Source organism: Luteibacter sp. NPDC104163 (assembly GCF_055584245.1).
Genome location: NZ_JBVJMK010000017.1, coordinates 55,331 through 96,748 on the forward strand (window position 1 = coordinate 55,331; position 41,418 = coordinate 96,748).

Below are 41,418 nucleotides of genomic sequence, written 5' to 3' on the forward strand. Positions count from 1 at the left end.
AGGGTTACGCGCTGGCAGGCGGGGGCGGCGTCGGCGGCCCGTTTGTTTCGCGCATCGCGCATGCCCGCGGCTTCGAACTCGGCGCGGTCTCCATTCCCGGGCATCTCGCGCAACTCACGCCGTCCGATGCGGGCGCCACGGCGAACGTATCCGAGGCCGGCAACGTGGGGCAGGACGTGCTCTCGCGTTTCCTTGTTGGCATCGACTACCGGCGCGGCATGCTGTATCTCGCGCCGCGCGCTGGCAGCCCTTCGGTACAGAACACCGATCCCGGCATGCGCGCAGGCCGCAAGGAGGATGCGGTCGATCGGTTCACGGTGTCCGGCGTCATCACCGGCGGGCCGGCATGGAAGGCCGGTATCCGCGCCGGCGATGCGATCACCAGCGTCGATGGCATACCTGCGGCGAAGCTCGGCAACTGGGGGCTGCGTGACCGGTTCGATCGCGCGAAGGAGGGCGATTGCGTGGTACTCGGCATGGTGAACGGAAGGAAGGTGACGATGACGCTCGACGATTTCGTGCCGCGTTAATTCGCGGCATTTTTCAGAATCCTTCCATATCCAGGTACGTGGGCAACCTGCATCATGTGCGGGTCGTCGCAGCCTGGCATGCCACCCACGGATAGGGGTGTGCATCCGGATCCTGCCCGGCAGCGGCCGGGGCGTGGGACGCGTCCCGGCCGCTTCAGTTCGTCGGCCGCGAGGTCGCGCCCCAGTCGTCGGGCCCGAACTGCAGGTGCAGCACCGTGCGGTTATCGTCTTCCAGTGGCGGGTTGTACTGCAGTGACGTGCAGCCGGTGGCGACCTGCCGCTTCAGTGCCAGCGCCAGGGTCTTTGCGCTTTGCGCCCCATACACGGGCGTGCCGGCTTTCGTCACCTTCAGCGCCACGCGGTAGCCATCCGCGCTCACCCCGTCGCTCATGCCCGCCGGCATGGCCTGGCTGCCATCCAGCGCGACGATGTCCAGCTTGCGGCCGCAGGTGCCGACGCTGACGATGTCGATGCCATCGAGCAGGCTGGCGATGAACTTGTCGGCGTTCTCGGTGAGCGAATCCACCGCCTCGACGGTCGTGCTCAGGCGCACCTTCACGAAGTACATCTTCCGGTAGAACAGGTAGGTGCGCGAGGTGAGCATGTCACGCTGGGCATCGAACACGATGGGCAGGAAGCGGCCCTCCTGCTTGCGGCCGCCGGATAGCTTCGCCGTGTAGGCCGACTCGTCGCCCCACCAGACGTTCCGGTAGATCTCCTGGCGTTCGGCGAAGGCCACCGACTCGCGGAAGTCCTGCACGGCCTGGGCGAGCATCTTCGGCTCATCGCCCTGGCCGGCGGGGTAGATGAACACGTCCGCGATGATCCATTCGGCGTTGTCGATCCCGTAACGCAGGGAAACACCGGCCGCGATATCGCCTTCATCCGCGTAGTTCTTCACGGCATCGAGCGTGGCATCGGCGAGCCGGCGCGGTGCGATGATCCAGGTATCGTCGACCACGCCGCGGTGGGTCTGCGCATCGACAGGCGCAAGCGGGGGCGCGGCGGGCACGGCCTGCGCGCCCACGGGGCCACTGGCCAGCCCAAGGGCCAGTACGGGAATCACACGCCACCGCCACATCGTCAACACAACCCCTGCAAGATCAAACGCGAACCCCGTGCGCGCACTATAGCCGTCCATTTGCGTCATGGGGAGCGCTTCGTTGCGCGCAGGCGCCGGCGGAGGAAAGCAAGGGTAAGCGTTTCCAGTTTCCGCGGGTGGTGCAGGGATACCTCAGGCACCCGGCGCTGCAACTCGCCGTCCATCCAGCCCCTGAAAACCTCCGGGTGGATGTACGAGGCACGGCACACCGCCGGCGTGTTGCCGAGCACGGCCGCGACATCCTTTACCGCCTGCGCGAGCGTGGCTTTCACGGCGCGCTCACCTCCCTCGTCCGGGAAAGCGGTCGCTGCCAGCACCGCGACGGCATGCACCGTGCCGCCCCAGGTGCGGAAATCCTTGGCGGTGAATTCGCCACCGGTGACCTCGCGCAGGTAATCGTTGACCATGCCGGAATCGACCGGCTGGCGCTGTCCCTCGTCGTCCACGTACTGGAACAGGCGCTGCCCTGGCAGCTCCTGCACGCGACGCACCGCCTTCACCAGCTTGCGATCATCCAGCACGATGTCGTGCGCCTGGCCGCTCTTGCCGCGGAAGTGGAATTCGATGCGATCACGTCGCACGGCGATGTGCCGGGAGCGCAGCGTCGTCAGCCCGAACGAGTGGTTCTGCCGGGCGTAGGCATCGTTGCCGACCCGGATCATGGTTTCCTCGAGCAGGCTCACCACCAGCGCCAGCACCTTTTCACGCGGCAGGCCGGGCAGGGCGAGGTCCTTGCGCAGTCGCCGGCGCAGGGCGGGCAGCGCTTCGCCAAACGCCACGATCCGGGTGAACTTGCCCTGGTCGCGCTGGCTGCGCCAGCGCGGGTGGTAGCGGTACTGCTTGCGAGCCTGGGCGTCGCGGCCGGTGGCCTGCAGGTGGCCACGCGGGTTGGCGCAGATCCACACCTGGGTGTACGCCGGCGGGATCGCCAGGGAACGGATCCGCTGCAGCGTCTCCTCGTCCGTGACGCGCTTGCCATCGATGCCGAAGTAGTGGAACTGCTTGCCGCGCTTGCAACGGGTCAGGCCGTCGGTGGCATCGCATACATAGACGAGGCCCGCCGCCTTCGCGTGGGCCCGCTCGTCACTGGCCACCACGAGGGCGTTGGCAGGAGGGTTCCGGGACATGGCCGGCAGTGTGTGCCGGCCCGCGATCAAGGCGCGGTGAACGCCTCGTCAGGTATCAGCCGACCCGGCAGAACACGGCCTTGAGATAACGGTTCTCGGGGACGTTGCTGGCGACCGGATGATCGGCGCCGGCACCATCCACGTGCAGCACCTGGATGTCGCGCCCGGCATTCAGCGCCACGCGACGGATCATCTCGAGGAAATCGTCCTCGCCCACCAGGCCGGTGCACGAGCAGGTGAGCAGGATGCCGCCGGGCGCGAGCACGTCGAGCGCGGTGCGGTTCATGGCGAAGTATTTCTTCAGCGCATTGACGACCTGGTTGCGGTCACGGGTGAGCTTGGGCGGATCGAGCACGACCGCATCCCAGGTCTCACCGCGGGCGATCGCCGCACGCAGCCACTCGAAGACGTCGCCCTGTTCGAACGTCGCCTCGACACCGTTCATGCGGGCGTTCTCTCGGGCGACGTCCAGGATCGCGGCGTCCGCGTCGACACCCGTGGCTTCCAGTGCTCCCGCCTTCATCGCATGCACGGCGAAACCGCCGGCATTGCAGCACAGGTCCAGCACGCGGCGGCCGCGCGCGAGCCGGGCGAAACGGGCGCGGTTATCGCGCTGGTCGGCGAAGAAGCCGGTCTTGTGGCCCAGGCCGGGTGCGGCGTGGAAGGCGAGGCCGTGCTCGTGGACATCGACCGCGGCGGGTGCCTCGTTCGAGCGCACGTCGAACGATTCCTGGCGCTGCACGTGCTGCTCGGCGAACCAGTACAGCGACGCACCCGGGAAGTGCTTCTGCAGCTCCGCATGGATCGTGTCGCGGAAGCGCCACATGCCGGCCGCGAAATACTCCACCACCAGGTGGTTCGCGTAGCGGTCCACGACGAGACCCGAGAGGCCATCGCCCTCGCTGTGTACCACGCGCCACGCGTCGCTCACCTCGTCCAGCTTCAGCAGCTCACGGCGCAGGCCGACGGCGCGCTCGAGGCGGGCAGCGATCCAGGCGTTATCGATCGCCTCGTCCGGCGCGGTGGTGAGCAGGCGCAGGGCTACGCGCGCGTGGCCGTTCCAGAAGCCGCGGCCGACGAAGCGGCCTTTCGCGTCGACCACGTCGACGACGCTGCCGGGCGGGATCCGCTCGGCGGGTTTGACGATCTGGGCGGACCACACCCAGGGGTGGCCGGGGACGCGATCGGACTTGAGCTGGATCTGGGGCAATGCAGGGGTATTCATACGCGCATGATACCGGCCCTTAGCGGCCGAAGCGCAGGACGAGCCAGGAGGCGAGCGCCAGCAGGTTGATGCCCAGGTGCGGCGACGAGGGGCCGCCCAGGGCAAACAGCCAGCCGTGCTCGGCGATGGCCCAGTCGAAACCGAGGCGGGGCGAGCGCTGGATCGTCATCGAAAGGTTGGCGTAGGCACCGGACGAGAGCGCGTAGCTGAAGAACGAGGTGGCGATCAGCGGTGCCTGCAGGAACTGCGCCCAGATCGACAGCTGGGTACCGCGACCGTCGTTGCTCGCCAGCAGCACGCCGGCGACGAGGATGAAGGCGAACAGGAGCACGCCGAGCACGGTGGCCAGCGCATCCAGCCCCGACATGCGCGAGCCGAGCAGGTGGCCGACCTGGTGCACCAGGCCATACAGGCCGCCGGCGATCTCGAACACGGCGATGATGCGGGTGAGGAACGAATGCATGCGAACTCCCGGGTGGCGGACGGCGCATTATGGCGGCCCGCGCGCGTATCAGGCCGAACGGCTCGTTCAGAGTCCTTCGGCGGCTTCGTGCAGGTCGGTGATGTGCTGTTCCCACCAGCGCGCCTCGGCGGCGAACGGGAAGGCGGCGGGGAAGGCCGGATCGTGCCAGCGCTCGGCGATCCAGCCGGCGTAGTGCACCTGGCGCATCGCGCGCAGGGCGGGCACCAGCGCCCGTTCCATCGGGTCGAAGTCGCGGAACTGCTCGTAGCCCTCGAGTAGCGCGTCGAACAGGCTGTCATCGGAGGCCAGCATCCACAGGTCCTGCACCGCGGGGCCCATGCGCGCATCGTCCAGGTCGACGAAATGCGGGCCGGCATCGGTCCACAACACGTTTCCCGGGTGGCAATCGCCGTGCAGTCGAAGGCGACGCACCGGGCCCACCGCTTCGAAGCGGGCCGATACGGCATCGTCCACGCGCATGACCGCCTCGCGGTACGCATCGAACAGGTGCGCCGGTAGCAGGTCGGATCCGAGCGCGGCGCGCGCCGGTGCGTCGATCATGCTGGCGCGATCCAGCGTCGCGCGGTGGTGGAACGGTTCGCGCGCACCGACGGCATGCAGGCGGCCGAGCAGGCGGCCCAGCCATTCGAGCTGGTCGGCCGATTCCAGCGACGGCGCACGGCCGCCACGGCGTGGGTAGAGCGAGTAACGGAAGCCTTCGTGGCGAAGCATGGTCCGCCCTTCGAGCACGAGCGGCGCGACGACCGGGATCTCGGCCGCCTCGAGCTCCAGCGCGAACGCATGCTCTTCGCCGATCGCCGCATCGCTCCACCGCCCCGGGCGGTAGAACTTCGCGACGACGAAGCCGCCATCCTCGAGCCCGACCTGGAACACCCGGTTTTCGTAGCTGTTCAACGTGAGCAGGCGGCCGTCACTCCAGGTACCCACCGCGTCCACCGCGGCCAGCACCACATCGGGCGATAGCGCCTCGTAGGGAGCCGCATGGCTCACGAGCGCAGGTTCCCCGGGGCACCGCCCGGCGACGGGATGACCGCCATCGTGAGTCGTGACAGGCAGACCAGCTTGCCGGTCTCTTCCTCGATGCGGATTTCCCAGACCTGGGTGGTCCGGCCCAGGTGCACCGCCTTCGCCGTGCCGGTGACGATGCCCCCGCGCACGCCACGGATGTGGTTGGCGTTGATATCCAGGCCGACCGCGATTTCCTTCTCCACGTCGAGCGTGAGCAGCGCGGCCGAACTGCCGAGGGTCTCCGCCAGCACCACCGAGGCGCCGCCGTGCAGCAGGCCGAACGGCTGCTGGGTGCGGTGGTCGACCGGCATGGTCCCGCGCAACCAGTCGTCGCCGAAGGCGGTGAAGCGGATATCCAGCGTCTCCATCATGGTGTTCCGGCTCCAGCCGTTGATGCGGTCAAGGTCGAGCGGATGCTTCCAGATAGCCATGGTCGGCGCGTTCCGATGGGAAAGCGCTCATTGTCCTACAATGGGCGGGTGCCTACCGTAACCCTGATCGCCTCCGGCAAGCGTTTCGAAGCCGGTGCCGACGAAACTATCCTCGAAGCTGCCCAGCGCGCGGGAATCGCCCTCCCGTACTCGTGCCGTGGCGGTGTGTGCGGCAGTTGCAAGGCCACCCTGGTGGAAGGGACCTGCGCCTATCCGTACAACCCGCCGGTGGGCCTTTCGGCGTCGGCGCGTGCGCACCACGGCATCCTCATGTGCCAGGCGGTGCCCTGCGGCGATATCGCCATCCAGGCGCGCGAGATCGCATCGGTGGAGGACATCCCGCACCGGCGCGTGGAAACCGAGGTGGCGGAACGGCGCATGCTCGCGCCGGATGTGGTCGGCGTGTGGCTGCGCCCGCTCGGTGACGAGCCGCTGCGCTGGCTTCCCGGCCAGTACCTGGACGTGGTACTCGAGAACGGCAAGCACCGCCCGTTCTCCATCGCCAGCGGCCCGCGGCCGGATGGCCTGGTGGAACTGCACGTGCGCCATGTGCCCGGCGGTGGTTTCACCTCCTGGGTCAATGATTCGCTGAAGGTGGGCGACCGCCTGCAGATCGAGGCGCCGCTGGGTACCTTCGTGCCGCGCGAGGACTCGGAGCGGCCGATGCTGTTCATGGCCGGCGGAACCGGGTTCGCGCCCGTGAAGGCCGTGGTCGAGCACTTCATCGCGCTGGGCTCGCGCCGCCCGATGCACCTGTACTGGGGCGTGCGCAACGAAGACGACCTTTATCTCGCCGAGCTCGCACGGAGCTGGGTGGCGGCGGTGCCGACCATCACGTTCACGCCGGTGCTATCGGATCCGGACGCGGCGCGTGCGGCAGGCCTGCGCGAAGGCCTCGTCCACGAGGCCTTGCTGGCGGACCATCCCGACCTGTCGGGCTTCGACCTGTACATGAGCGGCCCGCCCGCGATGATCGCGGCGGGCCGTGACCTGTTCCTCGAGGCGAACCTGCCCGAGGACCGGCTGTTCTACGACTCGTTCGACGTGGCACCGGATGTGCTGGCGACGATCCTGCGAGGCCGCGCGGGCATCCACGGGCTCTGATCGCGCGGACGCTTATTTCTTGCCCTTGGCCGTGGGCAGCTGGGCGTTCTGCCAGGCGAAGGTGCCGCCATCCAGGACGAACACGCGGGTGAAGCCGGCCTTGACCAGGCGGGCCGCCGGCTTACCGAGCGTGCGGCCATCCTTGTCGACCAGCACCACCGGCAGTTCCTTCGCCTTCGCCAGATCCTTGTGCTCCGGATCGAACTGGCTCATCGCCACGTTCTTCGCGCCGGGGACGTGGGCCTTCTCGAAATCGGCGGTCGCCGAAAGATCGATGATCAGCGGGGTATCGCGGTTGATCAGCTGGGTGAGCCCCGCCGGGGTCAGGCTTTTCCACTTGCGGAAGAGCTTGCCGATCTCCGTGGCGATGAGCGCCAGCAGGATGGCCACGAACAGGCCGACCAGGGCCAGGTGGTTGCTCGCGAACTCGGGCAACTTGTGGAAAAAGTCATTCATCGGAAGCTTGCTCGTCCCGTGGGGGTAACCGGCGATTATATAGGCTTCAGTGCGGCGAGAAGTCGGGCAGGCCGGTCATCAGGGTCCAGCGGTTCTTCTCTTTGTCGTAATGCCAGCGCTGCTGGTCGACGAAGCTGCGCTCGGCCTGGGTGTTCACGTTGACCACGCTGATCTGCACGGTCTGCACCACTTCGTTGTCACCGTCCGGCCGGGGGCCGGCGCCCTCGTCGTAACCGGTCACTCGCAGCTGGGCCAGGCGGCTCTGTTCCAGCGAACTCATGGGGTGATCGGCCAGGTAATCCTTGTCGACCATGCCGCGCGCCGCGTTGATGTCGCCCCAGCGGATCGCCGAGGCGTACTGGTTCAGCGTGCGCGTGAGCGATTCATTGCGCACATCGGCGGCGCAGCCCGCGAGGGCGGCGGCGGTGGCAAGGACGAGGGTGGTGCGGGCGAATCGGCGCATGGCGGTTCCCAACGTGGCGTCGGCGCGCATTATGCCCGGCGTTTGGCCACGAAGCGCGCGGACAGGGTCGCGGCCGGCTTCCCGCCGGTGCCCGGCACCACGCAGACCAGGTCGCCGCGGGCCTTGCCCCGGGCATCCAGGGTCCGGAAGAACGCCGCCCAGCTGCCGCCGTTGGCCAGGCTGGCCTCCGCCCGGAGGTCGTCCCAGACCGGGTCGAGGTAACGGATCGACGAATCGGCGACGAACAGGTCGCAGTCGTCGCCCCGCCGGCGCAGGTTCGCCTCGACCAAGGCCCAGCAGGCGAGGGTCATCAGGCTGGCCAGGCTCCCGCCGAAGGCGCAGCCCTTGTCATTGATGTTCGGTTGCAACGGAGCGGTCATCACCAGGCGCTCACCGTCACACCCCGGAATATGGATGCCCATGGCACTGGCGAGCGGAATACTGTCGAGGATGAAGCGTTCGAGGCTGGCGAACGTGGGGTCAGGCGTGATCATAGAAGCGGGAGTCTACGGAACGCGGCCAACCGTTCGCATCCGTACGGCATGTCCCCCAACCTTCGGCATTGGTGGGCGGCGGCATGCCTTCCTATCCTCGACTGTCCCCGCGTCGATGCCCCTGCAGGAAGCCTCGTGAGTCGTTCGCAGCCCCTCCGTAACGTTACCGTCGTCATCACACGCCCCGCTGGCACCGCGGGTCCGCTCGCCCGGCGGGTTCGCAAGCTGGGCGGGATCCCGGTGAGTGTGCCCGGCCTGTCCCTGCGCGCCACCGAGGATGCAAGCGCCGTTGACGCCTTGCTGCGTCGGGCCCTCGAAGGCGACCTGCTGATCTTTACCAGCCCCGCCGCGGTACGTTTCGCCGCGGACGTGCTGCCCCTGGCGACCCAGGCCACGGTCGTCGCCGTCGGCCGCGGTACCGCCCGGGCGCTGAAGACGGCTGGCGTGGGGAACGTGCTGTTCCCAGAAATTTCGCAGGATAGTGAGGGCGTCCTGGCCCTTCCGGAGCTGGCGACGCTGGCGGGCCGCCGCGTGGCCCTGATCGGCGCGCCGGGAGGCCGTGGCGTGCTGCGCGAGGCGCTGGCCGCGCGTGGGGCCATGCTGGAAGAGGTCCACGTCTATCACCGCGTCGCGCCGCGCATCGACCGCCGGCACATCGACCCGCTGCTCAAGCTGACCCGCCGGTCCGCCGTGCTGCTTTCCAGCGCCGAGGCGCTCGATCACCTGCACCGGGCGCTCATCGCCCCCGCATGGCGCCGGCTGGTGCAGTCCGTGGCCGTGGTCAGCAGCGAGCGGCTGCGCGCCGTGGCCGAGGGCATGGGCTTCGAGCGCGTGGTGGTGGCGCGGTCGGCCTTGCCGACCGACCTGCTGGCGGCGGCCACCGAGGTCTCGTTCACCCGCCGTTGAACGATGTATTCCGTGCGTTGGCGTATGGCCTGCTAGCATGCCCGGCATGACGACCGAGACGCCTCCGACCGACTCCGCCCCGGCCTCGCCGGTTCCGGCCGCCGACGCCGCTGCCTCCCGCCCGCGCCGGGCGCCCGACCCCGCGCCCCGACGCGGCGGTGGCGCGCTGGCCCTGGCCGTGCTCCTGTCGCTGGCCGCGGCGGGAGCCGCCGGCTACACGGCATGGACCGTGTGGAACATGCGCCAGGAGCTCGGCACGACCAACGGCCTGAAGGGCCAGGTCGATACCTTGCAGACCGCCGTCGACGGCCTGCGCGATGACAACGCCAACCTGCGCCGCCGGCTGAGCGATGCCGATGGCGTGAACCGCTCCGCGCGCGAGGAAGTGCTCGGCATGGCCGAGCGCACGAAGAACCTCGAGGACGCCGTCGCGAATCTCTCCGAGCGCAGCCTGAGCGGCCACGACGCGATGCTGCTCGATGAAGCCGAATCCCTGCTGCGCATGGCGAAGGAACGCTTCGCGCTGTTCGGCGATGCCACGGGCGCGCTCGCCGCGTACGACCTCGCCGACAAGACGCTCGCTGCAGTGAATGACAGCGCCTTCGCCGCGGTTCGCCAGAACCTCACGGCGGAACGCGAGGCGCTCGCGTCGGTACAGCCCAAGGCGCGTGCCAACGACCTGGCCGTGCTCGCCGATCTCCGCGCGCAGATCGCCACGCTGCCGTTGAAGAGCAGCGACACGCAAGCCGGCGCCGATGAAGACCGTACCTTCTGGCAGCGTGCCGGCAATGCATTGGGAAGCATCGTGCGCATCAGCCACGATGAAGGCACGCCGCTTGGCCTGGCTGACGATCGACTCGCCCGTGAACTGGCGGCGCTGGATGTCGCACATGCCGAGGCCGCCGTGCTTGCGTATGACGACCGTGCCCGCGCCGATGCGCTCAAGCGCGTGGATGCCACGCTGGTCGCGCACTTCAATGGGCAGGCGCCGTCCGTGCAGACCGCGCGCCAGCGCATCGCCACGCTCCTCGCCAGCCAGGCGAAGGGCGATGAGCCGAAGCTGGGTGCCGCGCTCGCAGAGCTGCGCAACCTGCGCTCGGTGCACGCGCTGAAGGCAGGGGCCGCACCGGCGCATGCGACGTCGGCCGCCGGCGCCGCGCCTGTCGCACCGGCCGCAGCAGGCTCGTCGGGTGCCCCGGCAAAGGTTTCGCCATGAAGCTCTGGCGCTGGATCGTCGGCCTCATCCTTGTCGCGGTGCTCGCCGCGTTCGCGTGGCACTGGGTCGCGGATGATCCGGGTTACGTGCTGATCCACCTGCGTGGCACCACGCTGCAGATGACCGTCGTCACGGCGGTGGTTCTCCTGCTCGTCGCATGGGCCGCCATCGCGTTCCTCGTCGCGCTCATCCGCTGGCCGTTCGGCGCGATGAATCGCCGGCATCGCCGCCTGAGCCGCCGTCGCCTCGCCGACGGCCTGGTGGCACTGATCGAGGGTCGCCACGGCGAAGCGGAGCGCGATCTCAACCGCGCAGCCCGTTACCCCTCCGTCCGCGGCCCCGCGTTGCTGGCCGCGGCGGAAGCCGCCGAACGCCATGGCGAATCCGGCCGCGCGATCGAAACGCTCGACGCAGCCGCGCAGGAAACGCCGCGTGCGGCGCGGATCATGCGTGCCCGACTGATGCGGCGTACCGGCCGCGCCAGCGAGGCGGCAACGCTGCTGGCGCCGGAAGCGAACAGCGGCGCCCTGTCGCCGGCAGGCTGGATCGAGTTCGCCGAGGCGTCGCTCGCGAACGGCGACCCACGCAGTGCGATCCGCGCTCTGGAGCCGCTGCGCAAGAGCGGCGAAATCGGTGCGGCGGCGTTCAATGAACTGGAGTCGCGCGTCATCACCGCGGCGATCCTGGCCACGCCGGATGGCGCGGCGCTTTCCGCGTTCTGGTCTCAGTTGCCGAAGGGCCAGCGTCGCCTGCCCGCGGCGATCGACGCTTACGCGCGCCAGGCCATGCGTTTCGGCCAGGCCATGGCTGCGATGGACGAAATCGAATCGGCACTGCGTCGTGACTGGTCGCCTGCGCTTGTTACCACGTACGGCACCATGGGTTCCGAAGACCTCGAACAACGCCTGCGGCGTGCCGAGGCGTGGATCGACACGCATCCCAACGATGCGGCGCTGCTTACGGCCGTCGGCCGCATGTGCGTGCGCATCCACCTGTGGGGCAAGGCCAAGCCTTATCTCGAGCGCGCGCTGGCCATCGAGCCCAGCGCGGCAGCGTGGGAAGCCCTCGGCGATGTCTACCTCGGCGAATCGCAGCCGGAGCTCGCGCAACGCTGCTACCGCAACGCGTTTGCGCTGGCGCGCGGCGAGGCGGTGGAGAACTTGCCGGAGGTCCGCAACGGCCGGATCGATACGCGGGTCAGCGCCGTGGAAGAGCGCGACCAGCACGGGGTGCCGCGCCTGTCTCCCTGAGGCGGGTGCTCAGTGGCCCAGCGCGGCCGGGTGGCTCCAGTGGCCCGCGGCTGCGCAACGATGGGCGCGCCGCTTGAGTTGTGCGACCTCGTCGTCCGGAAGGCCACGGAAGGGCGCCGCGCTATCGAGCCGGGCATGGAGCGCCATGCACGTGGCCGGTGAATCGGCCTGCGTGCCCAAGCCTTGCATCGACAGGCTGCCCAGGCCCGGAAGGCCATAGATGACTGCCGCCGCGGCGAGACACGCCGCGAGCGGAATGCCCCAGGCGCTGCGCGATAGCCAGGCCCGTCCTTGCCAACGGCTGCCCTTCCGGGGTGCAGGGAGAGGTGGCGTGTCGAAGGCCGCCGCCCATGCCGCCAGCGTGCCAGCCGGCAGGTGCAATGCGAGCCAGTCGGGTACGGCGGCGTGCAGCCGTGCCATCTCCGGCCAGGCCCGGGCCAGCGCGTGGTCGATGCCTTGCGTGGCGCGTTCGATCAGCGTCATCCAACGCCTGCGCTGCCGTTCGTCGAAACCGGCCCATGTCTCGCGTTGGCCCAGCACGCGTTCGACCCACTGACGGCGCGGCTCATCACGCTGGCCCCGGCCGATCTCGGTCCAGTGGAAATGGATATCGGCCGCGTCGAACAGGGCAGGGCGGTTGGCGATGCTACCGTCTTGCAGCCTGTCGACGAGGCGATCCTCGAGCTCGCCAGGTGCATCCACGTAGCGCATGCGCAACGTCGCCAGTGCGCGGGCCAGCAACGCTTCCATGGCGGCGGGCGGCTGCGTTGCCGCGTCTTCCGCGAGCTGGCGCACCAGACCCTCGGTGAAGTCATCCTTCGGTGCGCCGGCGTCAGGCGTCCCCGCGGGTAATGTCGTGGCGTGGAGGTCCTCTTCGGGTACCTCGGCGTGCTGGTCGCACCACGCACGCGCCGCCTCGTAGGCGAGGCGAAGCTGTTCAAACCCAGCCGCATCCGCGCCCGGATCCAGTTCGCGAAGGCGCCGCGCGTAAGCCCGGCGCACCATCACCAGGTCGGCGTAGGGCGGCAGGCCCAGCACCTGGAAGCATCCCGTGGGGGCGTCGTTCACCGGCGGATCGCCTGCAAGGCCAGGAGCACGGCCTTCGCGATGATGATCCACCACCACCAGCTGCCCGAGAGATGGGACCAGATGCGTTTCCACGCGGGAATGTCAGGCTGGCGCGGATCCCATGCCGCATCGCGGTACTTGCCGCGTTCGCCGGGAGGCAGCGCGTCAAACGCCGCCTTCCAGTGTGAGATGGCCGCATCGTCCACGCGCAGCCTCACATACTCACCCGCGTACGGCATCACCGCGGCTACCCGCGGCCATGCCTGCACGGTGGCGAGCGAAAGCGTCTCACCTTCGCGGGCCGCTTGCTTCAACCAGGGCAGCAGGACCTTGCGTCGCTTCTCGGGAAACGCCTGCCAGTGGGCAAACGAGGTCACCGCGCGTTCGATCCAGGCATCGCGCTGGTCGCCACGGCCGCGGCCGTCAGCCTGGTGCCATGCGAACTGTTCCATGGCGGCGGGAAACAATCCTGCGCGCCGCGTGATCCGCTGGGTGGCGATCGCGTCGGCGAGCCGGGCTTCGAACGCTTGCCGCGCATCGAACTGGCATGTGGCGATGAAGGCGACGGCGCGCGCAAGCAGCTCGGACGCCGGGGTATCCGGTTCACTGAGCAGGGCGTTGCCCAGTGTTTCCATGGCGCGATCGGCATCCGCCTGCACGGTGGAAGGGATGCGTGATGGCTCGGCAGGCGGCGCGACCGGCTCCAGCGTGAACGTCCCTGCGGCATACACGGTCGTAGCGGGTGCGTCCTCGTGCGGTGTCGCATTCGCCTCGTCACCCGTAGCGTGCCGCTCGTCCTTTTGAACCGCCCACGCGCGCGCTGCCTCGAACGCTTCCCGCAGCCGCGCGAACGCATCGGGATCGGCCGCCTGGTCGATCGCCTTGAGCCGCTCCGCATAGGCGCGCTTGATGTCGCGCTCGGAGGCGTCGGTGTCCAGCCCGAGGTGCCGCAGGAACCCGGGGATCATGTCATTCCACCGGATCGGTGGCGAAGCGGCGGTCGTCCTCGATGCGCTTCAACGCATCGCGGAACTGCGCTGCATCGCGCGCGATAAGGCGCTCATCCTGCGTGGCGAGGACTTGCTCGAAACGCAGGATGAACTGGCCGACCTGGTCGCGCATATCGCCCAGGAGCTGTTCGTAGAGGCGTTCCGCACGCGCGAGCAGCGTGCGGTTCTCCAGCGTGTCGCGCGGGTGGATCTTGAGTTCGGACAGCGCCGCCAGGCGTCGGGCGATCTCATCGGGCGACATGTGTGCGTCACCGCTTTCGATCACCAGCCGGCGGACTTCGCCCGTCGCCACGACGCTCACTTCCACCTCGAGCAAGCCGTTTACATCATAGGTAAAACGTACATCCACGCCGTCGGCATGGCCTTTGCCGCTCGGCATCGGCACGATGAGTTCACCCAGCGCGATGTTGTCGCGGACCATGCGCGACTCACCCTGGTACACCTCGATGCGCAGTTCCTTCGCCTGCGGAGAGATGGGTGTGAAGCGTTCGACGCGGCTCACCGGCACCACGGTGTTCCGTTCGATGATCGGCGAGTAGAAGCCTTCGGCATGCGTGCCGTTATCGAGCCGCCGCGCGACCGCCGTGCCCAGCGTGTAGGGGCACACATCCGTCATCACGGTCTCGCGCAGGGCCTGGTCTTTCATCTTCAGGCCAGCCTGGACCGCGGCGCCCAGCGCCACGACCTCATCGGGGTTGATGCCCACGGCGGGGAAGCGGCCGAACATGCGCGTGGCCAGGCTGCGGATCATGGGCATGCGCGTGGCGCCGCCTGCGAGCACGACGTTGTCCAGGTCGGCTGCGCGGATCCGCGCGTCGCGCAGGGCGCGCTCGATGGGGCGCCACAACCGGTTCAGCAGCGGCTGGCACAGCGCCTCGAAGCCGTCCGCATCCATGGCGACTTTCGCGGCATGGGTCTTCCAGCTGATCTCGAACTGTAGCTTGCCCGTGCTGCCCAGGTCGCGCTTCGCGATCTCCGCGCGGGCGATCAGGCGCTGCATGAAAAGATCGTCGGCGCGGGCGGCATCGGGGATGCCATGGACGAAGGCCTGCTCGGCGAGCAACACGGCGAAGTCCTCGCCGCCCAGCATGTTGTCGCCAGCGCTCGCGCGAACCTCCATCACCCCTTCGAACATCTCGAGGATCGAAACGTCGAACGTGCCACCGCCCAGGTCGAACACCAGGAACTGCGTTTCGCCCTGGGCCTCGTGCAGGCCGTACGCGAGCGCCGCCGCAGTCGGCTCGTTGAGCAGGCGCTCGACCTTCAGCCCGGCCAGTTCGCCCGCTACGCGCGTTGCCTTGCGCTGTGCATCGGAGAAGTAGGCCGGCACGGTGATCACCGCTTCGGTCACGGCTTCACCCAGGTACGCTTCGGCATCGGCTTTCAGCGAGCGCAGCACGAGCGCGGAGAGTTCCTCGGGGCGATAGTCGCGGCCGCCCAGCTTCACCGTGCGGGCGCTGCCCATGTAGCGCTTGAACAGCGCCGCGGTGAGCTGCGGGTGGGTCTGCAGCCGTTCGCGCGCCGGCTCGCCGACGAGCACCTGGCCATCGTTGTCGATGCCCACGCAGGAAGGCGTGAGCACGTTACCCAGCGCGTTGGGAATAAGCCTTGCCGCGCCATCCTTCCAGACGGCCACGAGGCTGTTGGTCGTGCCCAGGTCGATACCGACGATCATGTTGTCCCTGCCATGCCCGCCCGTGCGGCGGGCAATCCCTTGTTAGCGGCAGGCGCGGCCCTGCCTTAAGCCTGCCGCGCGCCGCGTGGGCCCCCTACAGCGCGGTCAGGTTCGCATAAGCGTAAACCAGCCACTTGGAACCTTCATCCTCGAAGTTCACCTGGACCCGCATATGGGCCCCGGCGCCCTCGGCGCTGACGATCGTGCCCTCGCCGAATTTCGGGTGGCTGACCCGCTGGCCGAGCCGCACGGCGGTCTGCTCCTGCAGGCTGGCGCCACCGCCGGCGAAGCGGTCGGCGTAGGCCGGCCGGGTCACCTGCACCCGGGGGCGCAGTTCATCGATGAGCTCGGGCGGGATCTCGCCGAGGAACCGGGACGGGCGGGCGAGCATCTCCGTGCCGTGCATACGCCGCGACTCCGCGTGCGAGACATACAGCTTCTCGCGGGCCCGGGTAATGCCGACGTAGGCGAGCCGGCGCTCTTCCTCCAGGCGGTTCTCTTCCTCGGTGGAGCGCTGGCTCGGGAACAGGCCTTCTTCCATGCCCACCAGGAACACCACCGGGAACTCCAGGCCCTTCGCGGAGTGCAGCGTCATCAGCTGCACGCAGTCGTCCCACGCCTCGCCCTGGCCTTCGCCGGCTTCGAGGGCCGCGTGCGAGAGGAACGCGGAGAGTTCGTTGAGCCCCGCGTCGGTGTCTTCCGGGGTCATCTCGAAACGGCTGGCCACGTTGACCAGCTCGTCCAGGTTCTCCACCCGCGCTTCGCCGTTGCCGCGCTTGTCGTTTTCGTAGAAGTCGCGCAGCCCGGTGTGGTTGATCGCGTGTTCGATCTGTTCGGCAAGGTCGAGGCCCGACGGCGCGTCGTCGCCCTCGGCGTCGCCGCCGCGGAACGTGCGGTGCATCTCGTCGATCAGCGCGATGAAGGCGCGCACCGCGTTCTTGGCGCGGCCGGCGAGCGAGCCGGTGGCGATCTCGTTCAGGGCCGCCTCCCACATCGAGGCGCCCTCGAGGCGCGCGCGGCGGCGCAGCTCGTCCAGCGTGCGGTCGCCGATGCCGCGCGGCGGGGTGTTCACCGCACGCTCGAACGCCGCATCATCGTGGCGGTTGGACGCCAGGCGCAGGTATGCCAGGGCGTCCTTGATTTCCGCGCGCTCGAAGAAGCGCAGGCCGCCATAGACACGGTAGGGCAGGTCGCGCTGGATCAGCTGTTCTTCGAAGTTGCGCGACTGTGCGTTCGAGCGATAAAGGATCGCGCAGTCGCGCGCGTTGCCATGCTCCGCGATGTACTCGCGGATGCGCTCGATGACGAAGCGGGCTTCGTCCTGCTCGTTGTACGCCGCGTAGAGGGCGATGCGGTCGCCTTCCTCGCCATCGGTCCACAGCTGCTTGCCGAGGCGGCCGCCGTTGCGCGCGATGACCGAGTTCGCGGCCTTGAGGATCGTGGAGGTGGAGCGGTAGTTCTGCTCGAGGCGGATGGTCTTCGCGCCGGGGAAATCGCGCAGGAACTGCTGCACGTTCTCCACCTTGGCGCCACGCCAGCCGTAGATCGCCTGGTCGTCATCGCCGACCACGAAGACCTGGCCGGTGCTTCCCGCCAGCACGCGGATCCACGCGTACTGCAGCGTGTTCGTATCCTGGAACTCATCGATGAGCAGGTAGCGCCAGCGATCCTGGTAGTGCTTGAGCACGTAGGGGTCTTTCAGCCAGAGCTCGTGGGCGCGCAGCAGCAGCTCGGCGAAATCCACCAGGCCGGCGCGCTGGCACTGCTGCTCGTAGGCCTTGTAGACCTCGACGAAGGTGCGCGTCACCGGGTGGTCGCGGTGCTCGATGCTGTCGGGGCGCTTGCCCTCGTCCTTCCAGTTGTTGATCTGCCATGCGGCCTGGCGCGGCGGGTAACGGGCTTCGTCGAGGCCCATGCCGGCGATGACGCGCTTGATCAGGCGCTGCTGGTCATCCGAGTCGAGGATCTGGAAGCCTTCGACCAGGCCGGCCTCGCGCCAGTGGCGGCGCAACAGGCGGTGGGCGATGCCGTGGAAGGTGCCGACCGTGAGGCCTTGCGTGCCACCCGGGATGATGCCGTCGAGGCGCGAGCGCATCTCGCCGGCGGCCTTGTTCGTGAAGGTGACCGAGAGGATCGCCCAGGGCGGCACGCCTTCGACCTGGTTGAGCCAGCCGATGCGGTGGGTGAGCACGCGGGTCTTGCCGGAACCGGCGCCCGCGAGGATCAGGTAGTGCCCCGGCGGGGCGCTTACGGCCTCGCGCTGCGCGTCGTTCAGGCCGTCGAGAAGATGGGATACGTCCATCCGCCCATTGTACCGGAGCAGGGCCCCCCGGACCCGGCCGGAGAGCCCTCGGGATGCAGCTCACCCCTTGTGGGAGTGAGCTTGCGAGCGAGGCTCTTAGCGCTTCTGCGCAATCCCCGCCACGGCAACAATGCCGCCGATCACGATGCCGGCGATGCCGACCCACTGCGGCACGGCCTTGTCATGCGTGGCCTCGATCTTGGCCGGGCCGAGCTTGGCGACCGTGTCGGTCTTGCTATAGGTGCCATTACCGGCCACGACCCAGATGCCCAGGCCAACGAGGATGATGCCGACGATGATGAGACCTGCACGCATGGGTATACCCCTGTAAGGAACGGTGGCGGGAGCATGCGTTGACGAATGTGAGCGCGGCGTATGGATCTAATCGATCAACTGCCTTGCCCTCAGCAGCTCCATGATCGATGCAGCCAGCAACATCGGCGTCGATTCGCCACCGTCCAGCCGAAGCTCTGGCGTCGCCGGCACCTCGTACGGATCGCTGACGCCGGTGAACTGCTTGAGCACGCCCGCGCGGGCCTGTGCGTACAGGCCCTTGGTGTCCCGGGCTTCGCAGACATCGAGGCTCGTGCTGACGTGCACTTCGATGAAGTCGCCGTGGGCCTCGACGAGTGCGCGCGCGGCGGCACGGTCGTCGCCGTACGGCGCGATCGGCGCGCAGATGGCGATGCCGCCGTGGCGGACGACCTCGGAGGCGACGTACGCGATCCGCAGGATGTTGGCCGAGCGATCCGCGCGTGAGAACCCAAGGCCCGCCGACAGCGTCCGGCGTACCTCGTCGCCGTCAAGCAGGCTGACCTTGCGGCCGGTGTTTTCGAGGATCGCGGCCATGAGCGCCCGCGCGATCGTGGACTTGCCCGCGCCGGACAATCCGGTGAAGAAGATGGCGCAGCCACGGTCCCCGCCTCGCGGGAACCGCTGGCGGAGGATGGCTTCGATCTCCGGATAGGTGAACCATGCGGGGATCGGGCTGCCATCGCGAAGATGCTGGCGGAGTTCGGTGCCGGAGACATCGCTCACGGTCTCGCCTTCGCGCAGTTCATCCGCGGAAACGTACGCCTGCCGTGCCGGCGAGAACGCCATGGGCGCGAAGGGGAGCACGGTGATGCCCAGTTCGTCGGCGTGCGCCTGGACCAGGGCCTGCGCCGCGAGCGGCGCATAGAACGGCTGCCCGGATGCATCCTTGCCCGGACCCGCGTGGTCGCGCCCGACGATGAAATGATTCGCGCCGAAGTTCTTCCGGATGATCGCGTGCCATAGCGCTTCACGCGGGCCGGCCATGCGCATGGCCAGCGGCAGCACCGCCAGCTTCACCGAACCGGCGGGGTAGTGCGCCAGCAAGGCGCGGTAGCAGCGCACGCGCGTGTAGGTGTCGATGTCGCCGTCTTTCGTGCGGCCGACGACCGGATGCAGGAGCAGGTTGCCTTGCGCGCGTTCCATGGCGCGCCGCGTCAGTTCCACATGCGCCCGGTGCAGCGGATTGCGGGTCTGGAAGGCGACGACCCGGTCCCAGCCCTGGGCCGCGAGGAACGCGCGGATTTCGCGTGGCGTGGCGCGCAGGTCGGCGAAGTCGGGGTGGCCAGGCCGCTGCAAACCGCGCAGGCGGCCGCCGAGGTAGACATCGCCGCGTCGGAACAGGTCGGCCACGCCGGGGTGATCACGATCCAGCGTGCCGTACACGGCCATGGCCTCGCGGGCCTTGTCCGGGCGGTAGATATCCGAGAGCGTGAGCAGTGCGAAGGCCGTGCCCTGGATATCGCGCAGGACGATGTCCTGGCCGACGCGGAGCGGCGCCGCGACCGCTTCGGAGACATCCAGAGCGATCGGCATGGGCCAGAGCGTGCCGTCGGCCAGGCGGAGGTGATCGACGACGGCGTCGTAGTCGGCCTGGCCCATGAAGCCCGCGAGCGGCGAGAACGCGCCATTGAGCAGCAGTTCCAGATCGCACAGGTGGCGGTGATCGAGCTCCACGCCCGGAAGCGCGCCGGACGCGTGCCGGGCCTCGCGCGCTTCCGCCTCGGGAAGGTAGAGATCCTTCAGCTCACCGCCGTGCGGCTCGATCAGCGTGGTCAAACGATCGTCACCTGGTTGACGTTGTTCTTGGGATCCGCCCAGAACGCCTCGTTGGCAAAGCGACCAAAGACCTCGCGCGGCAGGACGGGCGTGCGTTCAACGGCCTCGACCTTTGCGCGCACGGAATGCAGGCCGGGCATGCCGACGCGTGCATCGAATTCGTCGGCGCTATAGGCGATGCGGTCGAAATGGTGTTCGAACCACGGTTCGCCGAGGAACTGATAGACCGCACGCATCGCCGTTTCCGGGTCGCGCACGAGCGTCTCGTAGGTCAGCAGCAGGAGATGGTCGCGGGCGTGCTCGCCATAGAACGCTTCCTTCGTCGCCTGGTAGGCGAAACCCACCATCCCGCGAGGATCGGTGAGCGCCTCGACCCGCGAGTACACGGTGGTATTCGTGTCATAGCGGAAGACCTTGCTCACGCTGACCGGTTGCTTCAGCACCAGCCGCTCCATGCTGTCGAGCACCCACGCCAGCTGGCGCACGCAGGCGATGACCTTCACCCCGGGGAACAGCGTGTTGAGCAGGCCCATCCGGCTGCACCACAGGCGGCTCATGTCGAAGATGGCTTCGGGGCGGGCATCGACCGAGTAGAAGTTCTCGACCAGGCCGCGCAGCAGGGCGACGCGTTGTTCATCCGAGACATCGAACGCGAAATCGTTACGGCTGCTGGCCTCGGCGACGACCACGCCCATGATGTCGGCGACGGGGCTGGTCATGCCGGCGCGGAAGCGCGGGTTCTGGTTGAGGATGGCGGCGAGCAGCGTGGTGCCCGCGCGCGGCAGCCCGGAGATGAAGTGGAACCGGCGCTGGGGTTTCGGGGCATCTGGCGTCGCGGACATGCAGTGCTTCCTTGGGGCGGTGGTGGTTGCCGTGGATCAGCGGGCGGGGGCCGTGGAGGCGCGCAGGCGCATCTGGTAGTCGACCTCGACCATACGCGGTTCGCCCTTGCCGAGCAGGCCGAGCAGCAGTTCTTCGGTGGCGCGCTTGCCCATGTCGCGAACGGGCTGGTGCACCGTGGTGAGCAACGGCCAGACCTGCGTGGCGATGGTGGTGTCGTCGAAACCGCAGATGGAGACGTCGCCGGGAACGGAGACACCCGCCTCGGCGGCCGCCCAGATGGCGCCGACGGCCATATCGTCGTCGGCGGCGAAGATGGCCGTGGGCCTTTGCTTCAGGCGCAGCAACTGGCGGGCGGCGTTCACGCCGGACTCGAAAGAAAAGCGGCCTTGCACCATGTAGTCGGTGCGCTCCTCGAGCCCGGCACGCTTGAGCCCATCGCGGAAGCCGGCCAGGCGCCACACGCCGGCGCCATGCTTCGGGTCGCCGATGATGTGGGCGATGCGCCGGTGGCCCAGCTCGACGAGGTGCGCGACCATGGCCGCGGCAGCCTCGCGTTCGCGCAGGATCACGCCCGCGATGCCTTTCGGCTTGCGCGGCGCAATGGACGTGAAGGGAAGCTCCGAAGCGCGCAGGTGGGCGAGCAGCGCGGCATGGTCGGTAATCGGTGGCGTAAGGACCAGCCCATCGGGCCGGTGCCGCCAGAGGATGCCCTCGACGCGCTCCATGAAATCCGGCGCGGTCGAATCGAGCGGCTGCACCATCATGCTGTACTGGTGTGCCTCGCAGGCCTCCTGCACGCCGGCCTGCACCTCCATGACATAGCTCGGCGAAAGGTTGTCGTAGAGCAGCCCGATCATGAAGGACCGGTTGGAGGCGAGGCTGCGCGCGGAGGTGAGCGGCCGGTAGTTCAGTTCGGCGACGGCCGCCATCACGCGTTCGCGCACTTCCTTGCGCACGCCCGGTTCCTGGTTGAGCACGCGTGAGACGGTCTTCTTCGACGTATCGGACGCACGAGCCACATCGTTGATGGTCACGCGCGACATGAAGGCCTCTTCAATGCTTCGTTCCCTGGGTGACTCCCGCCGCGAACTGCTCCACGGGGGCGTTCCAACCGGACACCTCGACCACCGTGCCGGCCGTACCCTGCGCCGGATAGCGCGCGGTCAGCACGATGGATTCGCCCGGCCAGAGCGTGATGTCATTGTCAGTCCACCTCACGGGCAGCGCAAGCTCACCCTTCGCCCCGCGGCGGATCGAAAGATGTTCCTGGATGGCCGCCGCTGCCGAGGACGCCGGCACGGAGAGCGTCACGGTGGTGACGTCTTCCTTACCCTCGCGCACCGTGGACGCGTGCACCTCGCGGGAGGCCCTGGGAATCGAGGCCAGTGCGGTGAAGTCGCCGTATTGCGTGAGCGGCGTGAGGTACCAGTTCGACTTCGCCCAGTCGAGCTTGTCCGCACGCGTGGAGAGCCAGTAGACGTTGCGGCTCACCGGCTTGCCATCGGACGTGGCCAGGTCCAGTTCGACGAAATGCACCGGCGACAGGTTGGCCACCGCGGGAAGTTCGAACACGGCCTGCGCATGGTTGCCCGCGAGCTCGATGCCCTGCACCTGTTTCTGAAAGCGCACGCTGCCATCGAGGTTGCGCACGCGCACCGTCGCCTGCAGCCCATGCCGTGCGTCCAGCGTGTGGTTCACCACCACGATGGCGCGGGAATCGTACGCGTACTGGATGTGGACCGGTTCGTTGGCCTTCTTCGCGCCGTAATACGCGCCGGCCGGGTTCATGTAGTAGTCGTAGAGATGCCAGTGCAGCGAAGGCCAGGCATTGTTGAGCATCCAGTAGATGACGCCGGTCGACGGGTTGGCGGCACCCATGTGCGCGTTGAACGCCTCGAACTGTGCGCGCACGTTGTCGTAGTTATCCAGCTGGGCCTTGGCGACGTAATCGGCGAGCCCCGTCGGTGCGCCATAACGCTTCGCGAGCGCGGTATCGAAGGGCGTGAGCACGGCGAAGGTCGACCAGTCCGCGGACGCGTGGTACTGCCTGGCCTCGGGGTACTTCCATAAGGCCTCCTGCTCCTGCACCGAGAGCATCCGCTGCACATCCTCGAGGCGCGGGATGACCGCACCCGCGCTCACTTCCGAATCGAAGCCAAACGCACCGCCCAGCTTGTCGGCGTACCAGTAGGACGGCGGGATCCAGTCGTACGGCCCGGCCATCTTCATGCCGGACGGTCCGGCCTCGGCCGTGCCCTCGGCCACCGCCGCTGAGATGACCGGTAGCGACCAGTCCTCGGCGCGCAGGGTGTCGGAGTACATCTTCGAAAGCGCGGGCGGCGGCGCATGGTCGCTGCCGATGTAGAAGCCGATCACCGAGGGATGGTTGCGGAGCAGGCGCGCTTCGCTGGCCATGGAGGCCTGCGCCACGCGCATGTCCGCGTCGTTCCACGGCTGGCCGCCGGTCTTCGCCGCGGCCTCCCACTTGGAGCAGCACTCACAGCCGGCCAGCACGAGGATGCCGTGGCGATCGGCCAGGTCGTAGAAACGATCGTTCTCGAGCTTGCCTTCACTGCGGATGGTGTTGATCCCGAGGTTCACGACGTAACTGAACTCGGCTTCCATCCGCGCGGGGTCGTCGCGCAGGAACATGTCGGGCGCCCAGCCACCACCGCGGATCAGCAGGGGCTGGCCATTGATGGTGAACTGCCGGTAGCCCTGGCGGGTGAGGCTGGACTCGACGCGGCGTACGCCAAAACGCGTGGCGGCACGATCCGAAGGGGCACCGTCGACATTCGCGGTCACCGCCATGCTGTACAGCGGATGGTCGCCCATCCCGATCGGCCACCAGATCGTTGGGTTATCCAGCGTCACGGCCGGCGCGGAACTGCCGGCAAGCGAGACGATTTTCACTTCGCCCGGGCCGAGATGGACCGTCTGCTGGATCGGCTTGTCGGCGACCGTGCCCGACACCGTCGCATCATGGGCCACGGTATCCAGGTTGGTCGCGGTGACCTTCACCGCCAGCGTCGCCTGCTTCAGGTCCGCCGAGAGGGTGGTCAGCACGAGCGGCGCACTCAGGGCCACCGGGCCGGTCTGCACGATATCGACGCCACGCCACGGGCCCATGTTGTTGTCCGGCGGCGTGGGATTCCAGTCGACCCAGCCGATGGAGAGGCTCATCCGCGGATCGCCGGGATACACCTTCAGGGCGACGGCATTGGCGCCGCCGTGCACCCAGCGCGTCACGTCGATGTCGTGCACCGGGTACGCGCCCGCGATGTCCGCGTGGTCGGCGACCTGCTGCCCGTTCACCCAGACATCCGCGCTGGCGATGATGCCGTTCGTGCGCAGGAGCGTGTGCCGGGACGCGGAGGGCTTTGCGAGGGTGAATCCCGCGCGATACCACCACGGCGTCACGAACAGGTTGCCGCTCGCATCCGGCACCTGCACCGCGCGTAGGTTGTCGCTGTGGAACACGTCGAACTTGAAGGCGTCGTTCTCCAGCAGGCCAGCCATGACGGTGGCGCGGCCGGTCACGGGATACCACTCCTTCGTGGCGAATCCCGCTGCGGATATCGCGGCACCGGCTTCCTGGGCCTTCGAGGTGTCCTGGATCTGCCAGTACGTGATCGGCGTCAGGGTGCCCGCGTCCGCAGGCACGCGCGTGTCGGCGTAGGTGGTACGGGCCATGGCTGCAGGCACGGCGCCAAGGCTCATCAGGGTGGCCGCGACGACGGCGGCCCGGGCTGCGATGGGCATGGTGCTAGGGCTCCCCGATAGCGGTGCGGTGGGTTTCGATAGGGGCGAACGGCCATGCCGCGTTGACGCGCGCCCAGAGCATGAACACCACGACCCCGGCGACGATCCAGGCGCCCGACAGTAGCAGCGACAAGGTCGACGCGGAGATGTAGACGTAGATCCAGCCGACCAGCGCGATGATGCAGGGCACCGGGTAAAGCCACTGCCGGTACGGCCGCGTGAGATTCGGCCGGCGCCGACGCAACACGACGAGCGCGACCACTTGGGCCAGCGACTGCACCAGGATGGTCGCGGTCAGCAGCATGTTGATGACCTCGGTCAGGTCGAAGAACGTGCCGATGGCCGTGACGAGGCCCATGGTCAGGAGGGCGACGTGCGGAAAGCCATCCCGCGCGTGCAGCCGTCCGAAGGTGGAAAGGAAGACCTTGTCCCGGGCCGCCTCGAACGGCACGCGCGAACCGCCCAGCAGCCCGGTAAATACGGAGGCGAGGGCGGTGACGATGATGAGCGTGGTCATGACCGCCGCGGCCGCATGGCCCCAGCTGCGCTCGACCACCAGCGAGGCGATCGATTTGGAGTGGGCGATCTCCTGCCACGGCGCCACGCCCAGCACGCTGATGTTGAGCAGCAGGTAGATCACCATCATCGCCATGATCGAGATGATGATGGAGCGCGGCATCGTCCGGCCCGGATCGCGCAGCTCGTCGCCGATATACGCCGTGGTGTTGTAGCCCAGGTAGTCGTACACGCCAATGATGAGGCCCGCGCCCAGGCCGGCGAAGAAGCGTGGACCGAACGCGTCAGGCGGGAAGTCGAACGCCAGGCTGGCGTTGAAGTGCGAGAAACCCGCGGCCGCCACGCCGATGATCGAGATGAGCATGATCACCCACAGGGCCACCGTGATGACGCGGACCGATTCGATCCGGCGATACAGCAGCCACGTGACCAGCCCCGTCGCCGCGATACCGACCAGGTGCGACGGCCACCAGCCCATGTTGGGGAAGAAGAACTGCAGGTACTCGACCATGCCGATGATGCCCGTGGACATCAGCAGCGGGATGGCGAGCAACATGGTCCAGATGAACAGGAACGGCATGAGCTTGCCGGTGCGCTCCTGGAAGGCCTCGCGCAGGTACACATAGGTACCGCCGGAGCCCGGCATGGCCGCACCGAGCTCCGCCCACACCAGGCCGTCGGCCATCGCGAGCAACGCACCGACGATCCACCCGACGATGGCCTGGGGTCCCCCCATCGCCGCCACCATCAGGGGGATGGTGATGAAGGGACCGATGCCGCACATCTGCGTCATGTTGATGGCGGTTCCGGAGAACACGCCGATCGAACGGTGGAACTGTCGCTCACTCATGGCTTTTCCTACCACTGGCCGCGGATGCCGAACATGAACATGCGCTCGGAGAACGTTGAATGCCCCGGCTGGTTCGGGAAGACCAGATAGTACTTCTGGTACTCGTTGGTCAGGTTGGTGCCGTTGAGGAACACTTCCAGCTGCTTGGCGAACTTGTACGAGATCGAGGCATCGATGTACTTCTGCGGCGCCTCGTACATCTCCAGGCCGGTGATGCCACCCACGCTGTCCATCACCGCGCGGCGCGAACGGTAGTTGTACGCCACGCGCGCCTGGAAGCGGTCATCCTGGTACCAGAGGATGAAGTTGCCGGACTTGGTGGAGTTGTCCTGGAACGGGATCTTCTTGCCGGCCAGGTCCTTCTCGCCCGAATTGCTCGGCGCGTACGTGGCGTTCACCTCCATGCCCGTCTTAGAGAAGATGCCCGGGAGGAAGGTGAAGGCCTGGCGGTAGTCGAACTCCGCGCCCTTGATGTTGTTGCCCGTGCCCTGGACCGGCTGGGTGATGACGATGCAGTGGTCGCGCACCACGCCGTCTTCGTCGGGCAGCGTGCAGTTGGTCACGCTGCCGTTCTTGATGAAGCTATCCACGTTGATGCGGAACAGTGCCAGGCTGACCATGCTCGACGGGTTGATGTACCACTCGGCCGACGCGCCGAAGTTGGTGGAACGCCAGGGGTCGAGGTTCGGGTTACCCGACGAGGTGCCATTGGAAACGCGGAATATCGGGCCGTCAGGCGTTTCGGACAATGAATAGTTCAGCTGCAAGCCACCCGCCCAGGTGCTGAGGTCAAGGGGCATCATGTTTTTCGAGTACGCCAGGCGGACCTTTACGCTGTCCGTCACATCGAGTGCGAAGTTCGCCGATGGCAGGATGTCCTGGTAGCGCCGCTTGGTGATATCCCTGCCCACGTCTTCTGGCTCATCGCCGTAGGCGCCCGGGTCGCCCGTGAGGTGCTGGGTCACGTCGAGATGGCTACGGATAACCCGCACGCCGACGTTACCGCTGTAGGTCATGTCACCGATCGTGCCGTTGAAGTCGCCCTGCAGGTACCCGGTGAGCTCCTTGAGTCGCACGCCCCAGGTGGTACCTGGCTCGCCCACGCTTACGGTATCGGGGTACAGCGACTTCCAGTAATCCTCGGGGTTCTTCATCGCATTCGGGTCGACCGCCCAGAAGTCGATGCCAGAGCCGAGCAGGTTGTTATAGGCCTTGAAGTTGTCCGCGAGCGGCGCGGCGGTCTTCGGCATCGAAAGGGCCGACAACGGACCCGCACGGAAGTAGCCGAGATCGTTGCCGGCGGTACACGAACCGCTGTTCAACACCACGTCGGCACCCACGTAGCGCACCAGGCAGCCACCCGGATCGCTTGCACCCATACCGGCATACACCGGCACTTCGAACGTGTAGCCCTTGTTGTCCGCCGAACGGATGCTGTTGCGCACACCGAACTTCAGCTTGAAGCCGTCGTTGAAGTCGAACTTGCCGTCGAAACGCAAGGCGTTGAGGGCCACCTTGCGGTCGTAGTTGCCCGAAGACTCAAGCGTCTTGAACGTCCACGCATTCGGGTCGGCGAAGGCTGCGGCCAGCTCGGCGGGTGTTCCGATCTTGAGGTACCGCCCGCGGAAGTCCGCCGTGATGGGTATCGTGTTCTGCGGAATGCCCGTGGGGTTGAAGACGCGGTTGCCGCCCAGTTCGGCGGGGTAGACCATCGTCCCGGGCGGAACCGCATCATCCGGCACGCCATCCATCAGCACGTTGGGCCACAACGCGCCGTCCGAATCGGAAATATTGACGTCGGTTTCCTGCAGATGCTGCGATGCGGTGTCGTGGATGCCGCGAAGGCTCGCGGTGAACGGGCCGCCGTCGTCGTAATCCAGCTGGAGGTTGAAGTTCTTCGCGACGGAGAACTTGCGGATCATCGACGAGTACGACTCCACGTCGCCGGGCCACTTCTGGTAGACCTGCGTCGTGTACAGGTTCGAGCCTTCCCAGCCCGGTTCCGGCGTGCCGTACGAACCGAGCGCCGGGCGGCCGGTATCCTGCGACTGCAGCGGGACGTACGTCGCGCCCTGCCAGTTGGTGGAGTTGAACTGGACACCGACGTTGCGGTTGAACTCGTGCTGCTGCGAGTAGAAGTAATCGCTGGTCAGGCTGAAGCCATTGCCGATGTCGAACTGGAACGAGGCGTTGCCCGACTTCCGCTTGCGCTCGGTGATGATCTGGTTGATGCCGAAGTTCTGGCTGCCCATGAACACGCCGTTGGACTTGCCATCGCCGTTGACGTCGACGCTACCGTCGGCGTTCTGCACGATCTGCGACGGGATGGGCGCGCCGTTCCACGGGGTGAGGAAGCCGTTGTAGCCACCCGCGCTCGCCGCGTTCTCGCCGTTGAAGACCACGCCGTACTGGTCCAGGCCCTCGGTGGAGTTCATGCGCCGGGTATCGGAATAGTCGCCGGAGACCAGGAAGCCCCAGCGGCCGTTGTCGTTGTACGAGAACAGGCCGTTGGCCTCGGGCCCGGTGTGCTTCGTCGTCGAGCCGCGCTCGCCGTTGGCCGAGTAGCTGTACGTGAAGCCAGAGGGGAGATCCCATGGGCGGTAGGTATGCAGGTCGATCGCACCGCTGATGCCCGCGTCGGTTTCATCCGCGGTGGCGGACTTGACCACGTCCGCGCCGTGGAACAGGGTCGATGGCAGCATGCTGAAGTCGGGTTGCTGGGAGTCGATCTGGTCGGCGGTGATGAACACCTCGCCGTTCAGCATGGTTCCGACCTGCGGCAGGCCGCGTACGTCGACCGACGTGCCCACGCCCGCGTCGCGGTTGATCTGCACGCCGGTGATGCGCTGGAGCGAATCGGTGATCGTGGTGTCGGGCAGCGCGCCGATGTTTTCAGCGGTGATGCTGTCCTGGATCTTGTCGGCGTCGCGCTTCACGTCGATCGCCTTCATCTGCGATGCGCGTACGCCGGTGACCGTGACCGCCGACAGGTCCACGGCGTTCTTCGCATTGGTGCCGTCGGCGTTCTTGTTGTCGCCCTTCTTCGCGGCCGGCGGAGGCGGCGTGGCCTGGGTCGTCGTGGCCTGGGCGGGTTGTCCGTCCTGTTGCACGTCGAAGAACGTGGAGGCCCTGGCCGGTGCGGTCGCGACCGCCAGCAGGGTAAGCGTGATAGCGAACGACAAGGGATGCTTGCGAAGTGCTGTGGACATGGCCGTGACCTCGTGACTGTTGCCTGTCGGAACCCAGGAACCCTGCTTGCGAAAACGCGTGATGCCCGGCGGCTCCGTCATGGCGCGCGCCGTTGCGATGCTGTCTTCTTCCCAACCCGCGATGCGCCCCTGCGCGCCGCCTTACCTTGAAAACGAAACCTTCCCCAGCGCCCACTGCCCCTCGCGTGGGTCACCCGTAGCCATCAAGCACAGCGCCTGAGCACCCGCGGCCACCGGCGCGGGGAGTGTTACCTCCGCGTGCACCTGCCCAGCGGATGGCGGCAGCGGCAACGTGGCGACCTGCGGGCCGCTACAGCTGTTCGCATGAATTTCGATGATGTCGTTCGCGCCGTGGCGCTCGCGTACGGTGGCGTCGCGCGCCTCGTCGCCGTAGCGCCAGGGCAGCCGTTCCGCGGTCACGCTGACGCGCGTGGCGCCTTCGATGTTCGCGTCCGGCCACATCCAGCAGGCGTTGCCGATCTCGACGGCGTAAACCGGGCTCGTGCCCCGTGCTGGCCTGGCGCCTTGCAGTCGTGATGGCGGTTCGCCCGAGCAGCTCTTGAGCGCGGTGCTATCGCGGCTCAGCAGCGCCGAGTCATCCAGCGTTCGTGAGCGTGGCGCGGCGAGTTCGCTACCGTCGGCCGCAAACGTGGCCGCTTTGAGGGTGGTCCCCGCGGGCAGGGTGAGCGGCTGCGTATAGCGCGTGGAGCGGGCGCTGGGTGGCGTGCCATCGCGGGTGTAGCGGATCTCGCCGCTCGCGACCTGGTTGGCGAGAGCCACGCGGAAGGCGCCGTTCGGCGCACGCGATATGGCGAAGGTCGGCGCGTAGGCCGTGTCCGCCGCCGCGATGCCCAGCGCGCGGTAGCGCGCCAGTTCGGCGGGCAGGCGCCCGAGGAAACCCTGCCAGTCGTGCGCGGCGGCGGGTGACCAGCCGAGTTCGGCCAGCGCGGCGATCCGGGGATACGTGGCGTGCTGGTGGTTCGCGAAGGTCTGCAGCTGCTCGGCCCACAGGCCGGCCTGCACGCCGATGACGTGCGTGGCCTCGGCGGCCGTGGCGCCCGGCGGTATGACCTGCGTGTCATAGGCCTGGCGCAGCGTGACTTCCGGCGGCGGGCCAGCCCACTCGTCCGGGTGGTTCGATTGCAGGTGGTCGAAGTAGAGCGATTCCTGCGGCGTCATGACCACCTCGTGGCCCTGGCGCAGGGCGGCGAGCGCGACACGCTCGTTGTGATCCCCGTGCCAGGACATCACGACCTGCGCTTTCGGCAGGGCGACGCCAGCGTCCACTTCGTCATCCCAGCCCACCGGCGTGCGCCCGTGTGCGACCAGATAGTTGGCCACCTGCTCCATGAACCAGCCTTGCAGCTCGTCCATGCTGGCGAGCTTCAGGGCCTTCATCTGCGCGTTGACCTCGGGCGATGCATTCCACTGCTGCTTGTCCGCCTCATCGCCCCCGATGGAGACGTAGCGCGAGGGGAACAGGTGCATGACTTCGTCCATGACATCCTGGACGAAGTGCAGCGTCTTCGCGTTCGGGTTGAGCAGCCAGGGGCTGACGCCCCATGCGGTCCATACCGGCGGCCGCTTGCCGGTCACGCCAAGCCACGGATAAGCGGAGATGGCCGCCTGCGAATGCCCGGGCAGGTCGATCTCCGGCACGATATCGACCTGCCGTTCGGCCGCATAGCGCACGATGTCGCTGATCTCTTCGGCCGAATACGTCTTGCAGTAGGGCTTGTCGCGCCCGCCCGTGACCTCGGCGTCGTTGCCAACGGCGTCACGGCATGCGCCCTTCGTGGCCAGTTCCGGATACTTCGGCATGGGTAGCCGCCAGCCCTGGTCATCCGTGATGTGCCAGACCAGGACATTGAGCTTGTCGAGCGACATCCCGTCGATCAGCTGCCTGATCTCGTCGGCGCTCTGGTAGTGCCGGCTGGAATCGAGCAGCAGGGCGCGCCATGCGAAGCGCGGGTGATCCTCGATGCTGCCGTACGGTACGTGTGCCACGGCGCCGCGCTTCCAGCCGGGCGGTGTAAGGAGTTGCCACACCGTCACGCCGCCGTAGAACGCACCGCGTTCCGTGCGTGCGGTGACGACGATGCCGTCCTTGCCGATGGTGACGGCGTAGCCTTCGTCACCGACGACGGCCGCGTCGGGGCGGATATCGAACGTGATCGCCGCTTCGGCGTCGCCGCCTGTCGCCTTCCGCAGGGTCAGCCCGCGCACGCTGGCGATGCGCCTGGTGAAGTTATCCACGATGGCGCGCATGCCGGCGGTATCGGGGCCACGCACCGCCACGACGGCGTTGTTGGCAATCTCGACGACGCCTGTGCTCGCTGGCTTCGCCGCGGCGGGTGCGGGCAGGAGTGACCAGGTGGCTGGCGCAGCGTCCGTCGCCCACGCGCCGGCCGCGGACAAGCCGATCGCAACCGCCAGCACCGCCCGGCGCAAACGCTGCAGGGGCGCGCCCGGGCTCATGCGGCGGCGCCCTCGGCGGTCGCGGAGCGGGTCGCTGCCCACTGGCGCATGTACCAGCGCGCGGCACCCTGCACGCCGTGGCAACCGTGCTCCGTCACCCACACCGGCACCCGGGCCAGCAGGCCGCGGACGCTGCGGCCGTGCAGGAAGCGTTCTTCAAACGCGCTGTGCTTCAGCAGGTCGAAGATGGAGGAAAGAAAGCCACCGGCGAGGAAGACACCGCCGGTCGGCATGTAGGTCATGGCGACGTTGCCGGTGAAGCTGCCCAGCGCCGCGCAGAACAGCGCGACCGCTTCCACGGCGTGCGGGTTGTCAGCCGCCGCGGCGGCCGCGGTGACCGCCTTCGGCGTAGCCAGCGACGACACTTCGCCATCCAGCGCACACAGCGCCTCGTAAATCGTGAGAAGGCCCGGCCCGGAGACGATGTGCTCGACGGGTACGTAGCCGCCTTCCGGCGCGAGCCACGCGAGTACCTCGCGTTCGCGGAGGGAATGGGGCGCGAAGTCCATCTGCCCGGCTTCCGTGGTCAGCACGACGCCGCTGCTGGCACCGGGCACATAGGCCGCCGCGCCCAGCCCCGTGCCGGGTCCGACCACCAGCGATGGGCCCGGCCCGCGAATGGATGGACCGCACAGGTGCCGGCCACTCGCGGCCAGCGGCCCTTCGATGGCGTAGGCCAGGGCTTCGAAATCATTGAGCACCGCGACCTCGGTGAGGCCGAGCGACGCGCGCAGGGTGTCGACGCGGACGGGCCAGGGGAGGTTGTCGTTCGCCACCTCGTCACCGATGACCTGGCCGGCACACGCCAGTACGCAGTGCGAAACCGGGACACGGACCTCGTCGTCGATGAACGCCTTGAGCAGATCGGTGAGCGACGCGAAAGCCGCGCAGGGATACACGCGATAGGCAATCGTCTCAATGTCGCCCGGCCGTTCGTCGGCCGCGCGCACAAGCGCAACGTGGCCGTTCGTACCGCCGATATCGCCCGCAAGAAAGAGCATCCCCGCTTTCCCCACCGCGCTCGCCCCAAGGGTGAATCACCCCGTCCGAAGGTGCCCCCGCACCGGACTCGTCATCAGGGTGTAACGGGACTGACACCGGTGTCAAGTCACGCCGCAACAGGGCGCGCGGTGAGCCAAATTCTCATGAGAACTGTCTCATTTACCATTTAACTCATGCACTTAGCGCTTTACATCGAGGCCCGACGCCCGCATGCTCCGCGGCTCGACCACGGAGAACGGAATGCGGGTGAAGTTGCTGGCCACGATGGCCATGGGTGCCACGGCGACTCGCCTGGCAGCGCGAGTTTTCGCGGGGCTGATGCTGAGCATATGCCTCGCCGGCTGCCCGGGTACGCCGACGGTGCCGCTGGCTACGGTGCCGTTTGATGTCAGTCGCAAGGGGGAGTCGGTAAGCATTCCCGTCAGCGTCACTGAGGAGAACGCGAATCTCGAGTTCATCTACACCGTTGCCGTCTTCCTCTGGAATCCGGACAAGGATCCACGCCTTTCCGACCTCAGCACGTATCCACCTCGACAGCGACTCTGCTTGCGGGTGCGAGTGTGGCACCTCGTCAACGGCAGGGAAATTGCCGTACGTGTTAACGACCGGCTATTCGATTACGACCGAAACACCCAGACGTTCATCAGGGTGCCGTCGATGAGCGAGCGAAAGACAGATATCGCTTACGTCAAGGCAAGCGGCGGCGTCAATGACGTCGAGTCAATGGATTCAGTTCATTTCCGCTTCCCCGAGTACGGACAGTACCGGGTCGATGTCGAGACGGTAGCAGATACGCCGCTGCTGTACGCGATACCTAGTTGGCTGACAGTGCAGCGTGATTTTCCACACGGAAAGTAAGGGACTTTAATGGACAGAAAGCGATACACCGTAACCATCCACGCTGCGGCACCGGGTACGCCGCTACGCGGCGAACTGGATCCCCTTGAGACGGATATATCGAGGATGGACCGATCGGTGCCCGGTCACGTTTTTTACACCACGTTTGACGGAGTCGATCGGGAGAGTTTCGGTTTCGCACCGATCAAGCATGGAGAACTCAATGGTCCAGGGAAACGATTTAAGAATGACCATAGTCAGTACGTTGACCCGTTCTACTCCCGCACCATGGAAGTGTCGAAAGAGCAATTCGACAAGTTGAACGAGTTTGGAAATGACGCCGCCGCGTACGGCTTCGACATGACGTACAAGGATTTCCGGAACAACTGCGTCGACTACACCTGGGCTGCGCTGAATCACGCAGGCATTCAGCGAACCGATCGACGCTTCGGTGCGAGCGAGGCCAAGGGCGTCGACGGAAAGCTCAGCTACCTCCCGTCACACGCGCCGGAGGACATCCGGACGATTCGCGATCCGATGCCGGGAAGTGAGCTGAATACGGAGACGACGAATCCGCTCCCGTCGAAAGCCTGGTGGCAGATTCCGTTGAGCGACGTGGAACGTCAGCCATCGCTTGATCAGGGCGACCCGTTCGATCGGCTTGTCGCCGCGGCAAAAGCCGGCGACGACAAAGCATTTGATGCCGTGGGTGAGGACTTTCTCCAGTCGTACGAGGGCAAGGATTTCCTTGAGACAGGCCTCGAACATAACCGTCAGCAAGAGATCGCCGATCAGGCGTTGGCACAACAGCAACAACAACAGCAACAAGAAGCGCCAGCCATGGCTATGTCGATGTAAGGAGCAACAGGTCCCATGGACGAAGATGATGTGAAATCCCTCACCGTCAAACTCGCTGCGGTGACGGGGCGGATTGAGAAACGGCTCGATGCGGTGGCGAAGCAGACCATGCAGGCGAGCCAGGCGATGGGGCACCAGGCCCAGCAAGCGCTGTCTGCTTCGGCGCAGGTGTCGGCGGATCTGCGCCAGGCCGCGAGTGAGGCGCTCGATGACGGCACGGCGAATGCCATCCTGCGTTTCGGCGAGGTGATCCGCGCCTCCGAGATTCGCCTCGAGAACGCAGCCTCGCGGCTGGAGTCCCGGATGGTGTCGGGCGGCCGGTTGCAGACGGCCTTCGCATGGAAAGCGTTCATCGCCTCCGCGGTGGGCTCGTTCGCCGTGATCGGCACCGCCGGCTACGCGATCTGGGAGGCGCAGCACACGCTGCGGGAAACCCGCTGGGTTCGCCAGATCAATGCCGCGCAGGCGGCGGGAAAGCTCGGGCAGTGCCCGGGCGGTGGCGAGCATGTCTGCGCGAAGATCGACAAGCGCTGGGTGCGCCTCGACCCCTGATGCCCGGCGAAAAAAAACCCCGGCAGCCAGGGGAGCTGCCGGGGCGGGGTGGGATGACCGGCCCAGGGGAAGACAGGCCATCCACGGAGGTGGCCCCAGGGAGGTGGGGCCCACCGATGGGACGCCGTTGCGTGCGTCCGAAGATATAGACGTCTGACAGCGGCAGAAGTTGCAATGAAATACGAAAAAAAGTCAGGCCGCGTTCATGGCCATAGGAATCAATGGCTTGACGCGGCCTGAAATGAACGGTTGAACGAAATACTTACGATTTAGACGTCTAAATGCGCTTAGTGGGCTTCATCCCAGTTCGCGCCGACGCCCACGGAGACCTGTAAGGGAACGCTCAGCTCCGCCGCGCCGCTCATTTTCGTTTCAATCGCAACTTTTACCGCGTCCACCGCATCGTCCCGCACCTCGAGGACGAGTTCATCGTGCACCTGCATCAGCAGGCGCACATCGTCGCGGCCTTCGATCCATGCCGCGACCGCGATCATCGCGCGCTTGATGATGTCGGCGGCGGTTCCCTGCATCGGCGCGTTGATCGCGGCGCGCTCGGCACCCGCGCGCAGCGCCTGGTTACGCGACTTCAGGTTTTCCAGGTACAGGCGGCGGCCGAACAGCGTCTCGACATAGCCATTCTGGTGCGCCTGTTCGCGCGTGGCATCCATGAAGGCGCGCACGCCGGCGAAGCGCGAGAAGTAGCGCGCCATGTAATCGGAGGCTTCGCCACGATCGACGCCGAGCTGGCGCGCGAGGCCGAAAGCGCTCATGCCGTACATCAGCCCGAAGTTGATCGCCTTGGCGGCGCGGCGCTGGTTGCTCGTGACCTCCTCAGGCGGCACCCCGAACACTTCCGCCGCCGTCGCGCGGTGCACGTCGCCACCTTCGGAGAATGCCCGCACCAGGCCTTCATCACCCGATAGGTGGGCCATGATGCGCAGCTCGATCTGCGAGTAGTCAGCCGCGACGATGCGCCAGCCCGGCGGCGCCACGAAGGCCTGGCGGATCCGCCGGCCTTCCTCGGTGCGTACCGGGATGTTCTGCAGGTTCGGGTCGGAGGAACTGATGCGACCCGTGGCGACGGCACCCTGGTGGTAGCTTGTGTGCACGCGGCCGGTCCGCGGATTAACGATGCCAGCGAGCTTGTCGGTGTACGTGGAGCGCAGCTTGGCAAGGCCGCGGTAATCGAGGATGAGCCGTGGCAATTCGTGCGAGTCGGCCAGGGCCTCCAAGGCCTCCTCGTTGGTCGAGGGCTGGCCGGTCGGCGTCTTCACCTTCGCCGGCAGGCCGAGCTCATCAAACAGCACGGCCTGCAACTGCTTGGGCGAGTCCATGTTGAACTCGTGGCCCGCGGCCGCGTAAGCCTTCTGCTGCAGTTCGAGCATGCGCTTGCCGAGCTCCTGGCTCTGCAGGCGCAGTTCATTCGCATCGATCAGCACGCCGGTCTGTTCCATGCGGGCGAGCACCGGCACCACGGGGATCTCGATGTCGGTGTAAACCGAGCGCAACGAGGGCACCGCTTCGAGTTGTGGCCACAAGGCGTGGTGCAGGCGCAGCGTGATGTCGGCATCCTCGGCGGCGTACTTGCCGGCGGTTTCAATATCCACCTGCGAGAACGAGATCTGCTTCGCGCCCTTGCCGCAGATTTCCTCGTACTTCACCGTGGTGTAGCCGAGGTAGCGCTGGGCCAGCGAATCCATGTCATGGCGGGTCGCGGTCGCGTTGAAGATGTACGACTCGAGCATGGTGTCGTGCGCGAGGCCCTTCACCGCGATGCCATAGTGCGACAGCACGTTGATGTCGTACTTGCCGTGCTGGCCCACCTTGGGGCGCGAAGGATCCTCGAGGATCGGCTTCAGCGCATTGAGCACGTGTTCACGGCTGAGCTGGGCCGGAGCGCCGGGATAGTCATGCGCGACGGGGATGTAACAGGCCTTGCCCTGCTCGACGGCCAGCGACACGCCGACGATATCGGCCAGCATCGAGTCGATGCTGGTGGTTTCGGTGTCGAACGCGATGAGCGGCGCGGTTTCGAGTTTCTCGAGCCACGCGGCAAGACGGTCTTCGGTGAGGACGATTTCGTATTCGCCCGGGCCGCTGAACACATCCGCTGCGATGACCGGGGCCGGGGCCGGCGCGGCCGCCGGAGCGGGCGAAGCCGAAGGCGCGGCAGTATCGGCGCCGCTGTCGAGCTCCTTCAACGCCGCCTTGAAGTCGTAGCGCGCGTAAAGCTCGCGCAGCGCGTCGACATCGCGCGGGCGCATGGCGAGATCGTTCGGATGCTGGTCGAGCGGCACATCGATGCGGATCGTGACCAGTTCACGCGAAAGCGGCAGTCGCGGGATCGCGGCGCGCAGGTTCTCGCCGATCTTGCCGCCGATCTTGTCGGCGCTGGCGATGAGGGCATCGAGGTTGGCATATTCGGCGAGCCACTTGGCGGCCGTCTTGGGGCCACACTTGTCCACGCCCGGCACGTTGTCGATGCTGTCGCCGACCAGGGTGAGGTAATCGACGATCTGCTCGGGCCGCACGCCGAATTTGGCGATGACGCCGTCGGTATCCATCGTGGTGTTGGTCATGGTGTTGACCAGCAGGATGTCCGGGCCGACGAGCTGTGCGAAATCCTTGTCGCCGGTGGAGATCACCGTGTGGATGCCCGCGGCGCTGGCCTGGCGGGCCAGGGTGCCGATGACGTCGTCGGCCTCCACGCCAGGCACGCAGAGGATGGGAAAGCCCAGGGCGCCGACGATCTTCATCATCGGCTCGACCTGGGCGCGCAGGTCATCCGGCATGGAGGGGCGGTTGGCCTTGTACTCGGGGTAGAGGTCGTCGCGGAAGGTGCGGCCCGGCGCGTCGCACACGAAGGCGACGTAGTCGGAGCCGGCCTTCATGGTGGTCCGCAGCATGTTGACGATGCCGAACAGTGCGCCGGTGGGCTCGCCGTGCGCATTGGTCAGGGGCGGCAGCGCGTGGAACGCGCGATACAGGTACGAGGACCCGTCGATGAGGGTGAGCGTAGGCATCCCGCGATTCTCGCACGGGCCGCCGTGGACCGCCTGTTCACGTGGCGGGTGACCCGTGCCTTGGTATGCTTCCAGCCCCGCACGGAGAACTCCCATGAACCGCATGCACGCCCTCGTCGCCGCGCTGGCGCTCGCCCTGGCCCTGCCGGCCGCGGCGCAGACCGCCCAGGACCCGAAGCTGAAGGCGCTGCCGCCGCCGGGCCTGAACGATCCGGGCGTCAAGGCGGGCGAGCCGGACCGCTCCGGCCAGGCGCCGATCGAGAAGCCGGTGCCGTACGACCAGGCCCCGCCGACGCAGTCCAGCCCCGCCACGTCCGATGCGCAGGGCAGCAAGGTCTCGGCGGCCAACCTGCCGTCCATGCAGGACGATGGCCAGGTGGACGCGAACGGTAACACCGCGCCGCAGGTGACCGTGCACACCGAAGGCACCGATACGGTTGAGGAATACCGTACGGCTGGCCGCCTCACCATGATCCGTGTGACGCCGAAGAACGGCGTGCCGTACACGGTCATGGCGAACAACGAAGGCAAGCTGGTGCGTGATTCCGGGACCCGGAACGTCAGCCCCGTGTACTACAAGGTCTACGAGTGGGGCGCTGCGCCGAAGCCAGCCGGTTCCGACTGATACTGCCCCACCTGTGGGAGCGCGCTTGCGCGCGATGGGGCTTGGCGCAAGCACCCATCGCGCGCAAGCGCGCTCCCACAAGAGCTTTTGGGGTTCAGCCGTCGAGTTCGGCGTAGTGGCGGAAGATGCCGTCTTCGCTGTGTGGCAGGCGGCGTTCGCTGGCGAGGTAGGCTGCGGTGTTGGGGCGGGCGGCTATCCGCTTTGCCAGGTCGCGTAGCAGCGGCAGCTTCTGCTTCGCCATGCATTTCGGGAACGCGTATTCCAGCCCCGACATCACCTGGAACAGCGACAGGTCGACGTAGCTGAACTCGCGCAGGGCGTACTTGCCGCCGTTGCGCTCCAGCACCGTCTCGAAATAGTGCAGGAACTTGGGGATCCGCGATTCGCGGAATTCATCGGCACGCCGCTTCGCCTCCGCTTTCTGGTCTTCGTAATAGAGCCCGGCGCCCACGGGGTGGTGGACATCGTGGGCTTCGGCGACGAGGTCGGTGATGGTCAGCTGGAGCTGGTGGGCATAGACCTGCTTCGCCTCGCCCTCGGGGACCAGGCCAAGGCGTGGCCCGAGGTAATGCAGGATGTTGGCGACCTGGGCGATCACCAACCGGCCGGATTTCAGGAACGGCGGCGCGTAGGGCAGGGCGCCGTCGTGCTCGCCGTTGAGCCATGCCGTCATCACACCGTCGCCCTCGGCTCGGGCCACATCGACGTAGGGCGCCTTCGCCTCTTCCAGTGCCAGGCGGACGAACTCGCCGCGACCCTGGATGCCGGTCCAGTAGTAGAGCTGATAAGTCATGCGCGATCTCCTGCCATAAGCGCCCGAGGATCGCGGCAAGGCGTTCAAGCCAGCGTGAGCGCGATGTCGCGGAATGTATCCCAGGCGGTCTGCGCTGGCGGCGACAACGAGCGCGCGCGTCGACGCAGCAGGGTGACGTTGCGCTGCTCCTCCGGGCTGAGTGCGAGCGCGACCAGCCCGGGCCGCAGCGCGTCGAGCGACAGGGCGGGTGTCACGGTGATGCCGAGGCCTGCCTCGACCATGCGGAAGGCCGTGTGCGGGTGGCCCACTTCGAGCGCCACGCGTGCTTCGACGCCCTGGCGCGCGAGCGCGGCATCGATCAGGCGCCGGCTGCCGGAGGCGTGGTCGAGCAGGATGAGCGGCTCGCCCGACAAGGCCGTCCACGGGATCCGTTTGCGGCTGGCAAGGGGGTGTCCCGCAGGGCAGACCAGCCGGAATGGATCGCGCAGGATCGTTTCTGCTTCGAACTCCTCCTGTGTGGCGGGTTCGACGGTAAGTCCGAAATCCACCTCGCCGCCGCGGACGGCATCGAGCACCTGGGCCTGGTTCTGGTCGCGCAGGATGATTTCGAGCGAGGGATGCTCTGCCGCGCACTTCGCGATGCCCGCGGGAACCAGGCCTGCCGAGAGCGTGGGCACCGCGGCGATACGCACCCGGCCGCGCAGCGGATCGGCCTGGGTGCGGGCGTGGCCCAGCACGTTGTCCAGCTCATCGAGTACCCGGCCGAGCGCCTGCTCGAGGTAGCGGCCGTCTTCCGTGGGCACGACCTCGCGGGTGGTTCGGTCGAACAGGCGCACGTCCAGCTCGCCCTCGAGATCGGCGATGAGCCGGCTCACGGCGGGCTGGGTGAGGTGCAGGGCGTCGGCGGCCCGGCGGAAATGCCGGTGGCCCGCGACCGCGAGGAAGGCACGAAGCTGGCGCATCGAGACATTCATGCAGATAGCGTATCACCGGATCAGATAAAACGATTTGCCTTATCAAATGGGCGGCGGTCCAATAAGCGACAACCTCCCGCTCGCCCTGACCGCCATGCGCCGCTTCCTCCCCGATGGTTTCACCCTCTCGCTGATCGCCACGGTCCTGCTGGCGAGCTTCCTGCCGTGCCGCGGTGCTGCCGCCCAGGGCTTCGAGGTGCTGACCGATATCGCGATCGCGCTGCTGTTCTTCCTGCATGGCGCGAAGCTCTCCCGCGAGGCGGTGGTCGCCGGCATGACCCACTGGCGCCTGCACCTCACGGTGCTGGCAAGCACCTTCGCCTTGTTCCCGCTGCTGGGGCTGCTGCTGAAGCCGGTGCTCGCGCCGCTGGTGTCGCCCGACCTTTACCTCGGCGTCCTGTTCCTGTGCACGCTGCCGTCCACCGTCCAGTCCTCGATCGCATTCACCTCGATCGCGCGCGGTAACGTTCCCGCGGCGATTGTTTCGGCGTCGGCCTCCAGCCTGCTCGGCATCTTCATCACCCCGCTACTGGTGGGCTTGATGATCGCGGGCTCGGGGCAGGGCGCGATGTCGTGGCACTCGATCAGCGCGATCGTCGTGCAGTTGTTCGTTCCGTTCGTGGCGGGCCAAATCGCCCAGCGCTGGATCGGCACGTGGGTGCGCAAGCACGCGAAGATGCTCACGTTCGTCGATCGCGGTTCCATCCTGCTCGTCGTGTACACCGCCTTCAGTGCGGCCGTACTGCAGGGCCTGTGGCACCAGTTGCCGTTGCCGGTGCTCGGCGGGCTCGTGGTCGTGAACGTCGTGCTGCTTGCAGCGGCCCTGCTCACCACGCGCTATGGCGCGCGTGCCCTGGGCTTCGACAAGGAAGACGAGATCACTATCGTGTTCTGCGGCTCGAAGAAGAGCCTGGCCTCGGGCGTGCCGATGGCGAAGGTGTTGTTCGCCGGGCATCCGCTGGGACTGATCGTGTTGCCGATCATGCTGTTCCACCAGATCCAGCTGATGACCTGCGCGGTGCTGGCGCGGCGTTACGCGGTGCGCCGCGCCGCGAAAATCGAACCCCGTGGGAGCGGGGGGGGGGGGCGGGGGGGGGGGGGCCGCCCCCCCCCCGCGCCCCCCCGCGCCCCCCCCCCCCCCCCCACAAAAAAAAAGGGCGCGCCCCCCCCCGTATTTATAACCCGAACCAGGG

At 67.2% G+C, this 41,418-nt stretch carries 34 protein-coding genes and 1 pseudogene (1 of these 35 running past the window's edge); 10 read left to right on the forward strand and 25 right to left on the reverse strand.

Features of this window, described 5'->3' with window-relative positions:
• A protein-coding gene (locus ACZ6YI_RS17540) for an aspartyl protease family protein (RefSeq protein WP_465779785.1) crosses the window boundary here: on the forward strand, window positions 1-530 show its final stretch. Its footprint begins 1,279 nt before the window's first position; the window shows 530 of its 1,809 coding nt (coding positions 1,280-1,809); the start codon falls outside the window, past its left edge; its stop codon occupies window positions 528-530.
• A 154-nt stretch (window positions 531-684) separates the two neighbouring features.
• On the opposite strand, the gene ACZ6YI_RS17545 is transcribed toward ACZ6YI_RS17540, so the two are convergent.
• From ACZ6YI_RS17545 to ACZ6YI_RS17570, 6 genes are all read right to left on the reverse strand, one after another.
• A complete protein-coding gene (locus tag ACZ6YI_RS17545) occupies window positions 685-1,611 on the reverse strand; it encodes a hypothetical protein (protein WP_465779786.1) in 927 nt (308 codons plus the stop codon).
• A 65-nt stretch (window positions 1,612-1,676) separates the two neighbouring features.
• Window positions 1,677-2,759 (reverse strand): DNA topoisomerase IB, encoded by a 1,083-nt coding sequence (locus tag ACZ6YI_RS17550; RefSeq protein ID WP_465779787.1) that lies wholly within the window; start codon window positions 2,757-2,759, stop codon window positions 1,677-1,679.
• 55 nt (window positions 2,760-2,814) lie between these two features.
• Window positions 2,815-3,984 (reverse strand): class I SAM-dependent rRNA methyltransferase, encoded by a 1,170-nt coding sequence (locus tag ACZ6YI_RS17555; protein ID WP_465779788.1) that lies wholly within the window; start codon window positions 3,982-3,984, stop codon window positions 2,815-2,817.
• A gap of 19 nt (window positions 3,985-4,003) precedes the next feature.
• On the reverse strand, window positions 4,004-4,447 hold the full coding sequence (locus ACZ6YI_RS17560) for a hypothetical protein (RefSeq protein WP_440329780.1): 444 nt from the start codon (window positions 4,445-4,447) through the stop codon (window positions 4,004-4,006).
• Between the two features lie 66 nt (window positions 4,448-4,513).
• Window positions 4,514-5,458 carry a serine/threonine protein kinase gene (locus ACZ6YI_RS17565; protein ID WP_465779789.1) on the reverse strand — a complete coding sequence of 315 codons (945 nt, stop codon included), beginning with the start codon at window positions 5,456-5,458 and terminating at the stop codon, window positions 4,514-4,516.
• On the reverse strand, window positions 5,455-5,907 hold the full coding sequence (locus ACZ6YI_RS17570; protein WP_440329783.1) for a hotdog fold thioesterase: 453 nt from the start codon (window positions 5,905-5,907) through the stop codon (window positions 5,455-5,457). Before ACZ6YI_RS17570 ends, ACZ6YI_RS17565 begins: the two co-directional genes overlap by 4 nt.
• Window positions 5,908-5,955: 48 nt before the next feature.
• Here ACZ6YI_RS17570 and ACZ6YI_RS17575 point away from each other — a divergent pair, with 48 nt between their 5' ends.
• Entirely contained in the window at window positions 5,956-7,011 is a 1,056-nt protein-coding gene (locus ACZ6YI_RS17575; protein ID WP_465779790.1) for a 2Fe-2S iron-sulfur cluster-binding protein, read from the forward strand.
• 12 nt (window positions 7,012-7,023) lie between these two features.
• Here ACZ6YI_RS17575 and ACZ6YI_RS17580 read toward each other — a convergent pair whose 3' ends face one another.
• The 3 genes from ACZ6YI_RS17580 to ACZ6YI_RS17590 are packed head-to-tail and all read right to left on the reverse strand — an operon-like array spanning window position 7,024 to window position 8,424.
• Entirely contained in the window at window positions 7,024-7,467 is a 444-nt protein-coding gene (locus ACZ6YI_RS17580; protein ID WP_440328189.1) for a rhodanese-like domain-containing protein, read from the reverse strand.
• Window positions 7,468-7,513: 46 nt separating this feature from the next.
• A complete protein-coding gene (locus tag ACZ6YI_RS17585) occupies window positions 7,514-7,930 on the reverse strand; it encodes a hypothetical protein (RefSeq protein WP_465779791.1) in 417 nt (138 codons plus the stop codon).
• Window positions 7,931-7,959: 29 nt separating this feature from the next.
• Window positions 7,960-8,424 (reverse strand): YiiD C-terminal domain-containing protein, encoded by a 465-nt coding sequence (locus tag ACZ6YI_RS17590; RefSeq protein ID WP_465779792.1) that lies wholly within the window; start codon window positions 8,422-8,424, stop codon window positions 7,960-7,962.
• Window positions 8,425-8,559: 135 nt separating this feature from the next.
• Here ACZ6YI_RS17590 and ACZ6YI_RS17595 point away from each other — a divergent pair, with 135 nt between their 5' ends.
• From ACZ6YI_RS17595 to ACZ6YI_RS17605, 3 genes are read left to right on the forward strand one after another with little or no spacing between them, the layout of a single operon-like run.
• Window positions 8,560-9,330 (forward strand): uroporphyrinogen-III synthase, encoded by a 771-nt coding sequence (locus ACZ6YI_RS17595; RefSeq protein ID WP_465779793.1) that lies wholly within the window; start codon window positions 8,560-8,562, stop codon window positions 9,328-9,330.
• A 46-nt stretch (window positions 9,331-9,376) separates the two neighbouring features.
• Complete coding sequence (locus tag ACZ6YI_RS17600) at window positions 9,377-10,546, forward strand: uroporphyrinogen-III C-methyltransferase (RefSeq protein ID WP_465779794.1); 1,170 nt, start codon at window positions 9,377-9,379, stop codon at window positions 10,544-10,546.
• A complete protein-coding gene (locus tag ACZ6YI_RS17605) occupies window positions 10,543-11,796 on the forward strand; it encodes a heme biosynthesis HemY N-terminal domain-containing protein (protein WP_465779795.1) in 1,254 nt (417 codons plus the stop codon). Before ACZ6YI_RS17600 ends, ACZ6YI_RS17605 begins: the two co-directional genes overlap by 4 nt.
• A gap of 9 nt (window positions 11,797-11,805) precedes the next feature.
• Here ACZ6YI_RS17605 and ACZ6YI_RS17610 read toward each other — a convergent pair whose 3' ends face one another.
• From ACZ6YI_RS17610 to ACZ6YI_RS17670, 13 genes are all read right to left on the reverse strand, one after another.
• Window positions 11,806-12,864 (reverse strand): hypothetical protein, encoded by a 1,059-nt coding sequence (locus tag ACZ6YI_RS17610; RefSeq protein ID WP_465779796.1) that lies wholly within the window; start codon window positions 12,862-12,864, stop codon window positions 11,806-11,808.
• Window positions 12,861-13,832, reverse strand: coding sequence for a J domain-containing protein (locus ACZ6YI_RS17615; RefSeq protein ID WP_465779797.1), 972 nt, complete (start codon window positions 13,830-13,832; stop codon window positions 12,861-12,863). Before ACZ6YI_RS17615 ends, ACZ6YI_RS17610 begins: the two co-directional genes overlap by 4 nt.
• Window position 13,833: 1 nt before the next feature.
• Window positions 13,834-15,549, reverse strand: coding sequence for an Hsp70 family protein (locus ACZ6YI_RS17620; protein ID WP_465779798.1), 1,716 nt, complete (start codon window positions 15,547-15,549; stop codon window positions 13,834-13,836).
• Between the two features lie 94 nt (window positions 15,550-15,643).
• Complete coding sequence (gene uvrD / locus ACZ6YI_RS17625; protein WP_465779799.1) at window positions 15,644-17,851, reverse strand: DNA helicase II; 2,208 nt, start codon at window positions 17,849-17,851, stop codon at window positions 15,644-15,646.
• A gap of 96 nt (window positions 17,852-17,947) precedes the next feature.
• Window positions 17,948-18,166, reverse strand: coding sequence for a hypothetical protein (locus tag ACZ6YI_RS17630; RefSeq protein WP_440328207.1), 219 nt, complete (start codon window positions 18,164-18,166; stop codon window positions 17,948-17,950).
• A gap of 66 nt (window positions 18,167-18,232) precedes the next feature.
• Entirely contained in the window at window positions 18,233-19,942 is a 1,710-nt protein-coding gene (locus ACZ6YI_RS17635) for a bifunctional sulfate adenylyltransferase/adenylylsulfate kinase (protein ID WP_465779800.1), read from the reverse strand.
• On the reverse strand, window positions 19,939-20,784 hold the full coding sequence (locus ACZ6YI_RS17640; protein WP_465779801.1) for a sulfotransferase family protein: 846 nt from the start codon (window positions 20,782-20,784) through the stop codon (window positions 19,939-19,941). The genes ACZ6YI_RS17635 and ACZ6YI_RS17640 overlap by 4 nt, the downstream gene beginning before the upstream one ends.
• Before the next feature lie 36 nt (window positions 20,785-20,820).
• Window positions 20,821-21,828, reverse strand: a complete 1,008-nt coding sequence (locus ACZ6YI_RS17645) for a LacI family DNA-binding transcriptional regulator (protein ID WP_465779802.1) — start codon at window positions 21,826-21,828, stop codon at window positions 20,821-20,823.
• Window positions 21,829-21,838: 10 nt separating this feature from the next.
• Window positions 21,839-24,547 (reverse strand): glycosyl hydrolase 2 galactose-binding domain-containing protein, encoded by a 2,709-nt coding sequence (locus ACZ6YI_RS17650; protein ID WP_465779803.1) that lies wholly within the window; start codon window positions 24,545-24,547, stop codon window positions 21,839-21,841.
• Between the two features lie 4 nt (window positions 24,548-24,551).
• A complete protein-coding gene (locus tag ACZ6YI_RS17655) occupies window positions 24,552-25,913 on the reverse strand; it encodes an APC family permease (RefSeq protein WP_465779804.1) in 1,362 nt (453 codons plus the stop codon).
• Window positions 25,914-25,921: 8 nt separating this feature from the next.
• On the reverse strand, window positions 25,922-29,122 hold the full coding sequence (locus tag ACZ6YI_RS17660; protein WP_465779805.1) for a TonB-dependent receptor: 3,201 nt from the start codon (window positions 29,120-29,122) through the stop codon (window positions 25,922-25,924).
• Between the two features lie 141 nt (window positions 29,123-29,263).
• Entirely contained in the window at window positions 29,264-31,600 is a 2,337-nt protein-coding gene (locus ACZ6YI_RS17665) for a beta-N-acetylhexosaminidase (protein ID WP_465779806.1), read from the reverse strand.
• The gene (locus ACZ6YI_RS17670) at window positions 31,597-32,601 is read right to left on the reverse strand and encodes a glucokinase (protein WP_465779807.1); all 1,005 of its coding nucleotides are present in this window, start codon (window positions 32,599-32,601) and stop codon (window positions 31,597-31,599) included. The genes ACZ6YI_RS17665 and ACZ6YI_RS17670 overlap by 4 nt, the downstream gene beginning before the upstream one ends.
• A gap of 241 nt (window positions 32,602-32,842) precedes the next feature.
• On the opposite strand from ACZ6YI_RS17670, the gene ACZ6YI_RS17675 reads away from it, so the two are divergent.
• The 3 genes from ACZ6YI_RS17675 to ACZ6YI_RS17685 are packed head-to-tail and all read left to right on the forward strand — an operon-like array spanning window position 32,843 to window position 34,849.
• The gene (locus ACZ6YI_RS17675) at window positions 32,843-33,460 is read left to right on the forward strand and encodes a hypothetical protein (protein WP_465779808.1); all 618 of its coding nucleotides are present in this window, start codon (window positions 32,843-32,845) and stop codon (window positions 33,458-33,460) included.
• 9 nt (window positions 33,461-33,469) lie between these two features.
• Entirely contained in the window at window positions 33,470-34,297 is an 828-nt protein-coding gene (locus ACZ6YI_RS17680; RefSeq protein ID WP_465779809.1) for an XVIPCD domain-containing protein, read from the forward strand.
• Window positions 34,298-34,312: 15 nt separating this feature from the next.
• Window positions 34,313-34,849: a hypothetical protein gene (locus ACZ6YI_RS17685; protein ID WP_440327819.1), complete on the forward strand. Its 537-nt coding sequence runs from the start codon at window positions 34,313-34,315 to the stop codon at window positions 34,847-34,849.
• Between the two features lie 287 nt (window positions 34,850-35,136).
• Here the strand turns inward: ACZ6YI_RS17685 and polA are convergent, their stop codons facing one another.
• Complete coding sequence (gene polA, locus ACZ6YI_RS17690; protein ID WP_465779810.1) at window positions 35,137-37,872, reverse strand: DNA polymerase I; 2,736 nt, start codon at window positions 37,870-37,872, stop codon at window positions 35,137-35,139.
• 94 nt (window positions 37,873-37,966) lie between these two features.
• Here polA and ACZ6YI_RS17695 point away from each other — a divergent pair, with 94 nt between their 5' ends.
• Complete coding sequence (locus tag ACZ6YI_RS17695) at window positions 37,967-38,497, forward strand: DUF2782 domain-containing protein (protein WP_465779811.1); 531 nt, start codon at window positions 37,967-37,969, stop codon at window positions 38,495-38,497.
• A 94-nt stretch (window positions 38,498-38,591) separates the two neighbouring features.
• Here the strand turns inward: ACZ6YI_RS17695 and ACZ6YI_RS17700 are convergent, their stop codons facing one another.
• Both ACZ6YI_RS17700 and ACZ6YI_RS17705 read right to left on the reverse strand, forming a co-directional pair.
• On the reverse strand, window positions 38,592-39,290 hold the full coding sequence (locus tag ACZ6YI_RS17700) for a glutathione S-transferase (RefSeq protein WP_465779812.1): 699 nt from the start codon (window positions 39,288-39,290) through the stop codon (window positions 38,592-38,594).
• A 44-nt stretch (window positions 39,291-39,334) separates the two neighbouring features.
• Window positions 39,335-40,213 (reverse strand): LysR family transcriptional regulator, encoded by an 879-nt coding sequence (locus ACZ6YI_RS17705; protein WP_465779813.1) that lies wholly within the window; start codon window positions 40,211-40,213, stop codon window positions 39,335-39,337.
• A gap of 106 nt (window positions 40,214-40,319) precedes the next feature.
• On the opposite strand from ACZ6YI_RS17705, the pseudogene ACZ6YI_RS17710 reads away from it, so the two are divergent.
• A pseudogene (locus ACZ6YI_RS17710) lies at window positions 40,320-41,288 on the forward strand (bile acid:sodium symporter family protein); the annotation flags it as partial.
• Window positions 41,289-41,418 lie beyond the last annotated feature (130 nt).

Coding starts and splice junctions, on each gene's coding strand:
- ACZ6YI_RS17620 (WP_465779798.1), bottom strand. CDS start 15,549: ATGATCGTCGGTATCGACCTGGGCACGACCAACAGCCTCGTGGCCGTC.
- ACZ6YI_RS17630 (WP_440328207.1), bottom strand. CDS start 18,166: ATGCGTGCAGGTCTCATCATCGTCGGCATCATCCTCGTTGGCCTGGGC.
- ACZ6YI_RS17585 (WP_465779791.1), bottom strand. CDS start 7,930: ATGCGCCGATTCGCCCGCACCACCCTCGTCCTTGCCACCGCCGCCGCC.
- ACZ6YI_RS17550 (WP_465779787.1), bottom strand. CDS start 2,759: ATGTCCCGGAACCCTCCTGCCAACGCCCTCGTGGTGGCCAGTGACGAG.
- ACZ6YI_RS17705 (WP_465779813.1), bottom strand. CDS start 40,213: ATGCGCCAGCTTCGTGCCTTCCTCGCGGTCGCGGGCCACCGGCATTTC.
- polA (WP_465779810.1), bottom strand. CDS start 37,872: ATGCCTACGCTCACCCTCATCGACGGGTCCTCGTACCTGTATCGCGCG.
- ACZ6YI_RS17695 (WP_465779811.1), top strand. CDS start 37,967: ATGAACCGCATGCACGCCCTCGTCGCCGCGCTGGCGCTCGCCCTGGCC.
- ACZ6YI_RS17560 (WP_440329780.1), bottom strand. CDS start 4,447: ATGCATTCGTTCCTCACCCGCATCATCGCCGTGTTCGAGATCGCCGGC.
- ACZ6YI_RS17655 (WP_465779804.1), bottom strand. CDS start 25,913: ATGAGTGAGCGACAGTTCCACCGTTCGATCGGCGTGTTCTCCGGAACC.
- ACZ6YI_RS17670 (WP_465779807.1), bottom strand. CDS start 32,601: ATGCTCTTTCTTGCGGGCGATATCGGCGGTACGAACGGCCACGTTGCG.
- ACZ6YI_RS17645 (WP_465779802.1), bottom strand. CDS start 21,828: ATGTCGCGCGTGACCATCAACGATGTGGCTCGTGCGTCCGATACGTCG.
- ACZ6YI_RS17680 (WP_465779809.1), top strand. CDS start 33,470: ATGGACAGAAAGCGATACACCGTAACCATCCACGCTGCGGCACCGGGT.
- ACZ6YI_RS17570 (WP_440329783.1), bottom strand. CDS start 5,907: ATGGCTATCTGGAAGCATCCGCTCGACCTTGACCGCATCAACGGCTGG.
- ACZ6YI_RS17580 (WP_440328189.1), bottom strand. CDS start 7,467: ATGAATGACTTTTTCCACAAGTTGCCCGAGTTCGCGAGCAACCACCTG.
- ACZ6YI_RS17555 (WP_465779788.1), bottom strand. CDS start 3,984: ATGAATACCCCTGCATTGCCCCAGATCCAGCTCAAGTCCGATCGCGTC.
- uvrD (WP_465779799.1), bottom strand. CDS start 17,851: ATGGACGTATCCCATCTTCTCGACGGCCTGAACGACGCGCAGCGCGAG.
- ACZ6YI_RS17545 (WP_465779786.1), bottom strand. CDS start 1,611: ATGTGGCGGTGGCGTGTGATTCCCGTACTGGCCCTTGGGCTGGCCAGT.
- ACZ6YI_RS17640 (WP_465779801.1), bottom strand. CDS start 20,784: ATGTCCGCGACGCCAGATGCCCCGAAACCCCAGCGCCGGTTCCACTTC.
- ACZ6YI_RS17700 (WP_465779812.1), bottom strand. CDS start 39,290: ATGACTTATCAGCTCTACTACTGGACCGGCATCCAGGGTCGCGGCGAG.
- ACZ6YI_RS17615 (WP_465779797.1), bottom strand. CDS start 13,832: ATGATCCCCGGGTTCCTGCGGCACCTCGGGCTGGACACCGACGCCTCC.
- ACZ6YI_RS17590 (WP_465779792.1), bottom strand. CDS start 8,424: ATGATCACGCCTGACCCCACGTTCGCCAGCCTCGAACGCTTCATCCTC.
- ACZ6YI_RS17605 (WP_465779795.1), top strand. CDS start 10,543: ATGAAGCTCTGGCGCTGGATCGTCGGCCTCATCCTTGTCGCGGTGCTC.
- ACZ6YI_RS17685 (WP_440327819.1), top strand. CDS start 34,313: ATGGACGAAGATGATGTGAAATCCCTCACCGTCAAACTCGCTGCGGTG.
- ACZ6YI_RS17665 (WP_465779806.1), bottom strand. CDS start 31,600: ATGAGCCCGGGCGCGCCCCTGCAGCGTTTGCGCCGGGCGGTGCTGGCG.
- ACZ6YI_RS17600 (WP_465779794.1), top strand. CDS start 9,377: ATGACGACCGAGACGCCTCCGACCGACTCCGCCCCGGCCTCGCCGGTT.
- ACZ6YI_RS17675 (WP_465779808.1), top strand. CDS start 32,843: ATGCGGGTGAAGTTGCTGGCCACGATGGCCATGGGTGCCACGGCGACT.
- ACZ6YI_RS17650 (WP_465779803.1), bottom strand. CDS start 24,547: ATGCCCATCGCAGCCCGGGCCGCCGTCGTCGCGGCCACCCTGATGAGC.
- ACZ6YI_RS17660 (WP_465779805.1), bottom strand. CDS start 29,122: ATGTCCACAGCACTTCGCAAGCATCCCTTGTCGTTCGCTATCACGCTT.